We start from the raw sequence: 55,371 nt of genomic DNA, 5'->3' as shown, positions 1-55,371 counted from the left end.
GTACAGCTACTACGGCCAGCATGTCGATCCGCGCGTGATGCCGCAGCGGCCGGATCTGGTCGCCAAGGCGATTCCTCCGGACTATGCCTTGAGTTCCCATGTGGCGCCTCTGGGTCTGGCCTTCTACGCTGGAACCAACCTTCCCGACGCCTATCGCAACGGCGCGTTTGTCGGCGAGCATGGCAGCTGGAATCGCAAGAAGTTCAACGGCTACAAGGTCGTGTTCGTCTCCTTCAAAGATGGCCACCCCGACGGCAAGCCACAGGATGTCGTCACCGGTTTCCTTGACAACGACAATCAGGCGCATGGACGGCCAGTGGGCGTTGCTGTCGACAAAGCGGGCGCGTTGTTGATCGCTGACGATGTTGGCAACACCGTCTGGCGAGTGACATCGGCAAGCCAGTAGCCATGCATCGGAATCGAGCGCTCAAGGCTTTGTGTCCTCCGTATCGAGAATTCCCAGCTTCACGAAAGTTGGGCGAGGACAAACCGCTTGGTAAGATTCGTGCAGTGAAAACGCATCAAATTTGAATGACGAAACTGCGGGTTGGTGGGATAATTCTGGTTTCGTGAGCCTTGGGAGGATGCCGTGGATAACCCCCAAAACGGAAGCAATGCTGTAGCACAGATTGAGGTCGTTGAAGCGTGCGGCGAATGGTTCGTGCGAGTGATGAACGATGGCCAGGAAACCACCAGTCAGTTCGATCTCGAATCCCTAGCGCTTGCCTATGCCGAGGGCCAACGGCTCCGCCTGAAGCTCGAGGCGATCAGGCGCCTCTAAGCGCCGTCGAGTTTGGCAACCGGTCAGATGGGCCAAAGCTATGGCGATAAATCCTGAACCAAACAACATTGCCGCATCGGTGGACACCGTCCTCGACGAGGTGATGGAAAATCCGTTCCTGTCGATGCAGGCAGCCATAGCCATGTTGCGCGAACGGACCGGGACAAGCCGATCGGATGCCGACCTGAAGGGCTTGATCACCAAAAAGGCGGCCGTCCGTGGCGTTCAATTCTTCGACGAGGGAAGCAGCGCGGCTACTTGAACCAGGTGCTCACCTGGGTTCGGTGTTCATGCTCAGATAAGTAGGATCGAACTCGGCAAGTTTTGCGAGTTGATCCCAATCCAGAATGGTGACGGTGTGGTTCACCCAGGTGATGACCCTGATCTTTTTTCAGAGATCCGATCACCCGGTTCATATGCACCACCGACAAGCCCAGCACGTCGGCCATCTCGGCTTGCGAAAGGGGCAGGTTGAAACTCATGCCACTGGTGCGATTGACCACCTGCAGGCGCACAAAGAGCTCGCAGATGAGGTGGGCGAGATGCGAGGTCTTGGAGCGGCGGCCCATCGCCACGATCCATTCGCGGTGAATGGCGCCATCGACCAGTGTGTCGAGCCACAGCAAGCGCGTCAGGTGCGGCGCCTGTTCGGTGATCGTCCTCAGTTTGCCGTGGTCCGCGAACATGACACGGCAAGGCGAGAGCGCAACGATGCCATGATCCATTGTCTTGAGCAGGAAAGCGTGGAGGTCGACGAAGCGCCAGGCACCTGCAAGGATGTGAACTGCCGTCCGCCATTCTCGAGCACCTTGTATCGTGCCGCTAGGCCGTCCAGCAGCATCGTGCTGTAGACCGGACGCGACCCTATCGAAACGAGGTCCTGCCCCTTTTCGAAATCTTTTCCTAAAGAGATCGCCTCGGCCAGCAGTGTCCTCTCGTCGTTCGACAGTTCGTCATGCTTGCCGAGTTGCAGATAAAGGGATTCCAGCATGGCAGCCTCGCCGCAATCGACGTGCGACGCCGATCGCCTGAGTGTCGGGACTCGAGACCTTGGGTCTCCAGAGGAGGACGAACGCAATCATTTGACAGGCTGCGCCGGTTTTCGCGGAAACGCCAATTTGGACGGGAACAATAAGTATTTCAACGTATTTAGGACGTTGAAGCTTTCCGGCGAGAGACGAATGAAACGCTACTATTTCGATCTTTACAACAGCGATGGGCTGGTTGCGGACGAGACCGGCGAATTTTTCGAATCCAGGGACCGTGCAAGAGCTGAAGCACTTCGCATCTTGCATGACGTTGCGCGCGACGAGATGCCGGATCGTGACCTGGTCAAGATAACCGTCAAAATGCGCGATGAAGCTGGAACAGAGGCGTTCGAAGCGTCGCTCACGCTCAACGCCGCTTGGAGCAGCTGACGACGCCATCAATGCATGGGCTCGCGGACGAGACGGAATCGTGTGATCTCGCAATGCTTGTCCACGAGTTCCAGCAGATCCGTTGGTGGCCCGCTGTGGTCAGCTCGCGTCCAGCCGATTTCGAAGGAAAACACCTGGCTCTCGATATCTCGGCGGCGCTCAGTGCCCACCAGGCGTGCCCGATATCCAAGCGGCTCGATGATGTCCGTCAGGTCGCCTGCCTTGCCGCCTTTCCAGATGATGTCCAAGTCAGCACGATGGTCGCGTGGAATACGCACGTCGATCCACTTCAGGACAAGAAGCGTCAACAAAGTCAGCAACGTTCCGGCCGTCCCCAATCCATATTGACCACCACCGAATGCCAAGCCGATCGCCGTCATCACCCACAGGGTGGCGGCCGTGGTGACGCCACTCACAAGATCGCCACGGCGAAGGATCGCGCCGCCACCGATGAAGCCGACGCCCGTCAGCACGCCAAGTGGAAAGCGCAACACATCCATGGAGGCAAATGAATCCGGATTCTTGCCGCCAACGCCGAGTAGGAGATTTGCCTGGACCATTGTGAGAGCGGCGGCCAGACCGACCAGAATGGTCGTTCTGAAACCGGCTGAGTGACCGCGCACCTCGCGGTTCAATCCAATCAGCGCGCCGGCAATCACAGTCAGAACCAGGCGCGCGGCGATATCTTTCCAGTCGGGATTAAGAGGCATCGAAAAGGCCTGGCTGGAAGGTCAACTCTCGTGCAAATCCAATGCCTGGGCGCACGTTAAGTTCCCCGCGCCGCTCGGTGGCCGGTTGAACGGACTCAGGCTGGAATTGGCAGCTGTTCTAGCGTTTTGGGCGGTGCACCGGGATTTGCACCACATTTTCAGTGTCGGGCAGATCGAAGGCCATGGCCAGCTGCCGCGCCGAGGCCATCTCAACGATCAGTTCCTCGATCGAAGAGTCCGGCAACCGTGTCGTCACCTTCCGCTTTACCCTGGCTGCAAGCTCATGGACCCGGACGGGAACGAACGCAGTGTTCTCCTCGAGCAGCCTGCCGATTTCGATCACCACGTCAGCGTCAATGTCCTTCGGCAATTCTCGCATGGCGTCACCGTGGCATCGCAACAGCTCGCGTTGCGGGCAATCAGGCATTGGGCGACAGGCATCGGGTGGTTGCCCATGCGCAGAGGCCAATTTATAAATCTGCCGGCGCTGAAGTGTCACGCAAAAATTTTTGCACGAAAATTACCAACCGAACTCATCTGACAGATATCAGCGCCGCCAGCCGTTCTCCTCGCGGCCAGAGAGGAACAAAAAATATCCTGCCGAATTGGAATTGGAGGATCGGAGGATCAAACCATGGACAGCAGAGAAGAGCGGATCAAACGGCGAGCCTACGAAATCTCGGAACGGGAAGGGCGCCCAGCCGGCCACGACCAGGAGCACTGGGATCAGGCCGTGCAGGAAATAGAAGCGGAAGGCCCGGAGACTGAACGCAGGGAGGCCGGTTCAGTGGTTGGAGTTGGCTCAAAAGGCACCAGTGGTTGAAGGCTTTGCCAAAGCAACCAAATACGCTGCAACCGGAGGAGGCCTGATTGAAAATCTTATCATTGCTGATCTTGGTCGCTGGTCTTGCGCTTGCTGCCTGCGACAACAGCACCGAGCCGACAAAGGCCAACACCGACACCGTGAACAAGAACCCGCCAGTTGACCAAGACGCCAGACCCAAATCGACGACTGGCGGCGATCAACCAGCCATGGCGCCGGCTGGTAAATGACGATCGTGTCATAACGCCACGTTGGTGATGCCTGTCGCCCGTTTCGAGCCGCAACAACTACAGGAGAACCGGATATGCAAGCTTCAATTGCAATTGCAACGCCGCACTCAGGTCAACTGACCATAGAGCCGTTTGCCGGCACGGTGACGGTGAAATTTTCCGATGCCATCGTCGCCGCGACGGACCGTGCCAAGGTGCTGCGGGAACAGGGACACGAACCGGTGTTCTATATCCCGTTCGAGGACATCTATTTCGAGCTTTTCGAAAAGACCAACACCACGAGCGAATGCCCGCTGAAAGGCGCGGCAAGCTATTGGCGCGTCCATGCCGTGGGCAGTTCGGCGGACGACGTCCTCTGGGCCTATGAGACACCAGACGCTGCGGCGAGGGCGATCGCGGGTCACGGCGCGTTCGATCCTGAAAAGGTGCGGATCGATGTCGAGCCATCGGAAGACAAGCGGCATACGCCTCATGTGATCGAGTAGGAACGAAGGGCAGGACTAGCGATTCGGGAATTCCTCATCGAGGATTCGTAGTCCTTCTTCGTATTTGGACGCCGACGCTCCGATCTACTGCGACTGCCAAATGTTGTCTTGCAGATCCGCGCGCTTGACCGGCAACGCTAAAGGGTTCGATGCCGCGCGCCGCACGAAGACGAAATAGTCCTCGCCATCCCTGCGCGACATGGCGTCGACTGCAGAAGCAATCGCCGGACCAAAACCTGCCTGCTCGATCCTGGTCCGGCTCCAGCCATCACCTTTTTCCAGCACATCATGGAGATAGGCCACAGCCTTCTGGTCGATGGTTTCGACGGCATCGGCGACACGGCGGCAATGCTCGATATAGGGTCGCCCGGCCTTGTCGTGCTGGCCGGCGTGAACCTCCTCGGCAATCTTGGTCGCCCGGTAGAAAATGCTCATCTGCTGCGACTCCGTGGCATGGCTTCACCATCGCTCTTCGGTGTCGTGGTGTGGCAGGTCCAATCCGCAGCAAACCCAACCGAGCCGCTGCCTCGATCCATAATTGTAGCGAGGTTCTAGGCACGCCGGATCGTCGAATGTGCCGACATGCAAGGCGATTTCGCCGGGTGAAGCGTCGTACGCGAGGCTAAGCGGCGAGCCGCAGGCCGGGCAGAACCCCCTTTGGGCAATCAGCGATGACCGGCGATAGGTTGGTGCTGCGGCAGTCCAGGTCACGCTTTCGGACGGCAACCATGCCAGCACCGCGAAGGCACTGCCGGTCGCGCGCCGGCACATGTCGCAATGGCAGTAGTGGACTCTCGGTTCGCTGCTGACACTGAAACGGATATTGCCGCAAAGGCAGCCGCCGAGCATGGGCATGCCGTTGTCGGAATCTCGGCCGCGCCGACGTTAGCCATCCAGATCGATCAGAGCGACGCCCAATGCGGCACGCTTGCGGCGGCGCAGATGACCAGGCGATTCCACCAACGTCACCTCAAGCGTTGGCCGAACGGTGCCCTCAAGCAAATGCCCGCCCCTGGTGGTCCCATCGCTCAATCCAAGCACCGCATGGACATGAAGGCTGGGCTTGCCATCGTCGCCCAGCGCTATATCGCGCTCAGCACTTCGCATTGTTCGTCAACGCGGATTTTGCGATAGGACGTGGCGTTCAGGTCGAACCAGCCGACGGTGGCTCTTTCGAACGCACCGATGGCTGTCAGGGACGCGCTGCCGATCCTTTGCTCAGCCGCGAATGCGGTCAGCGCGCCGAACGCCTCTTCGCCGGGATCGAGCACCACGACGAAGGTTCTTTGTTCGCCGACTTCATTGACGAGTTGCGCTTTCATAGCTCTATCCAGACCGGTTAATGAGCGCGATGTTCGGCATTGCGTTTGCGGGTCGCGGCGGCCTTCTTTGCCGTTTCCGAACGGCTGGCGGCTGACCGCGATGCCGATGCCTTGCCGCCGATCCTGCCGCCTTTGTGGGCGGCTGGATGGCCCGTGTGCTCGCCGCGGCCGGAGCCGCCTTCCTTCTTGCCGCCGCCATCGTCCTTGTTGACGGTCGCCCATGCGCGCCGCTCGGCTTCCTTGTCGGAAACCCCGCGCTTCTCATAACCTTCGGCAATGTGATCGGCCTTGCGTTCCTGCTTGTCGGTGTATTTCGATTTGTCGCCTCGTGGCATGACGTTTTCTCCTCTTTGACAGGGTTTGAACGTCATGCCGAAGCTCAGGTTCCCATTAGAAATGCGGCTAATTTTTTTCAGATTTCGGCGAGCGTAGCAGTAACGCGATCGGCACCAGCAGGGCTGTGATCACGGCGCTGTAGCGAAAGACGTCAATATAGGCGAGCAGGGATGCCTGCCGGCCGATCATCTGCGCCAGCCAGCCGATGGCTTGCTGCTTGGCCTCTATCATCGGGGCGCCCTGTGCAGCGAAATGCTGCGTCGCCTGTTGCAGCGCGTTCTGGTAGGCAGGCGACGATTGCCCGGTGCGGGCGACCAGGTTCGACTGATGGATCTGCGCATTCTGGGCGATGACGGTGTTCGACAGTGACACGCCTATGCTGCCGCCGATGTTGCGGGCCACGTTGATCAGGGCAGAGGCCTGGTTGGTCTCTTGCGGTCGCAATCCGACATAGGCAGCCGTCGAGATCGGAATGAACAGGAAGGGCAATCCGATTGTGATGAAGATGCGGGCGTAGACGAAATAGCTGAAGCCGGCATCGCCCGATAGCGTCGTCAGGTGCCATAACCCAACCGCGACGGCGGCCATACCGATCATGATGAGATATTTCGGCTGCACCATGCCGGAGGCGAATCCGGAGATGGGCATCAGCATCAGCATGGCGATGCCCCCCGGCATCATCGAGAGCCCCGACAGCGTCGCGGTATAGTCGAATGTCCCCTGCTGCAGCTGCGGCAATATCTGGGTGGTGCTGAACAGGACTGCGCCGACGGCCATCATCACGATGAAGGCGGTGCCGAACTGTCGGCTGAAAATCAGCCGCATGTCGACGATCGGGTCGCGATTGCGAAATTCCCATGGGATGAGGATGAGGAATGCAACTGCCGAGATGACGGCAAAGGTGGTTATGAGACTCGATTGGAACCAGTCATTGCGCTGGCCCTCGTCAAGGAAGATTTCCAGGCAGCCCAGCGCCGTCGCGACCAGGATGAATCCGACCCAGTCGATTTTCAGGCCGCCCTTGAGCCGTTCCTTGCGTTCGCGCTCCAGCACGTCGGGTTCGACGACAAGCCATTGCACAAGGGCAAGCGACATGATGCCGAACGGCACGTTGATGAAGAAAATCCAATGCCAGGAGAAATTGTCGGTCAGCCAGCCACCGATCGTCGGTCCGACGGTGGGCGCGACGATGACGGCGATGCCGTAAAGCGCGAAGGCCTGCGAACGCTTGGCCGGCGGGAAGGTGTCGGCAAGAATGGACTGCTCGCTCGGCGCCATGCCTCCGCCGCCGAGTCCCTGGAGAATGCGGAAGACGATCAGCATCGGCAGGTTTGTCGCCAGCCCGCAAAGCAGCGATGCGAGCGTGAAAGTCGCGACGCAGATCATGTAATAGCGCTTGCGGCCAATCACGCTGGAGAGCCATCCGCTGATCGGAATGATCACGGAATTGGCGACGAGATAGGTGGTGATGATCCACGTGCTTTCGTCCATGCCCGCCGCGAGGCTGCCGGCGATGTTGCGCAAGGCGACGTTGGCGATGGATGTGTCGAGCACCAACATGAAGGTGGCGATCGATACGACGACAGCGATGATCCACGGATTGCGGCCGCCGGCGGCCGACCGGTTTTCGTCGCCTTGCGTCTGTGCCTGATCGCTCACCGCACCTTGACCGTTGGCACGACGGAAAGGCCCGGTCCAAGCAGCACGTCCGGCGGGTTGTCGAAGACGATCTTGACCGGCACGCGTTGCACGACCTTGACGAAATTGCCGGTCGCATTCTCTGCCGGCAGCACGCTGAACGCCGTGCCACTGCCAGCCTGGATGCTGTCCAGGCGACCCCGGAATGTCTTGTCGGGATAGGCGTCGATATCGATGTCGACGGGCTGCCCGGCCCGCATCAGATCGATCTGCGTTTCCTTGAAATTGGCCTCGATCCAGACGTCGTCGGGCACGAACATCATCAGCACCTGCCCGGGTTGTGCATAGGTTCCCTTGGCCGCTGTAATGCTGGTGGCGCGGCCGGCGACAGGGGCCACCACGGTGACGCGCGACAAGGTCGTGCGCGCCTGGTCCTGGCTAGCCTTGGATTGTTCGAGCTTGGCCTGGGAGCTCTTGCCCTGCGCCTGCAGCACGGTGATCTGGCTCTTGGCGCCGGCAACGCTGGCCTCGGCACTGTCGAATGCCGCCTGATCCTGCCGCAACGTCGATGAGGCCTGCTGTGCCTGCTGCTGTGTGCCCGCGCCCTTCGCCAGCAGTTCGCTGTTGCGCTTGTCTTCGGCCTTGGCGAAATCGAGCGCGGCCTGCGCCTGCGCAACCTGCTTCTGCGCTTCATCGACTTTGGCGTTCTGCGCCCCGATCTGGGCCGCCACGTCGACGATATCGGCCTCTGCGGATGCGACTGCTGCATCCGCCTGCTTGAGGGACGCCTGATAGTCGCTATCGTCGATACGCAACAGCACGTCGCCGGCTTTCACAGGCTGGTTATCGGTCACCGCGACATCAGTGATGCGGCCCGATATCTCGGCTCCGATCGTTACGGTGCGGGCATCGATGAAAGCGTCGTCAGTCGATTCATACTGGCGCGCGTTCAGCCACCACAGGATTAACCCAACGGCAGCGAGCAGCAACACGGTCAGAATCGCGATGGAGATGAAGGGGTGCCGTCGCGGGAAGCTCAGCAGACTGGGCTTTGGTTTGTCCGCCTGCGCGTCGGGCTTTTTGGGCTCTGGGGTGTCGGCCTCAGCCGTATCGTCCCTGCGTTTTGGCGAGGCGTCGGATTTGACTTTGCGCGATGAGCCGCGCGTGTCGCTGGTTTCGTCGGGTTCTTTGGTTTCGGGGTTCGCGTCCACGGGAGAACTCTCAAGAAAGCGCCGACCGCATGCTGGCAGCGGCGAGTCAACGACAACTGTTTGGAAAAGTTCCTGACAAGCCGACTCGATGCACATCGGGCAAGGCCGGTCAGCCGATAGCGAACCTGACCACGACCGCCAAGACCAGGATACCCACTAAGCCCGCGATGAAGACGATCCGGCGCGTGCGGGTCCGTAGAATGATCTCGCCCTGCCGCGCCTTCTGCGCCGAAAAGACAGGCCCGTCTTCGCTGTGGGCAGGCTGGCTGTGCCTGTCGTCGCCGGGATCGTTAGGCCGATCTTCGCTCATGGGTCATCTCCTATCTGGCGCTACTCCTCGGGCGCGGTCGCCGGTGCCGTGTACCGCCGGCGAACGGCGTCGAGCACGCGCTTTCGACTTTCGTCGGCAGAGAGCTTCTTGTCCTTTTCGGCCTCGGCGGTTTCGCGAGAGAGATCCTTGTCGCGGATTTGATGGCGGAACCATTGGGAATAGTCGCCGGCGCGCAGATGGAACTCCCAGGTCTTGTCGTCGATACCCTCGGCGATCTGGGCAAAAATCATCAGATTGTGAGCCCTGAGATTCATCGCATTGTCGGGGCCGTGGAAGTAGAAGCTGCCGGCTTCATCGAGTTGCCCCTCGGCATATTTACGGCTGTGCCGCTTGAGCGATTGACGCGGCTCCGCGACCTTCACCGTCTTGAGCCTCTTGCCTGCCTGCGGTCGCCAGAACAGCACGCGCGAGCCCTTCGGCGTGGGCATCTCTTTCGGCGGCTCCATGCCGGTCTCGTGACAAAAGGCCTTGATGACATCCTTCGCCTTGGGACCAAGCGCGATGACAGCCGTCACCAGCCGCAAGACATCGATCGAGATCGCCTCGGGATGAACCGTGATCAGGATCGTGCCGGGCAACTCTAGTGACAGGATCGCGCGCGTATCGTCGCGTCGCTTCGGCAGAAGATGATGCACTTCATCTATGACTAGCCATTGTGGCCGCGCCGTGCGCCTGCGGAAGTTGCCGAGGTCGGGCAGCAAGTTGGCAAAGAAATCCGGCCGCTCGTCGACACGCAGCGCCAGCCCATTCACGACGACATTGCTGTCGGCCTTGGCAATCAGGTCCAGAACCTGCGCCTTGGTTGGTGGTGTGGATCCATCACCCAGCCGGACGGCGCCCTCAAGCCCGTCATAGTCGCCTTCAGGGTCGAAGACGCAGAACTGGAACTTGCCTTCGACAAGGCGTTCCGTCAGCGCAGTGGCCAAGGTGGATTTGCCGATGCCCGAGCTGCCGGCGATAAGGACGGTATCTGTCGGCGCCAAATAGACGTCGTCGCCACCGGCCGATCCGAGAACGATGCCGTCATGGCGCCTCGACACGATCCCATGATCGCGCTTGATCATTCTGTCGATCAGTTGCTCCACGCCTTTTCCACGCGCGCCGCGCATGACCAGATTGGCGGTGTCCTTGACCGCGGGGATGGCGTTGTCGACGGCGACGCTGCAGCCGCAAACCTTGAGGAAGGAATGGTCGTTTTCGGCGTCGCCGACACCAACGACATTGTGCGGCGACAGCCGAAGGTCCTGTAATGCCGCAGCCAGTCCGGTGGCCTTGTTGACACCGCTCGGCAAGATCATCACCGCGCCCTTGTTGAAGATGATATCGAGCCCCAGCCCCATCGTCTTGATGATGTCGAGCACGGTCGGCTGATGCGGTTCCCACGTGGCGACGATCGAGTTGCCGACCGACAGGGGCTTGACGCCGGCCTTTTTAAGTCTGGCGACAAATTTGGGATCGGGCGCCGGCGAGATCGTCCGCTCCTCCTCGCTTGCCGGCGTGTAGATCAGCGCGCCGTTTTCGGCGACGACCTTGTCAAACAGGCCAACTTCGGGAAAGACACGCTTGAGGTCGGGCAGTTCGCGCCCGGTGACCAGGATCAACTTGCGGCCGCTTTTCTTGAAGCGCTCAAGCGCCGCAAGTGTTTTCTTGGTGACGATCCCGTCATGCGCCAGCGTGCCGTCATAGTCTGTCGCCAAAGCAATGAAATACATCGCCTTGGCCTCAGTAGCCGCCGACAACCGGAAGGATCTCGCCGGTGATGTAGCTTGAGCATTGCGAGGAGGCGAGGAACACATAGGCCGGGGCGAGTTCCTCCGGTTGTGCCGGCCGTTTCATCGGCGTGTCCGCGCCGAATTTCGACACGTCGTCGGCTTCCTTGTCCGAGGGATTGAGTGGTGTCCATACAGGTCCCGGCGCGACCGCGTTCACGCGAATGCCCTTGTCGATGAGATTGCCCGACAGGGCACGCGTGAAGGCGTGAATGCCGCCCTTGGTCATGGAATAGTCGACGAGTTCCTTCGAGCCATCGATGCCGGTCACCGATCCGGTGTTGATGATCGCGGAGCCGGGTTTCATGTGCGGCACGGCTTCCTGTGCCATATGGAAATAGCCGTAGAGATTGGTCTTCAACGTCGTGTCGAAATGTTCCTCGGTCAGGTCGCTGAAATCGGTGGAATGGATCTGGAAAGCGGCGTTGTTGACGAGCACGTCGATGCGGCCAAATTCTTTCACAATGTCTGCCACCGCGCTGTGGCAATCCACTCGCTTGGCGACATTGGCTTTTACCAGCATGCAGCGCCGCCCTTCCTTTTCGACAGCGGCTTTGGTTTCTTCGGCATCTTTGCCCTCCGCCAGATAGACAATCGCGACATCCGAGCCCTCACGGGCAAACAACACGGCGACCGAACGGCCGATGCCGGAATCGCCGCCCGTAATAACGGCTACTTTGTCTTGGAGTTTTTTCGATCCGAGATAGTACGGCGCATCATACAGCGGCGCCGGCTCGACCGCCCATTCATGCCCAGGCTTGGGTTGATGCTGCTTGGGAAAAGGTGGCTCCGGATAAGTGCGAGCACCGGCCTGCATTGCGTGGGTTTTGCCGTTGCCTTTCGATTTGTCCTTGGCGTCGATGCCGCGCTGGATATGGCGTTGCTTGGCTGCTTCCGCTGATGTCTGCGACTTCGTTTGCATGGTTGTCTCCTCGGCTTGGAGAACGGACAACGTGCGGCGAGCAAAAAGGTTTGCACAGTGCGTCGAAAGAGCCGTCAGCCTTTCGGCAATGCATAAGCGATGACATCGTCGCCAACCTTCGTCTCCATGAAATGATGGCCACCAGGAGCAATGACGACGTATTGCGTCCCTTCTATTTCGTAGGTCATCGGCGTGGTTTGTCCTCCAGCCGGCAGATCTGCCTGCCAAACGGTCTTTCCATTTTTGATGTCGATGGCGCGAAGCTTGTTGTCGGTTGTCGCCGCGATGAAGATCAAACCGCCCGCCGTCACCAGCGGTCCGCCATTGTTCGGTGTGCCGATGGTCAGCGGCAGCATCGAGGGCAGTCCCCACGGCCCGTTGTTGACCGCGCTGCCCAGCGGTTCGTCCCACAATGTTTTGCCGGTCTTCAGGTCGATCGCGCGCAAATGGCCGTAGGGCGGCTCGGAACAGAGCAGTCCGGTCGGCAGACGCCAGCCTGCATTGACCGCTATCGCGTAAGGCGAGCCCATCTGCGGGTTGCCCATATCCTTGGACTTCTTGGAACCACCTCCCTGTTCGATCGACTTGAAGCCGATCTGATCGGCTTTTTCGCGCGGGAGCAATTGGTTGTAGTTCGGCATGTCGTTGTAGTTGGCGATCAGGATGCCGTCATCGGTATCAACGGCCACGCTGCCCCAATCAGAGCCGCCATTGTAGCCGGGGTATTCGATGTACGGTTTTTCGACAGTGGGTGGCGTGAATTCACCCTGGTAGGACGCTTGCCTGAATTGGATGCGGCAATAGAGCTGGTCAAGCGGGCTGATACCCCACATCTTCTTTTCGGTCAGCACAGGCTGATCGAGATGAGCGTAGCCGGAGTATGGCTGCGTCCTGGACAGCTTTTCGGGTTCTACACCACCGGACGGAACGGGCCGCTCCTCGACCGGGAAGAGTGACTTTCCGGTCTTGCGGTCAAGCACGTAGATCTGTCCCTGCTTGCTGGGGACGACGATCGCAGGAACCTTTCCGTTTGCTGTCGGGATATCGACGAGCGTCGGCTGCGACCCCAAATCGTAGTCCCAAAGGTCGTGATGGACGGTCTGGAAATGCCAGACGGGCTTGCCTGTCGTAACATCGACGGCAACGATCGAGGAGTTATATTGGTTCTCGAAATCCTTGCGATCGACGCCGTAATAGTCGACGGCGGCGTTGCCGAGCGGCAGATAAACGTAGCCGAGCTGTGGATCGGCAGCGGCGACGGTCCACATATTCGGCGTGCCGCGGGTGTAGGTGTCGCCTTCCGGCGGCGCGCCGGTCCGGTCGGGATGGCCCATATCCCAGGCCCAGACCAGTTTTCCCGATGTCGCATCATATCCACGCACGACACCTGATGGCGCGTCTTCGGCCTGTCCGTCCTGCACCTGGGCGCCGACGACGACGATGCCGCGCACGATGGTCGGCGGTGCCGTCACGGAATACCATCCGGGAACGGTCTTGCCGAGCCCCTGGGTGAGATCGACAATGCCCTGCTGGCCGAAATCCGCGCACAGCTTTCCATTCCTGGCGTCAATCGCAATCAGCCTGGCGTCGAGCGTGCCCCAGACGATGCGTGCGGCGCAGGGTTGATCGGCGTCGGCGCCCGGCCTGGCATAGTAGGCGACACCCCGGCAACTGGCTCCATAAGGTATGGCGTCATCCGAAACCTTCGGGTCATACCGCCAATCCTCCTTGCCGGTGGCTGCGTTGGCGGAAATGACGATATCCTTGGCGGAGCAGGCATAAAGGTGGCCGCCCACTTCCAACGGAGTGTTTTCAGGCGAATATTTTTGTGCTGCCGCCTTGCTTGGCATGTCGCCAGTATGAAAATCCCAGACTTTCGTCAGCTTGGAGACGTTGTCGGCGGTGATCTGCTTGAGCAGCGAATAGCGGGTGCCAAGTTCCGACCCACCATAGACCGGCCAATCGGGTCCGGCTTGGTGTATGGTCAAATCCGGCTGACCGGCGGGGGCAGAGCCAGCCGGCTGGCTAGGCGCCGTCGTTGTGGACGCAGGCGCGCTTGGTGATGTCTCCTGCGACCGCGCCTGTCCGGTGAAATGATGAAGGCCGACGGCGCAAGCAAGCAAGAGAACAGCCATGGTCCCGGTTGCATAAGCGCCATCTCCAAGTCGCTTTGCCCGACGACCGTTAAAGGCTGGCAGGGTTAACAGTACAAAGACAAGAATGATCGTCGGAGCCAGCACCCGGGGCATCAATCCCCAGCCGTCCATTCCGACTTCCCAATAGGCCCAGGCGAGCGTAACGATCCAGGTCAGGACATAAAGCCACACACCCGCTACATTGCGGCTTAAAAGCAGGCCGCCCGCGACCAGCAGTGCAACTCCTGTAGGGAGATAATACCAAGACCCTCCCAGCGCCATGAGCCAGGCTCCACCGCCGCCGATCATCAAGCCAAGTATCGTCAAGAGCAGGCCAACAAACATAGTCCACCAGAAGGCGAGCCCGGAGCGGGAGGCTGGGTTCAGGCTGGTGCGTGTCATGGTGATATTTCCGTTTGGGATCAATCGTGATCCTCCCGAACGCCCGCCATTTTGCTTGGTTGCTGCAAAAGGTTGTTTTCAGGGGCAATCCCGGGTCACCATTTCGTGAGCGTGCCAACGCCAAGGAACCTTTGGCTCATCGGCGCCGTTAGGCGCTCGATCCAGATGCTTGCTCATGCAAATCGGCGAGGGGATGCCGCAGGTCTTTTCCAGCAACGCCAACGGGATTGCCCGCTTCGCGCTGTGGGGTGTTTGTTTTTTCGCGATGTTCGTCGCCATCGGCGGTACGGCGCTTTTGCGATCAGGGTTCGTCACCGGGGTCGGACAGCCCATCGCTCAGCCCATCCCGTTCAGCCACAAGCACCACGTCGGTGAAATCGGGCTGGACTGCCGCTATTGCCACAATGGCGTCGAGACGTCTGCCGCGGCGGGACTGCCCGCGACCGAGGTTTGCATGACCTGTCATTCGCAGGTTTTCACCAATGCGGACATGCTGGCGCCGGTGCGCGCAAGTCTCGCTTCAGGACAACCGCTGCAATGGCAGCGCGTCAATTCCGTGCCGGATTTCGTCTACTTCAATCATTCGATCCACGTAGCCAAGGGCGTCGCCTGCGAGACTTGCCATGGCGAGGTTGACGATATGCCGCTGATGCAGAAGGCGCACTCGCTGTCGATGGAATGGTGCCTGGGCTGCCATCGCGATCCCACTCCCAATCTACGCCCGCCGCAGGATGCTTTCCTCATGCACTGGAAGCCGCCACAAGACATCGAAGAGGTCAGACGATCGCTGATCAGCATCCTTGATATCCACCCCGCGACCATGACGGACTGCTATGTCTGCCATCGCTGATCAAAAGCCGCTCTCGGTTTCCGACCACGCGGCGCTGCGAGCTGTCGCGGCAGGACGCGATCCATGGCGAAGCCTGGACGAACTGGCCGACTCGGCGGAATTCCGGCGCTTCGTTGAGGCTGAATTCCCGGCAATCGCCGAACGCTTGCCACTCAATCTCGACCGGCGAATGATGCTGAAGCTGATGGGCGCGTCGCTGTCGCTAGCCGGCCTGACCGCCTGCAGCAAAGCGGAGCGCATCGTCCCTTACGTTCGCCAGCCGGAGAACATCATTCCCGGCAGGCCGCTCTATTACGCGACGACCCTTTCCAGTGACGGCTATGGCATCGGCGCAGTTGTAGAGTGCCATGAGGGCCGGCCGACCAAGGTCGAGGGCAACCTCGATCACCCGGCATCGCGCGGCGCCACCGACGCCATCATGCAGGCTGCTGTGCTGTCGTTGTTCGATCCCGAACGATCCCGCACGCCGCTCAAGCAAGGCGAGCCGGCGAGTTACGATGACTTCCTCAAAGACATAGCGGCGCTTGCTGGTGGCTGGGTTGGCTCAGGCGGACAAGGCCTGGCGCTGCTGATCGAGGCGACAACGTCGCCGACCACCAAGGCCCAGATCGAAGTGCTCAAGACACGATATCCCAAACTTCGCGTCTTCAAGCACGATCCGCTGGCGGCCAGGTCCGGCGAGCAGGCAACGGCGACACTGTTCGGCAAGCCGCTGACACCGATTTACCATTTCGACCGCGCCGATGTGATCGTCAGTCTGGATGCCGATTTCCTGGGCGAAGGGCCAGGGCGCCTGGCCTATGCGCGTGATTTCGCCCGCCGGCGACGGGTGCGCGCGTCGACGGACACGATGAGCCGGCTCTATGTGATCGAGTCGACACCGACGATCACGGGTGCGGCGGGCGATCATCGTCGTGCCGTCAAGCCAAGCGCCGTCGAAGGTGTCGCGGCTGCGATCAAAGCGGCGCTTGAGGGCGACAAGTACGTAGACGGCCAGTCGCCACTTGAGCCCGCATGGACGAACGTTCTCGCCGACGATCTTCGCAGCGCCGGACGTAACGCACTGGTGGTGCCAGGTGCTCACCAGCCCCCCCTTGTCCATGCCGTGGCCTTTGCCATGAACGCCAGGCTTGGTGCCATCGGCAACACGCTGGACCTCATCGACCCTCCCGATGTCATGCCCAACGATGGCGACCTTGCAACGCTCTGCCAAGCGATAGAGAATGGTTCAATCGACACGGTCGTCGTGCTCGGGTCCAATCCCGTGCAAACGACGCCATCGGACATCGATGTGCGCGCGGCCTTTTCGAAACTGAAGCTTCTCGTCCACTCGGGCCTCTACCGCGACGAAACAGCATTCCTGGCGCATTGGCACATCCCCGCGGCGCACGAGCTGGAAGGCTGGAGCGACATCCGCGCCTATGACGGCACAGCCTCAATCGTTCAGCCGCTCATTCAGCCCCTGTTCGGCGGCAAAAGCCTGCACCGGCTGCTTGCCGGGCTCGCAGGTGAATTCGACGCGGATCCGCGGGCGCTGGTGCGCGCGACATGGAAAGCCATGGATGAACCCGCCTGGCAACAGGCGCTGCGCGACGGCGTTGTGCCGGATAGCGCTGCAGCTTCCGTCGCCGTGTCATTGATCCCAGACACCCCCACACCTATGCCCCAGGCCTCCGCCGCCGAACGTCTGGAGGTTCGCTTCGTGGCCGATCCCTGGCTGCGTGATGGCTGCAATGCCAATTCGTCGTGGCTGCAGGAACTACCACGGCCGTTGAGCAAGCTTGTGTGGGGCAATGCGGCCTTGGTCTCGCCCGCAACAGCGGAGCGGCTGGGTCTCGAAAACGGGCGGGTGATCAACATGGCGCGAGGCGGCAAGGATCTGGACGCGCCGGTCTGGATCACGCCCGGCCAGCCCGACGAGACCGTGACACTGTCGCTGGGCCACGGCCGCAAGGTCGGTTCGGTCGCATCGTTGGCTGGCGGCTACGACGCCTTCGCCTTGCGGACCGCCGATGCACCCTGGTTCGTGGATGGCGTCCTGGTGACCCCGCGTGAGGGCTTGGCGCGTGTGGTGACAACACAACATCATCAGGCGATGGAGGGTAGGGCGATCGTGCGGCATGCCACGCTCGATGCTTTCAGGGACAATCCACATTTCGTGCGCGATGGCGCGCCGCCAGCTCCGACCGAGTCGCTCTACCCCGACTGGACGTATGATCAAGAGGCCTGGGGCATGGCGATCGATCAGTCGGCCTGCATCGGCTGCATGGCCTGCGTGTCGGCTTGCCAGGCGGAGAACAACATCCCAACCGTCGGCCCAGATCAGACGGCACTTGGCCATGAGATGCACTGGCTGCGCATCGACCGCTACTATTCCGGCTCAGTCGACGATCCCGCGATTTTATTCCAACCGGTACCGTGCATGCATTGCGAGCAAGCGCCCTGCGAAGTGGTCTGCCCGGTGAATGCGACCATCCATACCCATGACGGGCTCAACGCGCAGGTCTACAACCGTTGCATCGGGACGCGGTATTGCTCGCAGAACTGCCCCTACAAGGTGCGCCGCTTCAATTTCCTGGAATATCAGGAGTTCGAGAAGGACGTCGCGGGGCCGCAGCAGGCCGTACACAATCCCGATGTCACGGTGCGGTCGCGCGGCATCATGGAAAAATGCACCTATTGCGTCCAGCGCATCTCTGAAAACCGTATCCGTGCGCAGATCGAGAACCGCCAGATCGGCGATGGCGAAGTGGTGACTGCGTGCCAGCAGGCATGCCCGACACAAGCGATCGTTTTCGGTGATCTCAACAGAAAAGGCTCCCATGTCACGCTCGAGAAAGCGGTGCCGCACAATTATGCGCTGCTTGAAGAGCTGAACACGCGGCCGCGTACGACCTATCTTGGCAAGATCACCAATCCAAACGGCCAACTCGCAGCCAAGCCCGCCGCGGAGACCGGCCGTGGTTGAGGCGGCGGCGGTCAGGGCGAGTAAATCGATGTCGCGGCCGCCGGTGTTGCGTGGCCGTCACGATTTCCCCGAGATCAGCGGACGGATCAGCGCGATCGTCCTGCAAGGCAAGCTCCCTCGCTTCTTCTGGGCAGCGTTCTTCGTCTGCTTCGTTCTCGTCCTGCTGTTCCTCTACTCCATTACCTACCTGATCTCGGTCGGCGTTGGCGCGTACGGCGTCGATATTCCCGTTGCCTGGGGGACGATGATCTCGAGTTTCGTCTGGTGGATTGGCATCGGTCATGCCGGAACGCTGATCTCAGCAGTGCTACTGCTTTTGCGCCAGCCCTGGCGCGCCTCGATCAACCGCTTTGCGGAGGCCATGACACTGTTTGCCGTGGCAATGGCCGGGCTTTACCCGATCCTGCATCTCGGCCGGCCATGGTTCTTCTACTGGTTGCTGCCTCTGCCCAACACCCATATGCACTGGCCGCAATGGCGAAGCCCACTGGTGTGGGACTTCGCCGCGATTTCCACCTACGCCACCGTTTCGTTGCTGTTCTGGTACATGGGCCTGCTGCCGGATCTCGGTGTGCTGCGCGACCGGGCCAAGTCGCGCGCCGGACAAGTCTTTTACGGCATCCTCGCGCTTGGTTGGCGCGGCTCGGCCTTTCATTGGGCGCGCTACCAGACCGTCTACTTCCTGATGGCCGCGCTTGCGACGCCGCTGGTCGTGTCGGTGCACTCTATCGTCGCCCTCGATTTCACCTTTGCCATCACGCCGGGCTATCATTCGACGATCTTTCCGCCTTATTTCGTCGCCGGCGCGCTGCTCTCGGGCTTTGCCATGGTGCTGACGATCGCTATTCCATTGCGCTGGGCGTTCGCGGTCGAGGACCTGATCACGCTTCGCCATATGGACAACGCCGCCAAGCTCATGATCGCGGCCGGCATGATCGTCATCTACGGCTATGCGTCAGAAGCGTTCTTCGCCTGGTATTCGGGTCAGTCCTATGAGCGCGCCATGATGGCGCAGCGCGCGATCGGTCCTTACGCGACTTTTTTCTGGACCATGATGTTTTGCAATTGCGTCGTGCTGCAACTGCTCTGGTTTCGCCGCATACGGTTCAACATGCCGTTGCTGTTCTCGATCGCGCTGGTCATCAACATCGGCATGTGGCTGGAACGCTATGTCATCGTGGTGACCGGTCCGAGCCGCGACTACCTGCCTTCGTCCTGGGGCGAACAGTCGCTGACATGGCTCGATTTCGGCATCCTGTTCGGCTCGATAGGCACCTTCTTCGCCCTCGTCTTCCTGTTCATCCGCATCCTGCCCGCGATGACGATTTTCGAGATCGAGGAACTGGTCGAAGAGGGCGGTGCTTCATGAGCCTCCACGGCGTTATCGCGGCTTTCGCCGATCCGGATGCGCTGACGGAGGCGGCGCGCACGATGCGCGACAAGGGCTACCGGCGCATGGATGCGTTCTCGCCATTCGAGGTACGCGGCCTCGCCGCGATTCTGGGGATGAGAAAGACACGCCTGCCATGGGCCGTGCTGGCAGGGGGCATTGCAGGCGCCGTGCTCGTCTATGCGCTGATCCTCTATTCGGTCGAGATCGACTATCCCGTCAATGTCGGCGGCCGGCCGCTGCATTCCTGGACGCCTTTCACGGTGATCGCCTTCGAGGTGGGCATTCTTGGCGCGGCCCTGGCGGGTTTCGCCGGCATGCTCTGGGCAAACGGGTTGCCGCAATATTATCACCCGGTCTTCAACGCGAAGACCTTCACTTATGCGCGCGGCGGCAAGTTCTATCTGCTCATCGAAGCGGCCGACCCGAAGTATCGCAAGGGCGTCACCAAGGGCCAACTGACGCGGCTTGGCGCCGAGACGGTCGAGGAGGTGGAGGCATGAGGGGGTGTATTCTCCTTTTGCCGTTCCTGGTCCTGATCGCGGGCTGCAAGCAGGATATGGCCGATCAGCCGCGTTACGATCCACTTGAAGGTAGCAAGCAGTTCGCCGACGGCATGTCGGCCCGGACACCCGTGGAAGGGACGGTGACGCGCGACGCTGATCTAGCGACAACGCCGGACAAAATCCCATACCCGATCACCATGGCGCTGCTGCAGCGCGGACAGCAACGCTTCGATATCTTCTGCTCGCCCTGCCATGGCCGCACCGGCGATGGGCATGGCATGGTGGTTCAGCGTGGCTTCCCGGCACCGCCGAGCTATCACCAGGACGCGTTGCGCAACGCGCCCGACCGGCATTTCTACGACGTCATCAGCAATGGCTATGGCGCCATGTATCCCTATGGCGCGCGCGTGCCGCCGGCCGATCGTTGGGCGATCGTCGCCTACATTAGGACACTGCAATATTCTCGTTATGCACCTGTCGGCGCGCTGCCGGGTACTCTTCGCGCGAAACTAGACGCGGATGCCGCGCGATGAGGCGTCCTGTATGGCCCGATGGCTATGTCGCGCCGGCCGCCGCGGTGGCGGCCACGGGGCTTGTGCTGTGCTGCGCCGGGCTCTTCGTCGCTCCGCGCGCCACGCTGGCCGGCTGGCTGACGATAGCGCTGTTCCTGCTTGGAATGCCGCTCGGCGCGATGACTGTGCTGATGGTGCACGGGCTGACCGGCGGCCGCTGGGGCGATGCGTTGCGTCCGCCTCTGCGGGCTATCGTTGCTACCTTGCCTGTGGCGTTGTTGTTGTTGCTACCGGTCCTTGCGCGGCTTGATCTGGTCTTTCCATGGGCCGCGGCGGACCCGGCCATGTTGCCGGAAGTCGTGCGGCAGAAACTCGCCTATTTCAACGTACCCTTCTTCATCATCCGCCTCTTTGCTTGTGCGCTGGCCTGGCTGGCGCTTGGCTGGCTCATCCTTGCGTGGACGGATCCCGACACAGAAGTGTCAGAACGCGGGACGAGCAGGGGCTTTGCTGTCGGGTTCATCATCCACGGTATTGCCGTGACGGTGTTTGCCATCGATTGGATGCTGTCGATCGAGCCAGACTTTTATTCGACGATCTACGCGATGCTCGAAACCGCGGCCGAGGTTGTCGGTGCGTGCGCCTTGGCACTGACGGTGCTGGCAGCGGGCCGCGCCATCGAAACGATGCCGGGCGGCGAGGAGGATACGGCGCTGAGCGAGGATGTCGCCAATATGCTGTTCGGCTTCATGTTGATGTGGGCCTATCTGGCCTTCATGCAGTGGATCATCGTCTGGGGTGGTGACCTGCCTGAAGAAATCCACTGGTACATCGTCCGCGGGCGGAATGGCTGGCAATATCTGCTTTGGTTGTTGATCGCGTTGCAATTCGTCGCGCCATTCGTTGGATTCCTCAACCGCTCGGTCAAGCGCGGCCATCGCGGCCTGCTGGCGCTGGGAGCACTTGTGCTGGCTGGACATTTCATCGATGTCGTCTGGCGCGTTCGCCCGCCGCTGTCGGCCGCCGGCGCGCCGATATCCTGGCCGGACCTGGCGGCGATGGCCGGTGCGGGCGGCGCGTCGTGCGCGTGTTTCATCCACGTGCTCGCCCGGCCGGATTGTATCTCGTTCTGGCGCGGGAGGCAGGTCCATGGCTAAGGCCTCGCATCCCGAAACGCGTGACGTATGGCCAAGAGCTCTGCTCCTCTCCGGCGTCGGCCTGCTCGTCTTTCTGGCGCTGATCGCCATAGCGCTAGGACTGGTTTTCGATACCACGCCGTACTGGCCGCTGGTGGCTGCCGGGACGAACAACGAAGCAAAGCCGGCATTGCAGCGCGTGCCAAAAATCGACCTTGCGGTGTTTTGCAAGCAGGAAGATCAGGAACTCCGCAAGGTTGCATGGGTTAACCGCAATGCTGGCATAGCGCGCATTCCAATCGAAGATGCGATGAAACTCGTTACGGCCCACGGGCTGCCGGAGTGGACGCCACAGTCTATTCGGGAAAGCGAGGATTGTGCCTTGCTCGAAGGAGAGGTTCCGCGCGCACCGCAGGTTCGCAAATGCGCTACGGGTCGGGCGCCGCCAGACAGTCCCCCACCGGCCAGCGGAGCGCGGCCATGACGAGGTGGTTCATGGTCCTGACTGTGCTGATCGCCGCGAACGGGGCCGGCGCGATGGAGCGCCCGTCCTTCGACCCGCATATCGGCGCACAGCTCGATCTCGACAAAGTCTTTCGCGATGCCTTGGGTGGAGAGGGCAAGTTGTCCGAAATCCTCGGCGGCCGGCCGGCACTGCTGATCTTCGGTTACGATAAGTGTCCCAATCTCTGTGGCGTCACCCAGCAGGCGGTTGCCTCGGACCTCAACAAGACGAATCTCGACCCTGAAACCTACCGGGCGCTTTTCGTCTCGATAGATCCCTCCGAGACACTGCAGGACGCAATCAGCGCAAAAGCCGAAGTCGCGCCATCGGCCGGCCGAAAAGGGCTGGCGGCGTGGCGGTTTCTGACCAGTCCCGACGGCACCGGCGCCGCTCTTGCCGCAGAGGCCGGCATCACCTTCGACCGGCGCGATAGGATCAATCAGTACGTGCATCCGATCGCGATCATTGCGCTGACGCCGCAAGGCCGGATCGCGCAAGTGCTGCCGGCACTGACCTTCGAACCGCGCGATCTCAGGCTCGCCCTGGTCGAGGCTTCCGCCGGCAGGCTGGGCTCCATAGCCGACCATGTCTTCCTGCTCTGCTCCGGGTTCGACACGTCGAAGGGTCGGTACACTTCCACGATAGAGGCGGCTGTGAAGGCGGCAGGCGTGGCGACGCTTCTGGCGCTCGGCGCCGGCCTTGTCATGCTGACGCGGCGGAGGCGGCTTTGAGTTTCGGCATCCCCTTCACGCCACCCGAAGCCTCGTCGATCGCCGGCAGCGTCGATTTGTTGTTCTACACCCTGCTGGCCTTTACCGCGCTGCTCGGTGTGTTCCTGACCAGCCTCGTCATCTTCTATGCCGTTAAGTACCGGGCGGGTTCCAGCGCTGATCGCACCGGAGAGCGCGCGCGCAGCCTGCCGCTCGAGGTCACCTGGACGGTTGCGAGTCTGCTGATTGCCTTTGTAATTTTCGGCTGGGGCGCGGCGCTGTTCATGCGGCGCGAGCATCCGCCGCTCGAAGCGCTCGAGATCGCGGGTCTCGGCAAGCAATGGATGTGGGAGTTTCGTCACCCGGGCGGCCAGCGCGAGATCAACGAACTGCATGTTCCGGTCGGCAAGGCTGTTATCGTATCGTTGGCGTCGCAGGATGTGATCCATTCATTCTTCGTCCCCGCATTCCGGGTCAAGCAAGACGCCGTACCGGGACGCACCACGCACGTCTGGTTCATCGCCAGCGAACCGGGACGTTATCGCCTCTTCTGTGCGCAATATTGCGGCACGCAGCATTCGGAGATGGGCGGCTTTGTGACGGCGATGCCGCCCGAGGCCTATGCGGCATGGCTTGGCAACCAAGGCCAAGGCGAAACGCTGGTGGCCGATGGCGAAAAACTGTTTGGCGCGCTTGGTTGTTCCGGCTGCCATGGCAATTCCAGCAAGGTGAGGGCGCCGGACCTGACGGGGATATTCGGCCGGCCGGTGGCGCTGGACAACCAGCAGACCGTCATCGCCGATGATCGCTATCTGCGCGATTCCATCCTCAATCCAAAAAAGGAAATCGCTGCCGGCTATGAACCGGTGATGCCGAGCTTCGATGGCCTTGTCGACGAGGGTGAGATGCAGATGCTGCTCGCCTATCTCAAATCCCTTTCGGCGAGGGACACGACAAAGAGCGAGGCAATCCATTGAATACCGAGGCGCTGAGTTCTTCGAGTTACCTGGGTGAGGGCGCCGGTCCCGCCGCGTGGCTGCTGACAACGGACCATAAGCGCGTTGCCTGGCTTTATCTGATTTCGCTCACCGCCTTCTTCTTTCTTGGTGGCGCCATGGCCGTACTCATGCGCATCGAACTGGCGACGCCGGCCGGCGACCTCGTGTCTGACGATGTCTACAACCGGTTGTTCTCCCTGCATGGCATCATCATGGTCTGGTTCTTCCTGGTGCCGTCAATACCGGCCACACTCGGCAATTTCCTACTGCCGCTGATGATCGGCGCCCGGGATCTGGCCTTTCCGCGCCTTAATCTCGCCAGCTGGTATGTCTTCATGCTGGGCAGCCTGTTTGCACTGGCGTCGGTGGTGTTCGGAGGCGTCGATACCGGCTGGACCTTCTACACGCCGCTCTCGACGCTCTATGCCAATGGCTTTGTCTCGATGGCGGCACTCGGGGTGTTCACCGTCGGGTTTTCCACGATCATGACCGGAATCAACTTCATCGTCACCATTCACACGTTGCGCGCCCCGGGGCTAACCTGGTTCCGGCTGCCGATCTTCGTCTGGACGATGTACGCAACCGCCCTGGTCATGGTGCTCGCGACCCCCGTGCTCGCCGCCTCGCTGATCCTGATCGTGCTCGAGCGCATGTTCGGCATTGGCATCTTCAATCCGGCGCTGGGCGGCGATCCGCTGCTGTTCCAGCACCTGTTCTGGTTTTACTCGCATCCGGCCGTCTACATCATGATCCTGCCCGGCATGGGCGTGGTTTCCGAGGTGCTGCCGTGCTTCAGCCGCCGGCCCCTGTTCGGCTACAAGGCCGTCGCCCTGTCCTCGATGGCGATAGCCGTCTTCGGCTTTCTGGTCTGGGGTCATCATATGTTTGTCAGCGGCCAGTCGGCATATGCCGGGGTGCTATTTTCTTTCTTGTCGTTTTGCGTCGCGATTCCCTCGGCGATCAAGGTGTTCAACTGGAGCCTGACGCTACGCAAGGGCGAGATCACCTTCGAGACGCCGATGCTCTATGCGCTGTTCTTCCTGGCGCTGTTCACCTTCGGTGGTCTGGCGGGCCTGTTCCTGGCGGCGCTCGCCATCGATGTCCATGTCCATGACACCTACTTCGTCGTCGCGCATTTCCACTACATCATGGTCGGCGGCATGGTGACGGCCTATATGGCCGGCCTGCATTTCTGGTGGCCGAAAATGACTGGCCGGATGTATCCAGAGACCTGGGGCCGCATCGCCGCGACGGTCACCTTCCTCGGCTTCAATCTCACTTTCTTTCCGCAGTTCGTGCTGGGCTTCCTGGGCATGCCGCGGCGCTATCACACCTATCCGCCGGAGTTTCAGTTCTGGCACATATTGTCGTCGGCCGGCGCTGTCGTGCTGGCAATCGGATACCTGATGCCGCTCTTCTATCTCGGCTGGTCGCTGTTTCGCGGCGCACGCGCACCCGCCAATCCATGGCGCGCGACAGGGCTGGAATGGCAGACAGCTTCACCGCCGCCACCGCACAATTTCGACGCCATGCCGAAGGTCAGCCGGCCTGCCTATGATTATGCCATGAAGGGCCTACAGCACGAAAAATTCAGTCCGCACAAGGACGAAGCTTGATGGGTGCGTCGACAGAAAGCGTCGCCTTCGACAAGCCGGCCCGCGAACAAGCGGCCGATACGTTCGCCATGTGGATCTTCATCGGTTCTGAAGCCATGCTGTTCGGCGCGATCTTGCTGGTGTTCTTGATTGCAAGGATCAGCTATGGACCAGCCTTCGCCGCCGCATCACACCACCTGTCACTGCCACTCGGCACGCTGAACACCGTCGTGCTGATCACGTCCAGTTTCAGCATGGCGCTCGCACACCTCTTCGGCAACAGAGGCCGCTGGCGTGCATCGACCTGGTCGCTCGCTGCGACGGCGCTGCTGGGCCTGGTGTTCCTCGGCATCAAGGCAGCGGAATACACGATGGAGTTCCGCGAGGGCATCGCTCCGGTGCTTGGCGTCCCGTTCACCTATGATGGACCCGATCCTGTGCATGCCGAATTCTTCTTCGGCCTCTATTTCGCGATGGCGTCGCTGCATGCAGTGCATCTCATTGGCGGCATCGTCGTCATCGCAGGCATGCTGGTGATGTGGTCGAGCGCGACGCAGTCCAGTCGGCTTCGCCGCGTACGGGCGATCGGCCTTTACTGGCATTTCGTCGATATCGTCTGGGTTTTCCTGTTCCCCATTCTCTACCTGATCAACCGATGAGCGACATTCGCAAACTCACATTCGTATATCTCGTGCTGCTGGCCTTACTGGCTTTGACGGTCGGCTCGTCGTCCTTCGACCTTGGAGGATTCAACTCGGCGCTCAACCTGGTGATCGCCGCGGCCAAGGCTGCGATCATCGCCACTATGTTCATGCAATTGAGCAGCGGGGGCATTTTGCCGCGCCTGGCGGTAGCGGCGACAGGCTTGTGGTTAGCCATTCTATTCGGCCTGACGTTAATTGGACGATGAGGCCGAGCCTTGCCTGCATCATATCCTTTGCTGTCGGCCGATTCTGAAAGTGTCGCTGGACCGAGCGTGGCTCGGCTCCTTTTCCAACGCTTCAGCTGGCGAACGTTCGCGAGCAGAGAAAGCGGAACGAGTGCCCCGCTTGATAGTTCTATGTTGGGCGCAAGCGTGCGCTCCCAGAATAGTGTGAAAAAGGAGATTGGAGATGAGACCGAGTCTTATGACAGTCACCGCGGCATTGCTGTTCACAGCCGGCATCGGAGCAGCATCAGCGGATACGGTCGTCGTCAAGCCTGCTGATGAAACCGTTGTGACCCACAGCACGACCATCGTTAAACCCGAGGAACAGACGATCATTCGCGAGTATGTTCACAAGAATCCTCTGGCTTCGATCAAGCTGCCAGGAGTGGAGTTGAATTTGGGATCGCGTCTCCCGGACACCGTTGAGTTGCGCGAGGTTCCTAATGTGAAATATCGTTATACGGTTATCGACGGCAGAACTGTCCTCGTGGACCCGGAGACCCACGAAATCGTGCAGGTTCTCGATTCCGAGTAGGTCAGATCGTTCTGAACAATGTATGGAAATGCTCGCCGCCTTATCGGCGGCGAGCACGAAAATCTTCGCACGCATTGGCTGTGCGGACGCAACCTGCGGCACCCAGATGAGGGTCAAGCGATTTAGGTCGACGCAGGCGAGGAGCGCGCAGGACTAGTCAGTCGACTGGACCGCGTATATGGCCTTCAGCTCGGGTGCAGTACTGGCCGGGATCGGCAGTGCCATCAAGACTCGTATCGAGGTGATCCGCGACGTTGATGCGGCCTTGCGCGAAGGCCGGATCGACGCTTTCTATCAACCGATCCTGCGTCTCGATACCCGTGCGATCGTTGGTATGGAGGCGCTTTGCCGCCTTCGTAAGCCCGACGGGGAGATTGTTTCGGCCGCCGCTTTCCACCATGCAACCTCCGATGTCAGCGTCGCCTCGAATTTGACGGAACGCATGATGGCCACTGTTTCGGCCGACGCGCGCCTGGCTGGACCAGGGCATTCCGCTGCAACATATTGGCATCAACATTTCTTCAGCCGACTTTAACAGCGGAACCCTTTACGGGCGACTCGAAGCTGCATTCGGCCGAGAAATGTGCCACTGAAGCATAACTCATCCTTGAGGTCACGGAATCAGTCTATCTCGGCCAGCGTGATCCTATTGTGGCCCGGGAGATCAAGGCACTGCGCGCCCATGGCCTTCGCGTGGCGCTCGATGATTTCGGGACCGGCTTTGCCTCGCTCACGCACCTGCTTACGATGCCTGTCGACGTCATCAAGATCGACAAATCTTTCATCGACCGCCTCGGGCAGGGGGACCCGAGCCTTGCAATCGTCGAAGGGCTAATTGATATCGCGCGCAAACTCAACATCCGAGTGGTTGCCGAAGGCATCGAAAGCGAGCTGCAGGCCAGCATGCTCTTGGACATCGGCTGCGAGCTTGGTCAGGGATTTCTGTTTTCACAAGCAGTCTCGCGCCAGATCGCTACGGGACTTCTTGTGCGTTTCGGGCAAACCGTCGGCGAGCGGAAGGGGCCGCAGGTACCGTTTTCGAGAGCAAACTAAAGGTCCACGGGCATGATGGCGCTGCGATCAATGCAAAGCAGTCAGAAGTCGGAGAAGCTGACCTCTAACTCCCATCGGCAACGGACGCCTCCACGGCGACCAACGGCGCTTCCAAGCTCCACCTCACCCCACGCGGCCCGTGCTTGAGACTGCCTTGCCCACTAACCGCCGCTGGCGCCACCCGCTTGAGGACCACGGTTCCGAAGCCGCCCTCTCCAATGGTCTGGACTTGCGGCCCATCGGTTTCGGCCCAGGTGAGCTGAAAAAGTCTCGATGCTCCGGAACCGGTGATGCTCCAGTTGACCGATATCTTCCCATCGTCCCCTGAAAGCACGCCGTATTTTGCCGAGTTCGTCGCCAATTCGTGAAACGCAATCCCGAGATACTGCACTGCATTGGGGCTGAGGACCAATGATGGGCCCGACATATCGATCACGTCGCCCCTTGGGAAAGGCTGGGCCTGGGCCTTCAAGAGCCCATCAACGGAGGCGCCCTTCCAGTCGGCTGATACAAGGAGATCGTGGGATCGAGACAGCGCCATGATGCGCTCGCGCACCTGGGATTCAAACTGCCTGGGTGTCTCCGCCCGCTTGTTGGTTTCCCGGATCATCGACAGGATGACCGAGTACTGGTTTTTCACGCGGTGGTTGACCTCGCGCATCAGCATCCGGATGCGGTATTCATTCTCCTTCGCCGACGTGATGTCCCGCACAATCTTCGATGCGCCGACGATCTGCCCGGTTGCGTTACGCACGGGCGAGATCGTCAGCGAAACCGGAACCAGGCTGCCATCCTTGCGCTGGCGGGTCGTTTCGAAAGGTTCGACGCGTTCGCCACGCCGAATGCGTTCGAGAATACGGGGTTCTTCATGTTGGTGTTCCTCCGGGATCAGCATGGTCACCGAGTTGCCGATCGCTTCGGCGGCGGTATAGCCGAAGAGTCGCTCGGCGCCTTGGTTCCAGCTCTTGATGACGGTGCTGAGATCCTTGCTGACGATTGCGTCGAACGAGGATTCCACTATCGCCGACAAATGTTGCCTGGCTTCTTCGGCACGCTGGCGGTCCGTCAGGTCGAGCAGCATATTGACCGCACCAAGCAAGTGGCCCTGCTCATCCCGCAGAGGCGTCGGGTGGGGGAGGACCGGAAAAAATGATCCATCCGGACGCCGCGCTAGGGCCTGCTGATTGCGTACCGGCCGGTTTTCCTTGAGCGTGATCGCCATAGGACACTCGTCGTGCGGCAATTCCTTGCCGTCGGCCGTGAACAGCTTGAACGTCACGCACCATTTGTCCTTGCCGATAACGGGCTCCCTGCCTGCAAGATCGGCCGCGGCGCGATTGTAATAGGTAATCGTGCCATGCTGATCCGTCGTGTAGATGGCGACCGGAAGGCCGTCGAGAATCTGGTGGTAGGTGCTGTCCTGCTGCCTGAGTTCAGAGCGGGTGTGTTCCAGATCGGTCACATCGGCTGTGAAGCACCTTGTGTGGATCAACTTGCCGTCCCGGAAATAGCCGCTCGACGTGATTTCGACATGCTTTATCGAACCGTCACAGGCCCGCAACTGCGCCGGATATCTCGCGATCTTTTCGCCGCTGATTAGCCGCTCGAGAATGTCATCGATGACGTGTCGGTCGGGATAGAATTCGGCAATGTGGCGGCCGACATAGTCTTCTGTCGGATAACCGAGGAGATCGAGCTCAGCCTTATTGGCGTGCAGAATGATGCCGTTTGCGCTCACCAAGTGGAGCGCGACGGCGCCGTTTTCGAAAAAATCCTGATAGTCGAAATCGCGGCCTTCCTCGCCGGGTACTTCCGGCTTCTTGAAGGCGGTAACCTTCGCCTGCGGTACTTCGTCCATCCCAATCCCCGTCTGACCATAACCGCCTACAACGCGGCTGGTGATCATTCCGTTCCAGAGTCCCGCCCTTGGCGCGGCGCCCGAAGCTCAACTTGACATCAAACAGCGGCCGCGCAAACTTGACCCTTACGGGGGCGTCGGCCTTCACTCGTGTTTTAGCTACAGCTGTGCAACTCTACGCTCATGGAAAAACCTCCTGTCTTGGTCGTTGACGACGAAGCGTTGATTGCCTTGGACGTGGAGTGTGCCCTTGCCGACGCCGGTTTCACGGTCGCGGTGGCGACGTCTTGCGCCGAGGCAAATCGGTTCCTCAAGGACCACACGCCCGCCGCCGCGGTCCTGGACGTCAGACTCCCGGATGGCGAGTGCCATGAGGCGGCGATCACGCTGGCTGACCACGGCGGCACCCTTCGTGTTATATACCGGCTTGGGCGCGGTCGATATGCACGAAGCCTTTGCCCATGGGTTACGGTGCTCAAGCCAACCGAACCGGCAGAAGTCGTCCGGCTTCTCAAGGCCATGGCCACCGGGCGGCAACAGAAGATGACTGGATAGCAGAGCGGCACTGCGGACGTCACGCAGCTGCGGTAGCACCTGCCGCGCATTGCGGGCAGTCATGTCGATCAGGCGAATAGCTCTCGCGCGTGGTCCCCGGTGGTGCCGGGCTCCCTGGCAATGGACTGCGCAAGCGTCTCATTTCACGACCACGATTAACCCTTGGCGACCCGGGAAAAGACGGCGAGTTCCAGCTGATTTTTTCTCAATCTCTTACGGCGTTCGGTAATAGGCACTGCACGCCAAGCGCACATTGGCAAATGTCCATTCTCATCGCCGGCCGCAGCCTGGGCTTGGGCGAGTAAAACACGCGTTCAAGCCGGTCTCTCGCTGGAATTTCATGAACCACGCCGTGGATTTTTTGGCTTGCCACCGCAATTTGCCGGACCGGCGAATGCGTTCGCTGTGTGCCCAGTGGGGCGGCGGCCAGATGGGGCATTTTCCCCAGAGCACACGTCGGCCAAAAGAGCCTTCTAGTCGTCGGAAAGCGTATCGTGCTGGCAAAGCTGCAGGTAGAGAGGTTCCAGCATGTCGGTGCCTCGCCGTATCCGGGCTTGAGGGGACCGGTCGCGAGGCACGGCGAGGCTCAACTGCCCTTTCGGGATGGCGATTCAGATCCTTCGAATTTTTTGCAATTAGCCTCTTGAAGCCGTTTCGGTCCGCCCCTAACTCATCGTCCGTCGAGGCCGTATGGCTCGGCAGGACTGGCGGCGCCGCAGAGGGCGGCGTCCTTTGTACCCATGTTGCTTTTAAGGAGAATGTGGCTATGAGAACCTTTGACTCTCTGTATCGCACCACCGTTGGTTTCGACCGTCTGTTCGACATGCTCGACAGCGGCACTCGGACTGACTGGCCGCCCTACAACATCGAGAAGGTCGGCGAGAACGACTATCGGATCGCCATGGCGATTGCGGGGTTCAGCCCAGACGAGGTTGAACTGACCCAGCATGGACCCGAACTGCTCGTTGTCGGCCAGAAGGCCGATGACCAGAGTGGTCGCCAGTTGCTCCACCAGGGGATCGCCTACCGCAGCTTCAGGCAGTCGTTCAGACTGGCCGACCACATGAAGATCAAGGCGGCAAGCCTTGAGAACGGCCTGCTCGCCATCGACATCATCCGGGAGGTTCCCGAGGAGCTGAAGCCCCGCCGCATCAGCATCGGGTCAGGCGACGCTGTGGTCAGCAAGCAGATATCACAGGATACGGAACGCGCACGGAAAGCCGCCTGATCAACACGACTTGTAACCATAATACTGCGGTCCGCCTCCCGGTCACGGCCGGGAGGCCCAGATTGCGGAGAACGGAGATGAACACACGCTATCAGACACCGACACACTTCTTGCCACGCCTTGGCAAGCTCGAAGCATTTTTCTGTCTGCTCGACGATCCGGCCAAGGTGGTCGACCATCCGCGTCCCAGTCGTGCCGAGAAACGGGCCTTGCTCGCCTCTTGGGCATCCGACGTCTATGCGGTGGAGAACCATCCAACCCTACGCCGGCTGGACAACGGTACGGTTATGCCTGTCGAGCGCATTCTGAGCGCTTTGAAGGCCTTGGATAAGACGCCCGAGGCCGTGGAAAAATTTTCTGCCCACGTCCTGCCTTGGCGGTCGTCTTCACGTCGTGACGCGGGCTGGCGACGGAGCGGCCGGTTCTTCGGTCCCGACGATGATAACGATCCGCCCCCATGCCCTGCAGCAGTCGCGCCGCGTCCGCGCGCGCCAGGTGGAGTGGGCGCAACCGCCAGCGTCGAACTTGCCTGTGCCTGACATTTTTTTGTCACCATCCAAACGGCTGCCTCGGGTGGGCAGCCGTATGGATGCAATCGCGGGAGAGGGGGCCTGGGCGCGGAGAGTGGGGCCGCGAAAGGGCAAACGGAGAGCGGATGACAATTCCAAGGCGCACCTATCGTCTGCAGATCATGCTGAATGCCGATGAACTCGCGGTTCTGGATGCTTGGCGCTTCGAAAGACGCATGCCTAGCCGTTCCGACGCGGTGCGGGAGTTGATGCGACTTGGTCAGGATGCGCCGGGCGACAGCGCAGAATGGCCCGCAAAATCCGCGGATTTCGGGATTATTGATCCGCCTATCGACTGAGCGGTAGGCGGGCCTCTCGACCTTCTGGCGGTCGATCAGGATGACCTGGAAACGACTGCGGTGGAAACAGCCGCGCATATGACGGATTTCGAGGCGGTTGAAATTGCAGACCTGATCTGCGACTTCTTCACTGACCTGGAATGACCAGGTCGGCCAAGCCAGTTTTTGAGCATCGAATCCGTTTTGTTCGTTTCGACATTCTTGCGAGTTGCAACGACCACCAGCGCTGAACATCTCAAACCTCTCCTTTGGGACCCAAGAACCTGATCCGAGCTGTGAAGCCGCAGGCGTGACCCTTTGCTCCTGGAACGTGGACAGTGATGCGTTGGCCATGGATGACCGCGCTTATGAACTTTGGCGCATCCCGCGCACCAAAGACGTCAAGTTTGAAGACTTGTCCGCGCATATCCATCCTGCCGACCGCGACAGGGTTCGACGCCACCCGGTCGATCGTCGGCCCCTACGACATCGATTTCCGGATCATGATCGGCGACGAACTCAAGTGGATCTCCGCCCGTGGCCAAGGCGACGACGAAGGAATGGTCCAGCGGCTGACGTTCGGTATCCTCATTGATGTGACCGGACGCAAACAGGCCGAAGAGAGCCGTGAGCTTCTCGCCGGGGAAATGAGCCACCGCGTCAAGAACCTGCTCACCATAGCATGGGGCCTTACGGCGATCAGCTGGCGTTCGACGACCACGACCAATGACATGGCCCGCGAGCTTACCCAGCGACTGACGGCTTTGGGGCGCGCCCACGATCTGGTGCGGCCGGTGCCCGGCCAAACCGAGGCCGCCTCGGCGCTGCTTGGCGATTTGTTGACTGTCCTGCTCGCGCCTTATGACGACCTGGGAGCGTTCAGTGGGAGCATCCGGGTGTCGGTGCCACGGATGAGCGTCGGCGAGTCCTCAGCAACCATTCTGGCGCTTATCATCCATGAACTTGCCACCAATTCTCTCAAATATGGTGCCCTGTCGGCCGAGGCCGGTACGCTTGATGTTTCCTGCACGGCGCAGGACGAAGCGGTGATCATCGTCTGGACAGAAAATGGGGGGCCGCTCGTTGAGGCACCTTCCGCTGCGCCCGGCTATGGCAGCAGGCTGGTTGAGCGGAGTGTCACAGGACATCTGCGTGGGTCTATCGATTACGATTGGTCAAAACAGGGCCTGATTGTCACCCCCAAAGTCCGGCCAGAGCGTTTTGCACAATAGTTGGTTCGCTCCAGATGGACATCCCCGAGAATGCCACCGACAGTACACAGAAACTGTCGACGCTCCCTCGACGACTGGGGGAGCTTCAAGACGACTCTCACAGGCAAGCCGGCGATACCCAGTCCTTCCGACCTGAACCATGGCAGCATCACCAAAAATCGCGCCAAGAATGACATTTACCGCTGTGTAAACAACGGGCTGCAGGTACGTCCTTCGGTCTACAAACCCTGGCGGCCAAAGTAGTGTCATATTCGCAGTCGTTGCATTCAAAGGTGTCCCCGCAGATATGGAGACATTACGCCAAGTTGCGTGGCCCAACGGGCGTCTTGGTTAATCGCCTATTGGGCCGACCATTCGGCGCTGCGCGCCAGGCAATTAGGTGCTTTAAGAAGGCGAAGTGAGTCGCTTGGCAGCCAGGTACATTAATGCTGAAGCCCACGATTCCGGTCCCATCCCGCACCCTCTGCAAGGCTTATCAATTCATCCACGCATGAGGCCAAGGCGGCTTGGCAGTCGGTGTCATAGGGAGTTGCGTTTACTTCATAGATGGGCGCCCTGATCGCCGTTTCCTTTGCCATCAACTTGCTCGCGAAAACGAATGACGGGAGGCGGCCAACCTGATGATGGCCGCCCGCTTTGCGGTGGTGTCAAACGTGGGTCGGCGCCAGTTTTCCAAGAGGCGAGGGCGTGTCACCGTCCTGCATGAGAATGTCCTTCTTGCGAGCAAAGGCGATGAATATGCCGCGTGCAGTCTCCGCTTCGACTTCCCCAGTCAGAGCAGCCTTACACGCGCGTATAGCCGCTTTCTGCTCCGGGCTATTGCCGCACCATTCCATAGCAAAATGATAGGCGTCGGCAACTGTGTTGAGTTGGCAGGGGAAGCCTAATCCAACCCAGACGCGGATCGGTTTTTCAAATGGTCTTGATAGCATCGCGAACCCCTTTTTTTCGCAATGCCACTAAGCGGACAAGCCGCCGCCTTGGCCCCGGTTGCCCGGGATCGTCCACGGCGAAGCAGTGCTTACCTCCTCGTAAATCCGGGCTGACTTTGCAAAGCCGCAAAATGCTTCGCGCGCAGCCGACAGCGGATACCCGCTATCAAATGCCCTCTGGCAAGCGCGAAGAGCAGTTTCGAAGATCACCCCGCGTCTGTCTTTCGGCCACGAGTATAGGAACTCCAAGGCATCCTCTATGCCTGTAATTCCCTCTATGAGGGTATCCCCACTCTGCACAAAAACAGGTTTGTCGAACATCCGATCGTTCATAGGATCCTCCAAGTCGTACGAACCGTAGATTTTGAAGTGGGCGAGCCGTCAAAGGTCATCACCCGGAGCGGATATGGGTCTAGGATTTCGGGCCGTCAAGTTTTCAAAGTAGTAAAAATCTATCGAGTTTCGTTCGTAATACCTGGCCTTGAACCATTGTCGGGATGACGCCGCCTAGGGGTTTTCGGCAACACCATCTAGCTTGCAAACGGGGCATTGGAGCGTAAATTGCCGTACGCCATGACTAACCAATATCTCAATCATCGCCTCGAGTGCCCACACTGCCTGACCATCCGGCTGAGAATCCCCGCTGATGCTCAGCCCGACACGTGGATAGTCTGCAGTGATTGCGGCGAATCCCTAGGTACTTGGGACGACCTTCAGACGGATTTTGAAATGCAGGGCGGCAGCTCGGGGGTATTCCGTCTTGAAAAAGGTCGCATCAAGCGAATCGAGTGACAATAGCCGTAGGAGGGATTGTTTGTGCTTCAGGCGTGATTGGGAATCGAACCCTGCCAACGGTGCCTCCAGCTTCCATGCGAATTCATGCGGCCGTAATCAAGATTCCTTGCCCGCCGACCGCAGAGGGTGGAACAACGGTGCCAAAGCCGCCCTGTCCGAGGGTTTCGACAGCGCCCGTGTGTTTTCAGAGCAAATGAGGTGAAAGAGCAGTTGCTGCACGAACGCGGGCACCAATTGCACTCTAGCCTTTGCCCGGTAAGATCGAACTGAGCACCTGATTGACTGTCCCCCGGACGACGCCGGCTTCATCCGGGTCACCCTTCGCCAGCGTCGCCGTCAGGTTTTTGACTTGCGCAAATGTAAGATGCGGCGGCAGCGGCGGCACTTCGGGATCGGTCTTGACCTCCAGCACAACCGGGCTGTCCGACGCGAGTGCCTCGTCCCAAGCAGCCGCAAGGTTTTCAGGGCGATCGACGAACAGCCCCTTGAGACCGATCAGTTCGGCGAACCGATGATAGGGCACGTCCGGAATATCCTGCGAGGCCTCGAATTTCGGATCGCCTTCCATCACGCGCTGTTCCCAGGTGACCTGATTGAGGTCCTGGTTGTTGTACACGCAGATGACGAAGCGGCCGTCTGCCCAACCCTTCCAGTATTTCGCTACGGTGATCAACTCCGCCATGTTGTTCATCTGCATCGCGCCATCGCCAACCAGTCCGACCACCGGCCGATCTGGATGGGCGAATTTCGCGGCGATCGCGTAGGGAACGGCTGCTCCCATCGAAGCAAGCCCGCCAGAAAGAGAGCCCATCATTCCAGGTCTCATCTTGATATCGCGCGCATACCAGTTGGCGCAGGACCCTGAGTCGCTGGTCAGGATGACGTCGTCTGGCAGCCTTGACGACAGTTCCCATGCGACCAGTTGAGGATTGACGGTGTCGGCCTTCGCGTGTGCCCGCTTGTCGAGGAGCTTCCACCACTCGACAACACCCTTCTCGACCTGTTTGCGCCATTTGCCCTTCTTCTGCTTCAAGAACGGCAGCAAGGCCTCGAGCGTCTCGGCGGCGTCGCCGACAAGGTTGAGCTCCATGGGATAGCGTAGCGACATCATGCCGGGTTCGATATCGATCTGAACGCCTCGAGCCTGGCCTTCTTTCGGAAGGAATTCCGAATACGGAAATCCCGACCCGATCATCAGCAACGTGTCACACTCGCGCATAAGATCCCAGGACGGCTCGGTGCCGAGCAGTCCTATGGAGCCCGTGACCCAGGGAAGGGTATCCGGTAGCACAGCTTTGCCGAGAAGTGCCTTGGCGGCGCCGGCAGCCAGGCGGTCGGCAACGGCAATGACTTGCGCCGTCGCGCCAAGAGCGCCGGCGCCAACGAGAATCGCGACATGTTTGCCGTTGTTGAGAACACTCGCCGCGGCCTCCAGATCGTTACGGTGGGGAACGATCAACGGCGGCGCGTAGCCGATGCCGGAATGCACCGTGCCGTGCGCGCGCGCAGGTTCTTCGTACGCCATCTCCTGCAGGTCATTGGGCAGGATCAGCGCTGTCACCGTGCGGTTTGCCAGCGCGATCCGAATGGCGCGATCGATGAGATGGCGCACTTGCCCGGGGACGGCAGCCTGGTGAACGAAATCGCCGGCGACGTCCTTGAACAGGGACGCGAGGTCGACCTCTTGTTGGTAGTGCCCGCCGATGGCAGCGCGCGCCTGCTGGCCGACAATGGCAAGGACTGGTTGGTGATCGAGCCGCGCGTCATAGAGCCCGGTCACAAGATGCGTAGCGCCTGGACCTGAGGTCGCAATGCACACGCCCAGTTCGCCGGAAAACTTGGCGTAAGCGGACGCCATGAAAGCAGCCATCTCCTCATGTCGGGCCTGGATGAATTCGATCGCGCCTTCCGCCCGATTGAGCGCGCCGAACACGCCGTTGATGCCGTCACCCGGGTAGCCGAATAGCTTCCGTACGCCCCAGGCGTGAAGGCGTGAGACAAGAAAATCGCCAACGGTCCGAGACATGAGGAAGAACCTTGTAACTGCTGTTGTGAACGCAACGGCCAATCACTGGCTGAAAGCAAGTCTGCGAGTTGGAGCGATTCCCCCGCGCGTTAGGAGTCTCGCTCAACGTTCGGCTCGTCAGGCACAGCGCTATCTGCGTCTTCGCGGTCGATCTCTGTCGCAGCTTGGTGCCAATGCTGTTCATGGGAGCCGTGGCGACGGCCTTCGCGTTCCCAGATTTCGTAAGCTCTGGTTCGAATGCGATCGGTTCGCCTGTCCGCTGGCGGGTCTCGGCCGAAAGCATCGCCCAGATCGCCGTCAAAGTCGTCAAGGACCTCGCCAGCTGAGTCCGGATTGCTTCTCGGGTCATCACTTGCCGGGAGATAGCCCCGGGGCCTTGTTTCCGGTGGGCCCTCCCAACGCGGAGACTGATCGGTTGTACCCGGTGGGCCGTCTTTCGGTTTTTTGCTCATGACGATGCCTCTTTTTTCTACATCAGTGACCGAACTGCGACAGCGCGATGAAGTTCCATTTCGACCGTTCTGTCCGCGAAAAATGAACGGATCGCCGCCGTCTTCGTCGCGGCTGCTAAATCCCGGGGCAACTGTGCCAAGATCCTAAGCACTCCAGCCCGATGTCAGGATCAGCGACGCTTCGAACATCTGTGCCCCGCCATCACCCCTGACCTTCACTGTAAGCTTGACCAGGTCGCGGTCAGGCATTTCATCGCGCGCAATGTCGTGCAGGATTCGTAGGGCCTCCGCTCGGGCGCGGTCGCGCGACTCGAGAAATTGACCGTCATCGTCGAGAACTTGGCCGTCACTGTTGTAAACGTCGAAAAAATATCGGTTCATCGAGAGCCACCCAGAGATCAGATTGTAAATCTCCTCGTTGAATCGTGGTTCCTTCACTGCTGGCATTTCGGACAAAAATACATCAGATTGTTCCGGCGAATTCATTTGGAGTTGCCGGACTTGCAGTTCTTCCGGCGTGATCGACGAGGGCGCGGCTCTCCTCCTATAAGCCTTGAGACATGTGATGCTTGAATCTCTCTTTTTGCAGCTTGAACAGCACGATGTCGTCTCAGATGCCGAACGGGATTTGCTAAAGCAGGCGATATCAAGCGGGCGTGATTTCGCCATCGGCAAGGATCTGGTATCTGCCGGATCTCGTCCGACCTACAGTACCCTGTTGGTCGAGGGACTGGCAGCGCGCTACAAAGTGCTGGAGGATGGCGGCCGCCAATTCACGTCGCTTCAGGTGCCGGGCGATTTCGTCGACCTTCACGCTTTCCTGCTCAAAACCATGGATCATGGCATTATCGCCTTGTCGTCTTGCCGTGTGCTTTTCGCCGATCATAACCGGCTGCGAAAGATTACGGAGACCGCGCCACATCTCACGCGCCTTCTGTGGTTGGACACGCTGGTCGACGGGGCGATCCATCGGGAATGGATCGTTGCTATGGGACGCCGGTCAAAGATCTCCCATCTGGCCCATCTCATTTGCGAACTTTACGTCCGGTTGAAGGTGGTGAATCGCACAACTGGCCTGAGTTTTCGCCTGCCGATAACGCAAACGGAACTCGCCGACGTTTTGGGACTGTCGGTCGTTCATATGAATCGCATCGTGGGCGAACTTCGCAAGCTCGGCGCCATCACCTGGGCGGATCAGTCGTTGACGATTGTCGACTGGGAGCGCCTGCAGGAGATCGCGGAATTTGATCCGACCTACCTCAGTATGGTGCGAGATCCGCGCTAACCCGCGCCATCAACTTAGCAACGGAACCGTCGCACTTATTGCACGTTGCAGCCCTGATACGCGCTGAACCGACGGTCGCCCACGCGCCGTCGCCTCTGCGTGTCAACTGCCACTAGAACAGAAAAAGGATAACGCCATGGGATTTTTCTCCAAGGACATCAAAACGCTCAATGACCTGTTCGTGCACACATTGCAGGACATCTACTATGCCGAGCAGCAGATCGAAAAATCACTGCCCAAGATGGTCGAAAAGGCGACCGACCCCGACCTGAAAGCTGGCTTCGAAGAGCACCTCGAACAAACGAGGGAGCATATCGTCCGCCTCGAACAGGTATTTGAAATTCATGGCGAAGCCGTGAAGGGCGTCGATTGCCCGGCCATCGACGGCATCCTTGAGGAAGCCGACGACGTGAGCGGTGACGTCGATGACAAACAGGTGCTGGATGCCGCGTTGATTGCATCGGCGCAAGCGGTCGAACACTACGAGATGACCCGCTACGGAACGCTGATCGCCTGGGCCAAGGAATTGGGACATGAAGACTCTGCCCGCATCTTGGCGGAGACGCTTGAGGAAGAGCGGGCGACGGACCAGAAACTGACCGAAATGGCCGAAAGCGGCGTGAACCGGCAAGCAGCCTGAATCCCAGGCGCGGCGGCGGACCGCCGTTCCCTGCCGCCGCGCTTTTTTCTAGGCAGGTCAATAGGTCCGGCCGGCAATGTTACCAGGATGGATCAGCGCTGATGTGCCGTGGCAGGGGTGTGTGGTGCCGGGTGTTCGGCGACCCGGTACTGGTTGTCGTGATTTGCGGCAACCAACTCGTAGGTCCCGGTAAGTCCGTCGATCACAAGGTCGAGGAATGCGTTGCAGGCGGCAACCCAATCCACACCATCACGCACCGCGAGCGAGAAAGTCTTGCCCGGGCAATAGCTGGCAAACAAGACAACTGAGGAGCCGCCGCCGGTATCCCTTACGCTCAGCTCAACCCATGCATTCGGCGATCCTGGCTGCTGGGGTGCAGCCCTGGCTGGAAGTCGCCGGCGGCTGCAACATTCTCCCAGGATCGATAGCCGCCGGTCGAATCCTCGGAGCCGGATCGCGGGCGATTTGCCCAACCTCTTTCGCGGCGCACGCCACCAGCCCGTCTGGGCAAGCACGGGATGGCCGAACGACTGCTTATTTACCAAGGCCGAAATGGCATCAGCCATAATTGTTCTGCGCGGAAGGTCTGCCCTCACATCGAACACCCCGCATTCGTAGTACCCATCCTTGCGCATCATCATGGAATTCCAGTCCACGGCGCCGAACAGTGACCAAGACGTGACTGCACGTACGTCAATGCCCTCAACCGCGCATTCGAGTGCAGCTTCCCATCCCTCCATGAACCAGCGCAGCTGTTCCTCACGGGTGCAGGCATTGTGCACTTCTCCGATTGCAACCGGCAGGGCGTAGCGGCCCCACACCTCGCGCAGGCGTGAGGCAAATCCGAGTTCGCGCTCTGGCACGCCGGCGCGGATAGCCGCAATGTCGACATACGGCTCGATGCCGTTGCCACCGATAGGTTCTCGCGGGTGCCGTTCGACGCGATGATCGAGGAACCTGTCGCTGGTGAGGTAGTAATCAACGCCGATCAGGTCCGGAGGGCAGGGCGCGGCCGCCAAGTCAGCCAGATGGTCGGGATCGACACCAGCGTTGAGGAGGCGTTCATGGAACGGATGGCGCGGACCGACATGTCCACAAAGCAGATCCAGCGATAACCATCGCCGGCCATTCTCGTACTCAGCTTGGTATGCCAACTTTCGCGTCGCAAAAATCTTTCCGAAATCCTCGGTCTGCAGAAGGCGGGCATCGGGGATGACCTTTCGGATAGCCGACATCGTCATGGCAATCGCACGGCACTGGGCAACAAGAAGCCGCAGGCAACTTGGCTCGTCAGCGCGGTGCGGATGCCAAAACCCATAAAGGCCGCTTAGACGGGCGGTTGCCATCGGTTCATTGATCGGCGTGAAAGTCTTTACCCAGGGGTACCGAAGAGCAAGCCGCCCTCCAAACGCCGCGAGGCGTTCTGCAAAATCCGGCGCGAGAATGGACGTCCAGGATGGCCCGCTCCCGTGGTGGATAAGGGCTGCGATTGGACTGATGCCGAGACGGCGCATCCTTTGATATCGCTCGTCGTGCCAGCTCCAGTCATCCCGCCTCTCCACTGCCTCGACGTGTTCCCACAACGCAGGATATCGAAGCGTTTTGATGCCAAGGGAAGCGACGAGGTCTAAATCCTCGATGCGGTTTGAATGACCGGTTTCGGCGAGCTGATCGCGGATCTCGCCACCGACACGAACCACACTGCATTCAATACCGCCCCAAACTTCCACCATGACTATCCCGCCGCGCCCTTGGCAAGGGATAGCTCCTGCGCGCCCGTCTTCTGAATGCGATTGAACGCCGCCAGCGCCTGACCAATCACCTGGTCCATATTGTAGTAGCGGTAGGTTGCCAGCCGACCGACGAAAATCGCATCGGTTTGCTGGGCAGCGAGTGCCTCATATCGCTTGTAAAGCACCTCGTTCTCTGCCCTGGGCACGGGATAGTAAGGATCACCGTCATCCGTTGGATATTCGTAGGTCAGGCTGGTTTGCGGATGGTGCTGTCCCGTCATATGCTTGTATTCCGTGATCCTGGTGAAGGACTCGGTCTGCGGGTAGTTGACGACGGCGACCGGCTGAAACCGTGGCGTGTCGAGTGTGGCGTGCTCAAACCGCAACGATCGGTATGGCAATTTCCCCAGCCTGAAGTCGAAGAATTCATCGATTGGACCGGTATAGATGAGGCGGCGATAGGGGATGACCTCTCGAACCTCGCGATAGTCCGTTTGCAGCATCACCTTGATATTGGGGTGGGCCAGCATCCGTTGAAACATGCGTGTGTACCCGCCCGCCGGCATGCTCTGGAACGTGTCGGCGAAATACCTGTCATCACGATTGGTCCGTGTCGGCACGCGCGCGGTCACTGACTTGCTCAGTTGCGAGGGGTCGACGCCCCACTGTTTTCGCGTGTAGCCTTGGAAGAACTTCTCGTAGAGTTCCCGCCCCACCGTTCCCACGACCACGTCCTCGGCGCTGCGGATCTCTTCCACGCTCTCCCTGCGTTCGGCCAAAAACCGCTCCATCTGGTCGGAGGTCAGGTCGAGGCCATAGAGGCGATTGATCGTGTCCAGATTGATCGGGATTGGCAAAAGCTGACCGTCTACCTTGGCCAGTACACGGTGCTCATAGGGACGCCACGCGGTGAACTGGGACAGGTAGGCGACAATGGCCTCAGCATTGGTGTGGAAGATGTGCGGCCCATACCGATGCACAAGAATACCGGCTTCATCGTACCAATCGAAAGCGTTGCCGCCGATGTGACTGCGACGGTCGACGACCAGCACTGTCTCTCCGCGCTGACTGGCTAGGCGCTCTGCCAAAACGCTTCCGGCAAAGCCTGCGCCGACAACAAGCCAATCAAACATGGTCGACCAAGCTCCTGAATGCCTGATAACGCAAAACCTTCGCAGGCTTGAGCAAATCGTGCATTGTGCTCCAGGTCGTGTCCCAAGACATTCCTGAGAGGAACGCGTCGACCTTGGCCGTTTCACAGCCCTTGCGCAGAGCGGCATCGAGGGCGGCTGGCATCGAGCCTGCGTCAGCAATGTCGACTAAGCCGCGACGGCCGTAGGTTTCCACCACATCAACGATTGCAGTCGATACTACAGGCAGTCCGCCAGCCAGGAATTCAGGCGTCTTCGTCGGACTGATATAACGCGTCGCATCGTTCAAGGCGAAAGGCATCCACCCTACGTCCCAACCGGCGATGTATCCGGGCAATTCGGCATACCGCTTGGCGCCCAACCAATGAATGTTTGAGCCAATGGGCAGCGTGGCCGGGTCGATCTTGACCACTGGACCGATCGTGACGAACTGGACGGTAGGCATCGCTGCAGCGGTTCGAGCCATCAGGTCGATATCGAACCGCTCGTCGATGACCCCGAAGAAGCCTACGCGGGGATGCGCAATGCTCTTCTGGTCTGCCGGGTCTGCCTGAGGCTGGCGCGCCTGATGGAAGTGTGCCGTGTCAATGCTGCTTGGAAACGCGTGGACGGAGGGATGCCGGCGGCGCTTGGACTCATAAAGGCTCATTCCACCGGTGAACACGACGTCGGCCTTGCCAAAGAGCTCCTCTTCCAGTCGCTCGAGTTCGGGAGGCGCGTTTTTGAAGGCAGAAAGTTCGTCCATGCAGTCATAGACGCAGACATCCTCCTGCAGCGCATCGGTGAACTTCAGGGCCATGGGGGTGTAGTACCAAGTCACCAACTGGTCGTGCTCGATGCATGAGACGAGAGCCTCAAGCAGAATGGCGATAGCGCTGTCGACCTCAATTCCGGACTGACACTGCGGCAGTATTGGGGTCACAACTTCCAGGCCTGGCGCAACCGCCTTGCGGCGCAGAATAGGCATCTGAACAGGCTCGAAGAGGGGTTCCTCAAAGAACACAACGGTGTAGTCGGCCGCGGCGCGCGTCATCAAATGCTGCGGGCGTTGAAAAACAAAGTCCCACTGCAGGTGGGAAAAACATATCAGGAGTGGGTTGTCAAAAGGCACGAGCAAGGGGTTGGATACAGTCTGATCCATTGCAACAATCCGCATTAGGGTTGGCTTATGGGGGATCAAGCTCCGTTCGCAGATCGGGTTCCACGGCAGCGCGGAATTTTGTCTTTCTTAGCCGAACATCAAAGGCGCCACGATTTCTCGTTATGGCTGGAACGGGCCTCGCCTCCGTAAGTTGTCGGCGGGGAGGCGCCAATGATCGTCGATGCACACCTTCATACGTCGGGCCGCGAGACAACGGCGGATGTACTGCACTCACTTGACGATGCGGGCGTGGATGTCGCGTTCCTGCTGGCGCCGTTCCTGACACCGCCCTATTCGCTTAATGACCGGGAGTCGCTGCGCGCTGGCAACCGGTACCTTTCCGAGCTTGTCAAAGGCCACTCGGATCGGCTCATCGGGTTCGCGGTTGTCAATCCGCTCCATCCGCAATCGGCCGACGATCTTGAGGAGGCAGCTGCGCTTCCCGGCATTCGCGCGCTGAAAATGGTTCCGACCGGCTGGTATCCGTATGATGAGTGCGCTCATCGCGTGTACGCGGTCGCCGCAAGGCTCGACTTCCCCATATTGTTTCATAGCGGAATTTTCATTGACGGCCGATCCGGCCGGTTCTGCCGGCCATCCTTCTACGAGGCGGTTCGCGATCACCCCGGCCTTCGCGTAACGTTGGCTCACCTTGGCTGGCCATGGTGTGACGAAGCCAACGCAGTTGGCGTTATCGATCGGATCAATGGCGTCGAGCCAGCCGAGAGCCAGTTTCGCTTCGACCTGTCCTTTGGACCGCCTCCGATCTACCGCGCCGAGGTCTTTCGCAAGGCGATCGACGTGATCGGCCCACGCTCACTGCAATTCGGCAGCGACCGTTTCTTGCCGTGCAGCGGGGCCCACATCCACGCGGCAATAGACGAGGTCACAGCAATTCTAGATCAACTCGACGTCGCAGCCGATGACCGAATTGCGATCATGTCGGGGACGGCAATGGATTGGCTGAGGCTGCACCCATCGCAAGGAGGAAACTGATGGCCCGGACCCCGCGTGTGCTGCCAGGCGGCCAGACCGATGAGCGCACGCATGTCCTTGAAGTCTTGGGCAACGCCATTGTTGGCGGCATGGAAAATTACGTGCGCAATCTGGCTGCGAACCTGCCCTCGAACGAGTTCAAAGTCTCGCTCCTGTGCCCGTATGAAAGCCCTTACACCGCATTGCTGCGGTCTGAGGGCAAGGACGTCTACATTGCGCCCCTGCGTGACGATCCACCTTGGAAGACAATCGAACTCATCTGCACGCTCGTTCGGGAAACCGGTATCGACCTGCTCCACGCTCACCTGATGAACGCGCATACCGTGGCCGCTATGGCGGGCCGACGAGCGCGACGCCGACAGTTGCCACGCTGCATGGGATGAGCCTGCATCCGCAGGAAATCAGTGTGACGCGCACAACCGGGAGCCACACCATTGTGGTGTGCCGCGAAGCCTGGTCGCAAGCACTTGCGGTGGGATTGTCGCCTGAGCATGTGAGCCTCGTTCCTAACGGGGTCGATCTCGCAATGTATCATCCGATGTCGGCTGACCCCTTGGACTTCCGGCAAACGATCAACATCGGCCCTGACGATATGTTGGTCGGGTTCGTTGGCAGGCTGGCCTGGGAAAAAGGCCCCGACAAATTCCTCAAAGCAGCCGAATTCATAGTGCAAAGGCGCCCCGGGGTGCATTTCGCAGTGGTTGGCACGGGGTCGATGGAAAAGGATCTGACCGCCACAATTCGTCGTGCGGGACTCGAGTCGCGGATCCATATGGTCGGGCTCGCGCCTGAACCCCATCGGATCTATCCGGCGCTGGATTTGCTGTTGCATACGTCGCGCGCTGACGCGATGCCGCTTACCATTCTGGAGGCTATGGCATCCGGCGTGCCGGTCGTGGCTATCGGCGTCGGAGGCGTCCCGGAAATCGTCTCTGCGGGGGAAACCGGGATTCTTATAGGAACCACCGAATGGCCCGGCATCGTCTCGGAATATCCCGGCGACTGGGAAGGTGTTGCCCTGGCGGCAATCTCGCTGCTATCCAATCCCGCCAGGCTAAAGTCGATGGCTGGCGCGAGCGTGAGGCGGGCGCAGGCCAGCTTCGATATCCGTCAGTCGGCCACTATGACGAGCCATATTTTCCGTCAGTTGCTGGGATCTCGAACCGACAAGGCGCGCCTCCACTCCGTTCCCTGACCTCAGGATAGCACGAGCACAGCAGGATCAGAATTTGGTGGCCCTGATCCCGGTAATGACAGGGTAGAGCGGATCAACAACGTCAAGGCTTGCGCGGTCGATCTCTTCGAAAGAGAGGCCTTGCAGAAAGGCTGTGGCGGCTAGCACGTTGCCGAATTGCTGTACCTCCACTCCGGCCGCCCCGAACCTTTCCACGAACAGGCGTCGTGCGGCACTCTGTGTCATGGCCCAGAACCATTTTTCTGGCCCGTCCTGCGCGTCGATGGGAGTGATGCCTGGTACCGTCGCCAACACCACGCCACCTGTTGCCAAGGCGCGATGGATCGTAGCAATTGCACCACGCACGTCGTAGATCATGTGCAGCGTCTGGGTCACGATGATGCAGTCAAGGCGCCCGGCTTCCACGGCATTCTCGTTCTGGAGATCGATGCAAATCGTGGCCTGAGGATTGGCACTTTCGGGTGAGTCGATAATGTCGGAAGTGACGACTAGTGCCAAACCAAAACGGAGCGTGTAGACATTGTCGCCGATCTCCGCGACGCGTCCTCGAATGTCCCCCGCATGACGCTGTAGGAAACTCTCGATGTAGTAACGGTCAAGTGGCGTGCCGCGATCGCCGCCAAATTTACGGCTTAGGGGCTCGACATCGCCGAGGTCTCCAAAGACCACCGTACCGGGCGCCGGGATAGCTCGCATGTGTGATTAAACCGCGAGGGCGTAGCGCAGCAAGGATCGGACCGGGTCGCACCGTTCAGGCCCACCCGACCTGGGGGCAGATCGCTGGCACAACGGTGAGGCATCTCTGCGGATTCCTTCTGGATCAGCCATCGGCTTTCTTCCTCGCTGCCGTCGCATTTTGACCGCTGGGAGCCGTTGTCTTTGCGTCCTTTGAGTGAGCTGCCAAGGCGGGACCAGCGCCGGTCGCCTTACGCATGTCGCCGCTGCGCTTTTCTGGCTGTTCTTTTTTGCCCAAGAGGCCGGAAAAATACTTGCCGAAAAACCCCATCATTTCCTCCTCGTTCAAGCATTTCAGATATGCCTAATAGGAATTTTCCGGGAGATGATTTGTTCCCTCCCGGAGCGCTTCGAGGTTTGATGTCGTTCAACTCCGGCAGAGTCGCGTGATGCGGAGCTTTTTGGAAGACCTCGATTTGCCGCCGAGGCTGTGGAACGTCCTTAGCTGATCTACGTTGCCGATAATCTCCACTGAGGACACTTCGGTATGGTGATGTTCGTCGAGACCAAGGCCCAACAGATAGCTGAAGACGGACTGCTTTCGACTGAAGAAAAGATCGCGCAGTTGTGCGAATTGGAGGCTCGTCTCGACGCGTCAAGGTCGGTCTGTAACGTCGCCCCTTGTTGGCGGCTTGTTGGCTTAGATGCACTGAGGAAAGCGTTCACCGCATGGGTGGGCCCGATGTCCAACAGAGCGAATTGCCTAAGCAAACCGGTATCTCGCGAATAGACGGCGAGCGATTGTCATTGGTCAACTACCGTTGCATAAGGCCGGCCGGCTAAAGTCTTGACGTTTGCCGCAATGCGCCGAATTTTGTGATCGCCGATCCACCTTGGCGATCGAGGAACGGGCAATGCAGGGCCGAAGGTCACACGCGCGGACGGGGCAATACGGCGCAGATGAATTCGCATCGAAGCACGGCTTGTCCGAGAAGTCGGCGACGATTATTCTCAATCTTTATGGACATCCAGGCCGGCATGCGATGCCGCTGCAGCGGCTTTCAAAGACGCGGTCGCACAGCGGCAAGCCGGCCGGTTGATAAACCTCCTAAACAGCGACTAGGGCGCGCGGATCCGTACGGATCAGAGCCCGCATCGATTCAATGCGGACGAGAACCTAACGACGCTATGCGGCGTCGGCGGACCCGATTTAATCCTCAATGTGCCGCGGGTTGTGACGGCTGCACCCCTTGCTGGTCACCGCCTGTGCTGGACTGCGGCGTTGGATTCTTGTCCACCTTGGGATTTTGGTCGATCGGCTGGCTGTTGATACTATCAGACTGAGATTGAACGGGATCAGTCGATGCCGGGTTCGCGCTGGTGCTCGCAGGCGCTTGGCTGTCTTGCTGGTCTGTAGACGGTCCTTTGATGACCACGCCATAGATTTCGGCGACACCCCAGGCGGCAATAGCTAGCAGCAGCGCGGCTATGAGCACAACAAGGACGGGCCTGCCAAGAGGGCCTTGTCGGGCTTGGTTCTCGGGAACGTTGTTCGTCATAGGACACCTCGGGAAAGAAGTCTGGCCCTTGCCTGCGACAGGCGGGCCGACAGAGACGAGGAACATCTTGGCCAGCGGCAGGGACCGATGAAACATACTACGTCAGTTCAACCTTGACTGGTCTCAAAGGTTCCGGCCGTTGAGAGAGAGTTCCATGACAAACGACAATGAAGCATCGACTTCTGCGACTGCCACAGTCGCTTGGACCTGAGCCAGTCGGCAAGTCTCCGATCGGCTTGGAGTGCCGAAGCCTGTGTGACGCGCATGTGCCTCAGGAAGACTCTACGCATCCACTTGCAAAGATGTGGGACAGAAGCGCTCATAAACGAGCAAATTATGCCTATACTTTGGCAAGAGCCAAGTCTTGGCCTGCGCTGAGCCTTAACTCTCTCAGCCGGGCCGTCTTGGCATCTCTGGCCTGGCGTTCGGCGTCGATCAGCTTGCGCGCTTCACGGTCGGCTCGTTCAAATTTTTCCTTGTCGATTCGACGTTTTGCCAAGGCAGCCTCCTGTTTTGCCGGCTTGTTGGAAATTTCGTCGTCTAGATCAATGCGGGCTTTTTCCAATCGGCTCATCGAGCCTATATCCGCGTAAAATCTGCGAGTGCTAACCGCCGCCGTTGGCCCTCCGCGTAGGCCAAAGCAAACGATTCGATCTCGAAAGAACGGGTGTGCTCGTAGTCTTCCTCGATCACACGGACGTGCCATTCGCCGTAACCTTCGACCAATTCAACGCAGCGAACGTTCATTTCGGAGTTTTCCACTGACTTGTCCTCACTTCTAGATGACAGTGGAATCCTATCTTCGTGGGACTCGGCTGCATTAAGAAATGTTGGTACGGACTCGTACCCAAGTCGCCTCTGGCTCCGGAAAATGCTCTTAGCCATTGCGCTCGCTGGGTCGCGGCGGGATAATTAAGTCATCGCTTGCCGACTGTTCGGGCGCAAGCGGCTGAGAGATAGCGGTGCTCGTGCTCTTGCCCCAGACGGGAGGCCAAGAGCATGAGCCAGGCTCAGCAATCGACCGTTCGCAACCGTCTGTTAGCATCGCTGTCGGCGGGTGACTATGCGCTTTTACGACCGCACCTAGAGACGGTCACATTAGAGGTGCGCGACCACTTGTTTCGAGCAGATCAGAAGATCGCACATGTGACTTTTCCGGAATATGGAATCGCCTCCATCGTGGCGGATACCGGGGAGGGGAGGTTCGAAGTCGGCATGGTAGGGTCGGAAGGTTTCGCAGGAACATCTGTCGTGCTCGGCATCGATCGGACACCGCACACCTGCCTCGTCCAGGCGACTGGAGAAGCCATTAGGATTGGATCAGGCGAACTGCAGTCGGCGATGGACCGCAGCCCGACGTTGCGCGCGCACCTCCTGCGCTTCATACACACGTTCATCGTTCAAGTCAGTCAGACCGCTTACGCGAATGCGGGCTATTCGCTTGAGGAGCGCTTGGCCCGCTGGCTGTTGATGACCCATGATCGCCTAGAGCATGACGACATGCCCATCACACACGAATTTATGAGCATCATGCTCGGTACACGCCGACCCGGCGTCACGCTCGCGGTGCAAATGCTGGAGGGCACGGGTGCTATTCGAGCCAGCCGCGGTCACATCACGATACTGGATCGCGACAAACTGGAACACCTCGCCGGCCAGTCCTACGGCTTTGCCGAGAAGGAGTATTCCAACGTGTTCGCACTACCGATCAAGCGAGGCCGGTGAGTTGGATTTGCGTTACTTCATGAACATACGCTATCGCGGTCGTCTCGTGCCCGATTCTGAAGGCGACGAGTTGCCGGTGGAGGAGGCTGTGCGCGACCATGCGCTCGCCATCGCGCGAGATCTCGTCTTCGGCACCCGCATGGACGCAATCCGCAGCTGGTTCGACTGCAGTTTTGAGATCACTGACAAGACCGGGAGGGTCGTTCTAGTGTTGCCGTTTGACGCAGTGCTTGGCGAGCCTGATTTCGGATCAGCATGACCGCCCTTATCAGGAATGTTCGGAGTCATACCGAGCCGCGATGAACCATGCCTACTTCGTCTCTCAGGAAGGCTAAAGATGACCCACAGTTTCGATGCGCTCACGGTTGAGAAGGCAGCTGAAGCTTATGTTCTCTCCAGGAGCAAGGGCCGGTTCATGTCGATGGCGCAGGCGATCCGCGCCATCAGAACGCTAATGCCGGACTGTATGGCGGCCGATCACGAGTTGGAGCGATTGCTGGCGAAAACATGCGATGCGCGCGACGTGCCAGTCTCATTCGATGTAGCAGAGGCCACGGGCTCAAGAGCCCTGCGCGCGTAGAGCAGGAGGGCGCACTGTGCCGGAGCAAAAGCCAAATTCGTCGCAGATCCGCCAGGCGATTGTGAGCTGTCTAATTGGCAATGTGGATCATGCCTGTATTTCTACAGCTGACGTCCTTCACAGCCTTAGGAAGACGTTCCCGCTTGACCAACATACGGATCGGGAGCTTGAGGATCTCATCGCGCTGATTGCTGTCGATGCTGGATTTGCGATCGAATTCGATGGCTCGGCTCGCGCGTTAAAAGCCCTCCGTCTGGATGTTCCGGAAACTAGATCCCGCTGACCATCGAGCTGACCCGCCACCGTCAGCGCCGTCACCCAAACTCCCGCAGGTCTTTCCCTTCTCTTTCGAGGATTGCCGCTACCTCCTCACGACCGAGATGGGTAAGCATTACGGCGATGCAACATTCCAAATATATGAGCGACGAGCGGCGGAGAAAGTCGGCAGTGGCGCTTTCTGCCAACTGGTCGATCCGCTCAACCTCACTGCGACGAACCTCTTTCATCGCCTTACCTCTCAGCATTTTTCGGTCCAGCCAATTCCTGGAACAGCAGGACAACTTCCGACGTGCCAAGAATTAGCATTGCCGTTAGAATTGTTCTTTCAAAGGGTACCCTTGCGGATCGCTCGTGCGTAAGGTCGGAAAAATTCAACATTGAACCTTTTCCAATCCCGCAAATTAGACGGCTATGGCGAGATATTTCTTCGACGTGCCGGATGCCGATGTCGCTGATCCAAACGATCTTGTCGACGTGCATGACGCGCGTGAGGCAGGACTTCGGGCTCTTGCAGCGATCATGAGGGAATCACATCCAGACGGCACCAGGCGTGCCTTCGAATTCAACGTTTGTGATGAGGCAGGCCAACACCATCTGCACCTCACCATCACGCTTGAATGGAGGGGTGCACCGGGCCATCCTTCCATGGCAAGCCATTAACCCGGCGACCGCAAAGGACGTCACGTTGTCAGGCTGGTCGCAGCTTGAGGTGTGAACCTGCCGATACCGGTGGTCGTTGTTGCGTGGTCTGGTGCGCCTTTACTTTAGCATTGCTCGCCGATCTTCTTCGCGGCCCTCCATGGGACCTGAAGCCCGGAAATGTCGCTTGACCCGTCGTGAGAGTGAGTGGGGAACTAATGCGGAAATTTGCGGATGCCATATAGCATTGCGCACCGTTCAGCTTCGGCCGTTCTGCTCATCGATCTCGATCCAGGCCGGCGCGTGATCGCTTGGTTTCTCCCATCCGCGTGTCTCCACATCAACGCCGGCACTGCGCAAATGGGAAGAGAGGGAAGGGCTCACCAGGAGATGGTCCATTCGAAGTCCTGAACTCCGGTCGTATCCGCCTCGGTAGGAGAAGTTCCAGTAGGTGTAGATGGCGTTCTCTGGATGAGTGTGACGAACGGCATCGATCCATCCTCCAGCAAGCATCCGGCTGTAGGCATCCCTGCTTTCGGGGAAGTACACCGCGTCGCCGGTCCATCGCCTCGGCACGACCGCATCGAGTGCGGTCGGAACCACATTGTAATCTCCGCAGAGCACGGTTGGCCCGCCGGCTTTAAGCAAAGACTGACCGTAGCTGATAAGCCTTTCAAACCAGCCGAGCTTATAATCGAACTTGGGACCTGGCGCTGGATTGCCATTAGGCAGGTAGAGACAGCCGATCACAAGCCCATTTACGTCGGCCTCGATGTAGCGGCTATGCGTATCGTCGCGATCGCCAGGCAAACCGCGTCGGCGTTCTACGGGATCCGTCCCGCGGGCAAGGATTGCAACGCCGTTATAGGACTTCTGGCCGTGCCAGATAGCGCCGTATCCAGCGTTGCTGATCGCATCCAACGGAAACTTTTCGTCAGATGTTTTGAGTTCCTGAAGGCAAACGATGTCGCACTTGGCTTCATCCAGCCATCTGAGAAGTACTGGCAGTCGACCGTTGACGCCGTTTACATTGAAAGTTGCAATACGGGTCATGCGGACCTCTTATTGCCCTGTTGCGTTCTGGATGCGCGTTGATGATCCGGATCAAGAACGTCGGCGACTGCATCCTTCTCATCGCGAGGTAGAACCGTCATCGTAAAGATGAAGGCTGACAGCAAAAGGCAGACGCCGTTGGTTATGATTATGGGCCATTCCAGCTTCATCATGCCAAAAGCCAACCACAGGGCAAAACCCAAAACCGTGATTCCATACATCGGCGCGGAGATCCCGCCTGTGTCTCGCGTTTTGATGATCTTCCAAGCCTGTGGTGTAAAGCTGGTCATGGAGCAGACAGTTGCGAGGTAACCTATAAGCGTGACTGCGTTCATGCGTGCCGCCCTAATGAAGCTGGTCTTCGGACATGCGTGCCAGCTGTCGCGCAAGCAGGCGTCCGAGCTTCCCGCCTAAGGTGCAGACCCATTCCGGGAATCGGGTTTTCGGTTACTTTTCCGCCTGCTCAATGACGTGAAACGCGCTGGTTTTTCCGCCCGCAGCAGGTCTTACCCTAATCCACGGTTTTCCGGATGCCTTCCCGGGCATCATAGGCTTAGGGACGGTCTTAACCACCGCATGCACATGGCTTTGCGCCGCAACTGAAAGGCTTCGCACGACCTTTTTGCCATTCATCAATTCGACCCGAAAGCTTTCCATCAGCTTGCCCCCGCACCTAGAGTTTAGCGAACGTCCCAATAGAAAAAATTAACAAAAGGAACGCGGCGAGGCGAGGATCCCTCACAAGCCAATTTTTGGGATCGATCGGGCTGCACAAATACGCGCCGCAACCAACAGGGACTGGCCAGTTCAACACCTACCTCAGGCTCGGCCTCTCAGCGCCAGTGCTTCCCTTTCCAGTATCTCACGGCTGTTGCCGTGCTTTGCGATGAGTGCCCTCACTTGCTGGGGGGTGATGCCTGTCTTGCTGGCGAAATATTCGACCTCGTAGTCCTCGTCAGCCGATACACGATCGCGGTCGCGAAAGTCTCGTTTGCTCTTATCATCAGCCATTTTGTTCCTCCATACAAAGCGATCGACGGAAACGCCATTCGAGGCGATTTGTTTCAACCTATCTCATTGGCGGGCTGGCAAATTTTTTGACGCTGACTTGCATCCCGAATTCGTGAGGCAACTCGTATCATGAAGTCCGCCGGGCTCTGGGGGGCGCATCTTGTCGAGACGTGGAAGTGCGACGCATATATACAAAATATCGTCGAACCTGACAGACGTATTCAGAAGCTAAAGCCGGGCGAGGCCAAGGCGAGTTTCCATCTTATCGACGGTGTTGGACTGACGCGGCTGCTACACGTTAAATATCGTCAGTCTTCGGTATCAGTGCTTCAGCTTCCTGCTTAAGTTTGGGCCAGTCGGCGCCGTGCTTTTGGAGAAGCCTGCGTGCCTGCTTCGGTGTTATCGATGCGACCTGTGTAAGATGGTCGATCTCAAGCTCTTGCCCTTTAATGACGCGACTTGAATCGTTCGACTTGTTTACGCTCATAATTGAATCCTGCCCCTAGCCACCGAACAGCAACGAACGTTACGAAGCGCGGTTTCGATTGTTTGGGCGCCTGACCTCAAAATCTGGCGAGGGCTCGGCTGCGGGATTGCAGCCGCTTAGGGCACGTTAATTCACGCTCCCGCTGATGAGCGAGAGCGGATCTGAAAGGAGCAAGGCGGCCTTGGCCGCCTTGCGAGCGTCACATCAAAGATCGCCTCCACGTCTATCCCGCTGTAGGTCTTCTCCGCTATAGACGTCGGCGTTCGGGTCGAAACCGGTCCAGCCGCCAGCCTCGTATTCATTGCGTCTGCCAGCGACGTCGACCGAATTGTATTGCTTGAGGATTTGTTCGGCATTCGGCGCAAGATTATCGTCGACCTTGGCCGTGACCATCGTCCCGCCGCGACGAACGCCTTCGGCATAGACATGGGCGTCGTTTTCAGGAACGCCGGCGTTTGTCATGGCGCCGATGATGCCCCCTGCTGCACCACCGACCACGGCCCCGCCAACCGCACCGACAGCAGTGGCAGCCAGCCAGCCGGCTGCAACCACAGGTCCCACCCCAGGAATCGCCATCAGGCCGAGGCCTGTTGCCAGGCCGCCGGCGCCGCCAATGACGGCGCCCACGCCAGCGCCAGTGGCCGCGTCCTCGCCGGCGTCGGTCTCCTCGTCCTTGTGCCAGCCGGTCGCATTGTTGGCCACAATGCTGATGTCATCGCGCGGGACGCCGGTGGCCACGAGTTGGCCTACGGCATCATTGGCATCGTCATAATTGTCGAACAGTCCGGTTACGGTTTTCATCTGGTTCTCCTCGCTTTCTATTCACTTGGTGCCGGCAACTACGTTGCCTTGGTAATCGAGCGCGATCGGCGTCGACTTGCCGTCCTTGCTCGCTGTTCCGCGCCAGATGCCGTTGTCATCCTTTTTCAGGGCAGAGACGTCGGCATAACCCGCCTTTTCGATCGCGCTCTTGGCCTGGGCTTCGGTAAAACTGTTGGCGCCGGGAACTGGAGCTGCCGGATTAGTGGCGCCGCTGGTGACAGCCGGTGTGCTGCCGTCAGAAGCAGGTGCCGTCGTTGTAACCTTCTGAATCATGTC

The 55,371-nt window shown here is 59.5% G+C and carries 63 protein-coding genes and 4 pseudogenes (2 of these 67 only partly in view); 35 read left to right on the top strand and 32 right to left on the bottom strand.

The window, feature by feature from the left end; all coding sequences use genetic code 11:
- The 3 genes from FJ967_RS21755 to FJ967_RS21745 all read left to right on the top strand — a co-directional run.
- A protein-coding gene (locus tag FJ967_RS21755; RefSeq protein WP_181176070.1) for a sorbosone dehydrogenase family protein crosses the window boundary here: on the top strand, positions 1-406 show its end. Its footprint begins 944 nt before the window's first position; the window shows 406 of its 1,350 coding nt (coding positions 945-1,350); the start codon falls outside the window, past its left edge; the stop codon is at positions 404-406.
- Between the two features lie 183 nt (positions 407-589).
- On the top strand, positions 590-781 hold the full coding sequence (locus FJ967_RS21750) for a hypothetical protein (protein WP_140733864.1): 192 nt from the start codon (positions 590-592) through the stop codon (positions 779-781).
- 79 nt (positions 782-860) lie between these two features.
- Positions 861-1,043 (top strand): hypothetical protein, encoded by a 183-nt coding sequence (locus FJ967_RS21745; protein WP_246675342.1) that lies wholly within the window; start codon positions 861-863, stop codon positions 1,041-1,043.
- A gap of 9 nt (positions 1,044-1,052) precedes the next feature.
- On the opposite strand, the pseudogene FJ967_RS21740 reads toward FJ967_RS21745, so the two are convergent.
- Positions 1,053-1,772, bottom strand: a pseudogene (locus tag FJ967_RS21740) (Crp/Fnr family transcriptional regulator).
- A gap of 190 nt (positions 1,773-1,962) precedes the next feature.
- Between FJ967_RS21740 and FJ967_RS21735 the strand changes: the two are divergent.
- Positions 1,963-2,199 carry a hypothetical protein gene (locus FJ967_RS21735; protein WP_140733862.1) on the top strand — a complete coding sequence of 79 codons (237 nt, stop codon included), beginning with the start codon at positions 1,963-1,965 and terminating at the stop codon, positions 2,197-2,199.
- Positions 2,200-2,207: 8 nt separating this feature from the next.
- Here FJ967_RS21735 and FJ967_RS21730 read toward each other — a convergent pair whose 3' ends face one another.
- Entirely contained in the window at positions 2,208-2,909 is a 702-nt protein-coding gene (locus FJ967_RS21730; protein WP_140733861.1) for an MgtC/SapB family protein, read from the bottom strand.
- A gap of 118 nt (positions 2,910-3,027) precedes the next feature.
- Positions 3,028-3,288 carry a hypothetical protein gene (locus tag FJ967_RS21725; protein WP_140733860.1) on the bottom strand — a complete coding sequence of 87 codons (261 nt, stop codon included), beginning with the start codon at positions 3,286-3,288 and terminating at the stop codon, positions 3,028-3,030.
- 255 nt (positions 3,289-3,543) lie between these two features.
- Here FJ967_RS21725 and FJ967_RS21720 point away from each other — a divergent pair, with 255 nt between their 5' ends.
- The 3 genes from FJ967_RS21720 to FJ967_RS21710 all read left to right on the top strand — a co-directional run bounded on the left by FJ967_RS21720 (position 3,544) and on the right by FJ967_RS21710 (position 4,447).
- Positions 3,544-3,732, top strand: a complete 189-nt coding sequence (locus tag FJ967_RS21720; protein ID WP_140733859.1) for a DUF2934 domain-containing protein — start codon at positions 3,544-3,546, stop codon at positions 3,730-3,732.
- Between the two features lie 47 nt (positions 3,733-3,779).
- On the top strand, positions 3,780-3,962 hold the full coding sequence (locus FJ967_RS21715; RefSeq protein WP_140733858.1) for a hypothetical protein: 183 nt from the start codon (positions 3,780-3,782) through the stop codon (positions 3,960-3,962).
- A 74-nt stretch (positions 3,963-4,036) separates the two neighbouring features.
- Positions 4,037-4,447, top strand: a complete 411-nt coding sequence (locus FJ967_RS21710) for a DUF427 domain-containing protein (protein WP_140733857.1) — start codon at positions 4,037-4,039, stop codon at positions 4,445-4,447.
- Positions 4,448-4,534: 87 nt separating this feature from the next.
- Here FJ967_RS21710 and FJ967_RS21705 read toward each other — a convergent pair.
- The 10 genes and pseudogenes from FJ967_RS21705 to FJ967_RS21660 all read right to left on the bottom strand — a co-directional run.
- Positions 4,535-4,882 (bottom strand): annotated as a pseudogene (locus FJ967_RS21705) (HD domain-containing protein); the annotation flags it as partial.
- A 24-nt stretch (positions 4,883-4,906) separates the two neighbouring features.
- Entirely contained in the window at positions 4,907-5,302 is a 396-nt protein-coding gene (locus FJ967_RS21700; RefSeq protein ID WP_140733856.1) for a GFA family protein, read from the bottom strand.
- Positions 5,303-5,332: 30 nt separating this feature from the next.
- Positions 5,333-5,769 (bottom strand): annotated as a pseudogene (locus FJ967_RS21695) (PPC domain-containing DNA-binding protein).
- A 17-nt stretch (positions 5,770-5,786) separates the two neighbouring features.
- The gene (locus FJ967_RS21690) at positions 5,787-6,104 is read right to left on the bottom strand and encodes a plasmid stabilization protein (RefSeq protein WP_140733855.1); all 318 of its coding nucleotides are present in this window, start codon (positions 6,102-6,104) and stop codon (positions 5,787-5,789) included.
- Positions 6,105-6,171: 67 nt separating this feature from the next.
- The gene (locus FJ967_RS21685; RefSeq protein WP_140733854.1) at positions 6,172-7,764 is read right to left on the bottom strand and encodes a DHA2 family efflux MFS transporter permease subunit; all 1,593 of its coding nucleotides are present in this window, start codon (positions 7,762-7,764) and stop codon (positions 6,172-6,174) included.
- Positions 7,761-9,050: an HlyD family secretion protein gene (locus FJ967_RS21680; RefSeq protein WP_140733853.1), complete on the bottom strand. Its 1,290-nt coding sequence runs from the start codon at positions 9,048-9,050 to the stop codon at positions 7,761-7,763. Before FJ967_RS21680 ends, FJ967_RS21685 begins: the two co-directional genes overlap by 4 nt.
- A gap of 13 nt (positions 9,051-9,063) precedes the next feature.
- Positions 9,064-9,264, bottom strand: coding sequence for a hypothetical protein (locus FJ967_RS21675; RefSeq protein ID WP_140733852.1), 201 nt, complete (start codon positions 9,262-9,264; stop codon positions 9,064-9,066).
- A 20-nt stretch (positions 9,265-9,284) separates the two neighbouring features.
- Positions 9,285-10,997, bottom strand: coding sequence for an HAD family hydrolase (locus FJ967_RS21670; RefSeq protein ID WP_140733851.1), 1,713 nt, complete (start codon positions 10,995-10,997; stop codon positions 9,285-9,287).
- A gap of 10 nt (positions 10,998-11,007) precedes the next feature.
- Entirely contained in the window at positions 11,008-11,976 is a 969-nt protein-coding gene (locus tag FJ967_RS21665; RefSeq protein ID WP_140733924.1) for an SDR family oxidoreductase, read from the bottom strand.
- A gap of 74 nt (positions 11,977-12,050) precedes the next feature.
- A complete protein-coding gene (locus FJ967_RS21660; RefSeq protein ID WP_140733850.1) occupies positions 12,051-14,513 on the bottom strand; it encodes a membrane-bound PQQ-dependent dehydrogenase, glucose/quinate/shikimate family in 2,463 nt (820 codons plus the stop codon).
- A gap of 175 nt (positions 14,514-14,688) precedes the next feature.
- Between FJ967_RS21660 and FJ967_RS21655 the strand changes: the two genes are divergently transcribed.
- The 14 genes and pseudogenes from FJ967_RS21655 to FJ967_RS34095 form a co-directional block, all read left to right on the top strand.
- Positions 14,689-15,363 (top strand): cytochrome c3 family protein, encoded by a 675-nt coding sequence (locus FJ967_RS21655; RefSeq protein ID WP_246675341.1) that lies wholly within the window; start codon positions 14,689-14,691, stop codon positions 15,361-15,363.
- A gap of 184 nt (positions 15,364-15,547) precedes the next feature.
- Entirely contained in the window at positions 15,548-18,331 is a 2,784-nt protein-coding gene (locus FJ967_RS21650; RefSeq protein WP_246675340.1) for a 4Fe-4S dicluster domain-containing protein, read from the top strand.
- Entirely contained in the window at positions 18,324-19,700 is a 1,377-nt protein-coding gene (gene nrfD / locus FJ967_RS21645) for an NrfD/PsrC family molybdoenzyme membrane anchor subunit (protein ID WP_246675339.1), read from the top strand. Before FJ967_RS21650 ends, nrfD begins: the two co-directional genes overlap by 8 nt.
- Positions 19,697-20,224, top strand: a complete 528-nt coding sequence (locus tag FJ967_RS21640) for a DUF3341 domain-containing protein (RefSeq protein ID WP_181176066.1) — start codon at positions 19,697-19,699, stop codon at positions 20,222-20,224. The genes nrfD and FJ967_RS21640 overlap by 4 nt, the downstream gene beginning before the upstream one ends.
- Positions 20,221-20,760, top strand: coding sequence for a cytochrome c (locus FJ967_RS21635; RefSeq protein WP_140733847.1), 540 nt, complete (start codon positions 20,221-20,223; stop codon positions 20,758-20,760). Before FJ967_RS21640 ends, FJ967_RS21635 begins: the two co-directional genes overlap by 4 nt.
- Positions 20,761-20,822: 62 nt before the next feature.
- A complete protein-coding gene (locus FJ967_RS21630) occupies positions 20,823-21,896 on the top strand; it encodes a hypothetical protein (RefSeq protein WP_181176064.1) in 1,074 nt (357 codons plus the stop codon).
- Positions 21,889-22,359 (top strand): hypothetical protein, encoded by a 471-nt coding sequence (locus tag FJ967_RS21625; protein WP_140733845.1) that lies wholly within the window; start codon positions 21,889-21,891, stop codon positions 22,357-22,359. Before FJ967_RS21630 ends, FJ967_RS21625 begins: the two co-directional genes overlap by 8 nt.
- The gene (locus FJ967_RS21620; RefSeq protein ID WP_140733844.1) at positions 22,356-23,111 is read left to right on the top strand and encodes an SCO family protein; all 756 of its coding nucleotides are present in this window, start codon (positions 22,356-22,358) and stop codon (positions 23,109-23,111) included. The genes FJ967_RS21625 and FJ967_RS21620 overlap by 4 nt, the downstream gene beginning before the upstream one ends.
- The gene (gene coxB, locus FJ967_RS21615; protein WP_140733843.1) at positions 23,108-24,067 is read left to right on the top strand and encodes a cytochrome c oxidase subunit II; all 960 of its coding nucleotides are present in this window, start codon (positions 23,108-23,110) and stop codon (positions 24,065-24,067) included. Before FJ967_RS21620 ends, coxB begins: the two co-directional genes overlap by 4 nt.
- Positions 24,064-25,704, top strand: a complete 1,641-nt coding sequence (gene ctaD / locus FJ967_RS21610) for a cytochrome c oxidase subunit I (protein ID WP_181176062.1) — start codon at positions 24,064-24,066, stop codon at positions 25,702-25,704. The genes coxB and ctaD overlap by 4 nt, the downstream gene beginning before the upstream one ends.
- Positions 25,704-26,342 (top strand): cytochrome c oxidase subunit 3, encoded by a 639-nt coding sequence (locus tag FJ967_RS21605; protein ID WP_140733842.1) that lies wholly within the window; start codon positions 25,704-25,706, stop codon positions 26,340-26,342. Before ctaD ends, FJ967_RS21605 begins: the two co-directional genes overlap by 1 nt.
- A complete protein-coding gene (locus tag FJ967_RS21600) occupies positions 26,339-26,593 on the top strand; it encodes a cytochrome C oxidase subunit IV family protein (protein ID WP_140733841.1) in 255 nt (84 codons plus the stop codon). Before FJ967_RS21605 ends, FJ967_RS21600 begins: the two co-directional genes overlap by 4 nt.
- 202 nt (positions 26,594-26,795) lie before the next feature.
- Positions 26,796-27,146: a DUF1236 domain-containing protein gene (locus tag FJ967_RS21595; protein ID WP_140733840.1), complete on the top strand. Its 351-nt coding sequence runs from the start codon at positions 26,796-26,798 to the stop codon at positions 27,144-27,146.
- Positions 27,147-27,354: 208 nt separating this feature from the next.
- A pseudogene (locus tag FJ967_RS34095) lies at positions 27,355-28,199 on the top strand (EAL domain-containing protein); the annotation flags it as partial.
- A gap of 64 nt (positions 28,200-28,263) precedes the next feature.
- Here the strand turns inward: FJ967_RS34095 and FJ967_RS21585 are convergent.
- Positions 28,264-30,057 (bottom strand): PAS domain S-box protein, encoded by a 1,794-nt coding sequence (locus FJ967_RS21585; protein ID WP_140733839.1) that lies wholly within the window; start codon positions 30,055-30,057, stop codon positions 28,264-28,266.
- 201 nt (positions 30,058-30,258) lie between these two features.
- Between FJ967_RS21585 and FJ967_RS21580 the strand changes: the two genes are divergently transcribed.
- From FJ967_RS21580 to FJ967_RS21560, 5 genes are all read left to right on the top strand, one after another.
- Positions 30,259-30,612 carry a response regulator gene (locus FJ967_RS21580; RefSeq protein WP_181176060.1) on the top strand — a complete coding sequence of 118 codons (354 nt, stop codon included), beginning with the start codon at positions 30,259-30,261 and terminating at the stop codon, positions 30,610-30,612.
- A gap of 766 nt (positions 30,613-31,378) precedes the next feature.
- A complete protein-coding gene (locus FJ967_RS21575) occupies positions 31,379-31,840 on the top strand; it encodes an Hsp20 family protein (RefSeq protein ID WP_140733837.1) in 462 nt (153 codons plus the stop codon).
- Between the two features lie 77 nt (positions 31,841-31,917).
- Complete coding sequence (locus tag FJ967_RS21570) at positions 31,918-32,379, top strand: hypothetical protein (RefSeq protein WP_140733836.1); 462 nt, start codon at positions 31,918-31,920, stop codon at positions 32,377-32,379.
- Positions 32,380-32,495: 116 nt separating this feature from the next.
- Entirely contained in the window at positions 32,496-32,708 is a 213-nt protein-coding gene (locus FJ967_RS21565; protein ID WP_140733835.1) for a hypothetical protein, read from the top strand.
- Positions 32,709-33,055: 347 nt separating this feature from the next.
- The gene (locus FJ967_RS21560) at positions 33,056-33,919 is read left to right on the top strand and encodes a sensor histidine kinase (RefSeq protein WP_348643107.1); all 864 of its coding nucleotides are present in this window, start codon (positions 33,056-33,058) and stop codon (positions 33,917-33,919) included.
- A 647-nt stretch (positions 33,920-34,566) separates the two neighbouring features.
- Here the strand turns inward: FJ967_RS21560 and FJ967_RS21555 are convergent.
- The 5 genes from FJ967_RS21555 to FJ967_RS21525 form a co-directional block, all read right to left on the bottom strand.
- The gene (locus tag FJ967_RS21555; RefSeq protein WP_140733834.1) at positions 34,567-34,851 is read right to left on the bottom strand and encodes a DUF982 domain-containing protein; all 285 of its coding nucleotides are present in this window, start codon (positions 34,849-34,851) and stop codon (positions 34,567-34,569) included.
- 27 nt (positions 34,852-34,878) lie between these two features.
- Complete coding sequence (locus FJ967_RS21550; protein WP_246675349.1) at positions 34,879-35,172, bottom strand: DUF982 domain-containing protein; 294 nt, start codon at positions 35,170-35,172, stop codon at positions 34,879-34,881.
- 715 nt (positions 35,173-35,887) lie between these two features.
- Entirely contained in the window at positions 35,888-37,672 is a 1,785-nt protein-coding gene (locus tag FJ967_RS21540) for a thiamine pyrophosphate-requiring protein (protein ID WP_140733832.1), read from the bottom strand.
- Between the two features lie 89 nt (positions 37,673-37,761).
- Positions 37,762-38,124 (bottom strand): DUF2934 domain-containing protein, encoded by a 363-nt coding sequence (locus tag FJ967_RS34000; RefSeq protein WP_181176059.1) that lies wholly within the window; start codon positions 38,122-38,124, stop codon positions 37,762-37,764.
- A gap of 144 nt (positions 38,125-38,268) precedes the next feature.
- A complete protein-coding gene (locus tag FJ967_RS21525) occupies positions 38,269-38,610 on the bottom strand; it encodes a hypothetical protein (protein WP_246675338.1) in 342 nt (113 codons plus the stop codon).
- Between the two features lie 79 nt (positions 38,611-38,689).
- Here FJ967_RS21525 and FJ967_RS21520 point away from each other — a divergent pair, with 79 nt between their 5' ends.
- Both FJ967_RS21520 and FJ967_RS21515 read left to right on the top strand, forming a co-directional pair.
- The gene (locus FJ967_RS21520) at positions 38,690-39,409 is read left to right on the top strand and encodes a Crp/Fnr family transcriptional regulator (protein ID WP_140733831.1); all 720 of its coding nucleotides are present in this window, start codon (positions 38,690-38,692) and stop codon (positions 39,407-39,409) included.
- 136 nt (positions 39,410-39,545) lie between these two features.
- Positions 39,546-40,049, top strand: coding sequence for a ferritin-like domain-containing protein (locus FJ967_RS21515; RefSeq protein ID WP_140733830.1), 504 nt, complete (start codon positions 39,546-39,548; stop codon positions 40,047-40,049).
- 92 nt (positions 40,050-40,141) lie between these two features.
- Here FJ967_RS21515 and FJ967_RS21510 read toward each other — a convergent pair whose 3' ends face one another.
- The 3 genes from FJ967_RS21510 to FJ967_RS21500 are packed head-to-tail and all read right to left on the bottom strand — an operon-like array spanning position 40,142 to position 44,074.
- A complete protein-coding gene (locus FJ967_RS21510; protein WP_140733829.1) occupies positions 40,142-41,782 on the bottom strand; it encodes a glycoside hydrolase in 1,641 nt (546 codons plus the stop codon).
- 2 nt (positions 41,783-41,784) lie between these two features.
- The gene (gene glf, locus FJ967_RS21505; RefSeq protein WP_140733828.1) at positions 41,785-42,915 is read right to left on the bottom strand and encodes a UDP-galactopyranose mutase; all 1,131 of its coding nucleotides are present in this window, start codon (positions 42,913-42,915) and stop codon (positions 41,785-41,787) included.
- A complete protein-coding gene (locus FJ967_RS21500; RefSeq protein WP_140733827.1) occupies positions 42,908-44,074 on the bottom strand; it encodes a glycosyltransferase family 1 protein in 1,167 nt (388 codons plus the stop codon). The genes glf and FJ967_RS21500 overlap by 8 nt, the downstream gene beginning before the upstream one ends.
- 171 nt (positions 44,075-44,245) lie before the next feature.
- Here FJ967_RS21500 and FJ967_RS21495 point away from each other — a divergent pair, with 171 nt between their 5' ends.
- Genes FJ967_RS21495 through FJ967_RS21485 form a run of 3 tightly spaced genes read left to right on the top strand, consistent with a single transcriptional unit; the run spans position 44,246 to position 46,265 of the window.
- Positions 44,246-45,070, top strand: coding sequence for an amidohydrolase family protein (locus FJ967_RS21495; RefSeq protein ID WP_140733826.1), 825 nt, complete (start codon positions 44,246-44,248; stop codon positions 45,068-45,070).
- Complete coding sequence (locus FJ967_RS21490; RefSeq protein ID WP_140733825.1) at positions 45,070-45,453, top strand: glycosyltransferase family 4 protein; 384 nt, start codon at positions 45,070-45,072, stop codon at positions 45,451-45,453. The genes FJ967_RS21495 and FJ967_RS21490 overlap by 1 nt, the downstream gene beginning before the upstream one ends.
- A complete protein-coding gene (locus FJ967_RS21485) occupies positions 45,450-46,265 on the top strand; it encodes a glycosyltransferase family 4 protein (protein WP_140733824.1) in 816 nt (271 codons plus the stop codon). Before FJ967_RS21490 ends, FJ967_RS21485 begins: the two co-directional genes overlap by 4 nt.
- A 27-nt stretch (positions 46,266-46,292) precedes the next feature.
- On the opposite strand, the gene FJ967_RS21480 is transcribed toward FJ967_RS21485, so the two are convergent.
- The 4 genes from FJ967_RS21480 to FJ967_RS21465 all read right to left on the bottom strand — a co-directional run bounded on the left by FJ967_RS21480 (position 46,293) and on the right by FJ967_RS21465 (position 49,073).
- Complete coding sequence (locus tag FJ967_RS21480) at positions 46,293-46,934, bottom strand: methyltransferase domain-containing protein (RefSeq protein ID WP_140733823.1); 642 nt, start codon at positions 46,932-46,934, stop codon at positions 46,293-46,295.
- A 151-nt stretch (positions 46,935-47,085) separates the two neighbouring features.
- The gene (locus FJ967_RS21475; protein ID WP_244497695.1) at positions 47,086-47,289 is read right to left on the bottom strand and encodes a hypothetical protein; all 204 of its coding nucleotides are present in this window, start codon (positions 47,287-47,289) and stop codon (positions 47,086-47,088) included.
- Positions 47,290-48,157: 868 nt separating this feature from the next.
- On the bottom strand, positions 48,158-48,499 hold the full coding sequence (locus FJ967_RS21470) for a hypothetical protein (protein WP_140733822.1): 342 nt from the start codon (positions 48,497-48,499) through the stop codon (positions 48,158-48,160).
- A gap of 340 nt (positions 48,500-48,839) precedes the next feature.
- Positions 48,840-49,073, bottom strand: coding sequence for a hypothetical protein (locus FJ967_RS21465; RefSeq protein ID WP_140733821.1), 234 nt, complete (start codon positions 49,071-49,073; stop codon positions 48,840-48,842).
- Positions 49,074-49,498: 425 nt separating this feature from the next.
- Here FJ967_RS21465 and FJ967_RS21455 point away from each other — a divergent pair, with 425 nt between their 5' ends.
- The 4 genes from FJ967_RS21455 (at position 49,499) to FJ967_RS21440 (ending at position 51,087) form a co-directional block, all read left to right on the top strand.
- Positions 49,499-50,224 carry a Crp/Fnr family transcriptional regulator gene (locus tag FJ967_RS21455; RefSeq protein WP_140733819.1) on the top strand — a complete coding sequence of 242 codons (726 nt, stop codon included), beginning with the start codon at positions 49,499-49,501 and terminating at the stop codon, positions 50,222-50,224.
- Positions 50,225-50,243: 19 nt separating this feature from the next.
- Positions 50,244-50,483, top strand: coding sequence for a hypothetical protein (locus FJ967_RS21450; protein ID WP_140733818.1), 240 nt, complete (start codon positions 50,244-50,246; stop codon positions 50,481-50,483).
- Between the two features lie 78 nt (positions 50,484-50,561).
- A complete protein-coding gene (locus FJ967_RS21445) occupies positions 50,562-50,804 on the top strand; it encodes a hypothetical protein (protein WP_140733817.1) in 243 nt (80 codons plus the stop codon).
- A 16-nt stretch (positions 50,805-50,820) separates the two neighbouring features.
- Positions 50,821-51,087, top strand: coding sequence for a hypothetical protein (locus FJ967_RS21440; protein WP_140733816.1), 267 nt, complete (start codon positions 50,821-50,823; stop codon positions 51,085-51,087).
- Between the two features lie 893 nt (positions 51,088-51,980).
- Here FJ967_RS21440 and xth read toward each other — a convergent pair.
- The 6 genes from xth to FJ967_RS21405 form a co-directional block, all read right to left on the bottom strand.
- A complete protein-coding gene (gene xth, locus FJ967_RS21430) occupies positions 51,981-52,775 on the bottom strand; it encodes an exodeoxyribonuclease III (protein WP_140733814.1) in 795 nt (264 codons plus the stop codon).
- Positions 52,772-53,110 carry a SemiSWEET family transporter gene (locus tag FJ967_RS21425; RefSeq protein WP_140733813.1) on the bottom strand — a complete coding sequence of 113 codons (339 nt, stop codon included), beginning with the start codon at positions 53,108-53,110 and terminating at the stop codon, positions 52,772-52,774. Before FJ967_RS21425 ends, xth begins: the two co-directional genes overlap by 4 nt.
- A 484-nt stretch (positions 53,111-53,594) precedes the next feature.
- Complete coding sequence (locus FJ967_RS21420) at positions 53,595-53,786, bottom strand: DUF3606 domain-containing protein (protein WP_140733812.1); 192 nt, start codon at positions 53,784-53,786, stop codon at positions 53,595-53,597.
- A 298-nt stretch (positions 53,787-54,084) separates the two neighbouring features.
- Positions 54,085-54,273 (bottom strand): hypothetical protein, encoded by a 189-nt coding sequence (locus tag FJ967_RS21415; protein WP_140733811.1) that lies wholly within the window; start codon positions 54,271-54,273, stop codon positions 54,085-54,087.
- 204 nt (positions 54,274-54,477) lie between these two features.
- Positions 54,478-55,074 (bottom strand): general stress protein, encoded by a 597-nt coding sequence (locus FJ967_RS21410; protein ID WP_140733810.1) that lies wholly within the window; start codon positions 55,072-55,074, stop codon positions 54,478-54,480.
- Positions 55,075-55,095: 21 nt separating this feature from the next.
- On the bottom strand, positions 55,096-55,371 hold the final stretch of the coding sequence (locus tag FJ967_RS21405) for a DUF4142 domain-containing protein (RefSeq protein ID WP_140733809.1). The gene runs 465 nt beyond the window's last position; only the last 276 of its 741 coding nucleotides appear in the window; the start codon falls outside the window, past its right edge; the stop codon is at positions 55,096-55,098.

The organism is Mesorhizobium sp. B2-3-4 (assembly GCF_006442315.1).
Lineage (GTDB): Bacteria > Pseudomonadota > Alphaproteobacteria > Rhizobiales > Rhizobiaceae > Mesorhizobium.
The sequence above is the reverse complement of the archived record's forward strand: the minus strand, read 5'-3'. Positions and strand labels throughout refer to the sequence as shown.

Coding starts and splice junctions, on each gene's coding strand:
- FJ967_RS21735 (WP_140733862.1), top strand. CDS start 1,963: ATGAAACGCTACTATTTCGATCTTTACAACAGCGATGGGCTGGTTGCG.
- FJ967_RS21730 (WP_140733861.1), bottom strand. CDS start 2,909: ATGCCTCTTAATCCCGACTGGAAAGATATCGCCGCGCGCCTGGTTCTG.
- FJ967_RS21725 (WP_140733860.1), bottom strand. CDS start 3,288: ATGCGAGAATTGCCGAAGGACATTGACGCTGACGTGGTGATCGAAATC.
- FJ967_RS21720 (WP_140733859.1), top strand. CDS start 3,544: ATGGACAGCAGAGAAGAGCGGATCAAACGGCGAGCCTACGAAATCTCG.
- FJ967_RS21710 (WP_140733857.1), top strand. CDS start 4,037: ATGCAAGCTTCAATTGCAATTGCAACGCCGCACTCAGGTCAACTGACC.
- FJ967_RS21700 (WP_140733856.1), bottom strand. CDS start 5,302: ATGCCCATGCTCGGCGGCTGCCTTTGCGGCAATATCCGTTTCAGTGTC.
- FJ967_RS21690 (WP_140733855.1), bottom strand. CDS start 6,104: ATGCCACGAGGCGACAAATCGAAATACACCGACAAGCAGGAACGCAAG.
- FJ967_RS21680 (WP_140733853.1), bottom strand. CDS start 9,050: ATGTGCATCGAGTCGGCTTGTCAGGAACTTTTCCAAACAGTTGTCGTT.
- FJ967_RS21675 (WP_140733852.1), bottom strand. CDS start 9,264: ATGAGCGAAGATCGGCCTAACGATCCCGGCGACGACAGGCACAGCCAG.
- FJ967_RS21670 (WP_140733851.1), bottom strand. CDS start 10,997: ATGTATTTCATTGCTTTGGCGACAGACTATGACGGCACGCTGGCGCAT.
- FJ967_RS21665 (WP_140733924.1), bottom strand. CDS start 11,976: ATGCAAACGAAGTCGCAGACATCAGCGGAAGCAGCCAAGCAACGCCAT.
- FJ967_RS21660 (WP_140733850.1), bottom strand. CDS start 14,513: ATGACACGCACCAGCCTGAACCCAGCCTCCCGCTCCGGGCTCGCCTTC.
- FJ967_RS21655 (WP_246675341.1), top strand. CDS start 14,689: ATGCAAATCGGCGAGGGGATGCCGCAGGTCTTTTCCAGCAACGCCAAC.
- FJ967_RS21650 (WP_246675340.1), top strand. CDS start 15,548: ATGGGCGCGTCGCTGTCGCTAGCCGGCCTGACCGCCTGCAGCAAAGCG.
- FJ967_RS21640 (WP_181176066.1), top strand. CDS start 19,697: ATGAGCCTCCACGGCGTTATCGCGGCTTTCGCCGATCCGGATGCGCTG.
- FJ967_RS21635 (WP_140733847.1), top strand. CDS start 20,221: ATGAGGGGGTGTATTCTCCTTTTGCCGTTCCTGGTCCTGATCGCGGGC.
- FJ967_RS21625 (WP_140733845.1), top strand. CDS start 21,889: ATGGCTAAGGCCTCGCATCCCGAAACGCGTGACGTATGGCCAAGAGCT.
- FJ967_RS21620 (WP_140733844.1), top strand. CDS start 22,356: ATGACGAGGTGGTTCATGGTCCTGACTGTGCTGATCGCCGCGAACGGG.
- FJ967_RS21605 (WP_140733842.1), top strand. CDS start 25,704: ATGGGTGCGTCGACAGAAAGCGTCGCCTTCGACAAGCCGGCCCGCGAA.
- FJ967_RS21600 (WP_140733841.1), top strand. CDS start 26,339: ATGAGCGACATTCGCAAACTCACATTCGTATATCTCGTGCTGCTGGCC.
- FJ967_RS21595 (WP_140733840.1), top strand. CDS start 26,796: ATGAGACCGAGTCTTATGACAGTCACCGCGGCATTGCTGTTCACAGCC.
- FJ967_RS21585 (WP_140733839.1), bottom strand. CDS start 30,057: ATGGACGAAGTACCGCAGGCGAAGGTTACCGCCTTCAAGAAGCCGGAA.
- FJ967_RS21575 (WP_140733837.1), top strand. CDS start 31,379: ATGAGAACCTTTGACTCTCTGTATCGCACCACCGTTGGTTTCGACCGT.
- FJ967_RS21570 (WP_140733836.1), top strand. CDS start 31,918: ATGAACACACGCTATCAGACACCGACACACTTCTTGCCACGCCTTGGC.
- FJ967_RS21565 (WP_140733835.1), top strand. CDS start 32,496: ATGACAATTCCAAGGCGCACCTATCGTCTGCAGATCATGCTGAATGCC.
- FJ967_RS21560 (WP_348643107.1), top strand. CDS start 33,056: ATGAACTTTGGCGCATCCCGCGCACCAAAGACGTCAAGTTTGAAGACT.
- FJ967_RS21555 (WP_140733834.1), bottom strand. CDS start 34,851: ATGCTATCAAGACCATTTGAAAAACCGATCCGCGTCTGGGTTGGATTA.
- FJ967_RS21550 (WP_246675349.1), bottom strand. CDS start 35,172: ATGTTCGACAAACCTGTTTTTGTGCAGAGTGGGGATACCCTCATAGAG.
- FJ967_RS21540 (WP_140733832.1), bottom strand. CDS start 37,672: ATGTCTCGGACCGTTGGCGATTTTCTTGTCTCACGCCTTCACGCCTGG.
- FJ967_RS34000 (WP_181176059.1), bottom strand. CDS start 38,124: ATGAGCAAAAAACCGAAAGACGGCCCACCGGGTACAACCGATCAGTCT.
- FJ967_RS21525 (WP_246675338.1), bottom strand. CDS start 38,610: ATGAATTCGCCGGAACAATCTGATGTATTTTTGTCCGAAATGCCAGCA.
- FJ967_RS21520 (WP_140733831.1), top strand. CDS start 38,690: ATGCTTGAATCTCTCTTTTTGCAGCTTGAACAGCACGATGTCGTCTCA.
- FJ967_RS21515 (WP_140733830.1), top strand. CDS start 39,546: ATGGGATTTTTCTCCAAGGACATCAAAACGCTCAATGACCTGTTCGTG.
- FJ967_RS21510 (WP_140733829.1), bottom strand. CDS start 41,782: ATGGTGGAAGTTTGGGGCGGTATTGAATGCAGTGTGGTTCGTGTCGGT.
- glf (WP_140733828.1), bottom strand. CDS start 42,915: ATGTTTGATTGGCTTGTTGTCGGCGCAGGCTTTGCCGGAAGCGTTTTG.
- FJ967_RS21500 (WP_140733827.1), bottom strand. CDS start 44,074: ATGGATCAGACTGTATCCAACCCCTTGCTCGTGCCTTTTGACAACCCA.
- FJ967_RS21495 (WP_140733826.1), top strand. CDS start 44,246: ATGATCGTCGATGCACACCTTCATACGTCGGGCCGCGAGACAACGGCG.
- FJ967_RS21490 (WP_140733825.1), top strand. CDS start 45,070: ATGGCCCGGACCCCGCGTGTGCTGCCAGGCGGCCAGACCGATGAGCGC.
- FJ967_RS21485 (WP_140733824.1), top strand. CDS start 45,450: ATGAGCCTGCATCCGCAGGAAATCAGTGTGACGCGCACAACCGGGAGC.
- FJ967_RS21470 (WP_140733822.1), bottom strand. CDS start 48,499: ATGACGAACAACGTTCCCGAGAACCAAGCCCGACAAGGCCCTCTTGGC.
- FJ967_RS21465 (WP_140733821.1), bottom strand. CDS start 49,073: ATGAGCCGATTGGAAAAAGCCCGCATTGATCTAGACGACGAAATTTCC.
- FJ967_RS21455 (WP_140733819.1), top strand. CDS start 49,499: ATGAGCCAGGCTCAGCAATCGACCGTTCGCAACCGTCTGTTAGCATCG.
- FJ967_RS21450 (WP_140733818.1), top strand. CDS start 50,244: ATGAACATACGCTATCGCGGTCGTCTCGTGCCCGATTCTGAAGGCGAC.
- FJ967_RS21445 (WP_140733817.1), top strand. CDS start 50,562: ATGACCCACAGTTTCGATGCGCTCACGGTTGAGAAGGCAGCTGAAGCT.
- xth (WP_140733814.1), bottom strand. CDS start 52,775: ATGACCCGTATTGCAACTTTCAATGTAAACGGCGTCAACGGTCGACTG.
- FJ967_RS21425 (WP_140733813.1), bottom strand. CDS start 53,110: ATGAACGCAGTCACGCTTATAGGTTACCTCGCAACTGTCTGCTCCATG.
- FJ967_RS21420 (WP_140733812.1), bottom strand. CDS start 53,786: ATGGCTGATGATAAGAGCAAACGAGACTTTCGCGACCGCGATCGTGTA.
- FJ967_RS21415 (WP_140733811.1), bottom strand. CDS start 54,273: ATGAGCGTAAACAAGTCGAACGATTCAAGTCGCGTCATTAAAGGGCAA.
- FJ967_RS21410 (WP_140733810.1), bottom strand. CDS start 55,074: ATGAAAACCGTAACCGGACTGTTCGACAATTATGACGATGCCAATGAT.